This window comes from Clostridium sp. 29_15 (assembly GCF_001916075.1).
Lineage (GTDB): Bacteria > Bacillota > Clostridia > Clostridiales > Clostridiaceae > Clostridium > Clostridium lentum.
On record NZ_MNRT01000043.1, the window covers coordinates 1 to 57,671 of the forward strand.

Consider the following 57,671-nt stretch of genomic DNA (forward strand, 5'->3'; position numbering starts at 1 on the left):
TTTATAATTAATAAATTTAACATATTTAAAGGCTGAAAGCTAGATAACATCTAACTTTCAGCCATCGAAAATTTTATACTTTCCTGTACTTTAAAAAAATAGAGACTGGTAACCCGGCGAGGACAAACCAGTCTCTATCATTTATCAGCACTTTACGTACCAACTGCTCATTTAATATAACATATCTATAATACTAATACAAGAAAAACTTATTTATTCATATATTACATAACACTCATTAGTTCATCATTCATTATTATTCAAGTTTTTCTCCATTAGATTCAATTACTTTTTTATACCAGTAAAAGCTTTTTTTCTTTCTTCTTTCCAATGTTCCATTACCTTCATTATCTTTATCTACATAAATGAATCCATATCTTTTGCTCATTTCCCCTGTTGATGCTGATACTAAATCTATGCATCCCCATGAAGTATATCCTATAAGATTTACACCATCAGCAATAGCTTCTTTCATAGCTTTTACGTGTTCTCGTGAACTACTCGCCACTTATAGAAGTGGGAGCTTCTTGGTCAATATACCCAACAGTACAAGTTTACCCAAGCTAACAAGGTAGTTCCTACCTCAATATAATACCAAAATTACATTGCTAATTTCAGTAGATTTATACTAGCATTTATATCTCTATCGTGGTTAGCACCACAACTCGGACAAGTCCAATTTCTTAATGCTAAATTCTTTACTTCTTTATTTTTATAGCCACACTTAGAACATAGTTGAGAACTTGCGTAATTAGATGGAGCTATTATTATCTCTTTACCATACCAATTAGCTTTATATTCTAACATTGTCCTAAATTCTGACCAGCTTACTTCACTAATCGCCTTAGCTAATTTATGATTTTGCATCATGTTTTTTACTCTCAAATCTTCTAAAACTATTGTTTGGTTTTCGCTAATAATTTTAGTTGATAATTTATGCAAAAAATCTTTTCTTTGATTAGCTATTCTTTGATGAAGCTTCGCCACTTTTAATCTTGCTTTATATCTGTTATTACTCCCTTTAACTTTTCTACTCAACCCTTTTTGTAATTTAGCTAATTTCTTTTCAGATTTTCTAAGACTTTTCGGATTATCAAACCTATCTCCATTGGAGCATATAGCAAACTCTTTTAACCCAAGGTCAACACCTATTTTATTATTACTCTTTGGCAGTTTAATATTTTCAGTATCTACTAAGATAGAAATATAGTATTGATTACTTGTCGTTTTAGAAATTGTTGCAGATTTAATTAATCCTTTGAATTGTCTATGCAAAACTATTTTTATTTTAGATTTTAATTTTGGAATTTTTATATAACCATTATCAATGTATATAGTCCCATTTTGATTATTGGTTGTATAACTAAATCTATTAGTTTTCTTAGACTTAAATTTAGGAAATCCTACTGACTTATCTCTAAAGAAGTTTTTGTAGGCTTTATCTAAGTTCATTTGAGCATTAGCTAAAGCTAAACTGTCAACTTCTTTTAACCACTCATATTCTTTCTTGTATTGAGCTGGTTTAAGATATTTTATAGCTTTAATATCTAAATCTTTATTTTCTTCGTAAGATTTAATTCTATCAGCTAACATTTGATTATATATAAATCTAGTACACCCAAAAGTTTTAACAAGATATTCTCTTTGTTCTAAATTAGGATATATTCTGTATTTATAAGTCTTTAACATTATTTCACTCATTTCATTCCTTGACTTTCAATATACTTTCTTACTACTTCAATAGGTGCTCCCCCAGTAGTTAATAAACAATAACTTCTACTCCAAAAATATTCTTTCCATAGTTGCTTTTTTATAAGTGGATATTCCTTTTTTATAAGTCTACTACTTGCTGATTTATAAGCATTTAGGAATTTAGATATTTCGGTGTTTGGTGAACCTCTAAAAAGTAAGTGAACATGGTCTGTATCATGATTCCATTCTTCTAAAGTTACGTTATACTTAGGTGAAATATACTCAAATATTTCTTTTAGTCGTTTGGATATATCATCATCAATTACTTTTCTACGGTATTTTATAACCAATACTAAATGATATGATAACTTGAATACTGAATGATTATTAGTATCTAAATCCATTTATATTCCTCATTTCTATTATTTACTACTGATTATATTGTACTACTATTGTTGACTATCGTCAAGTGCTATACATCTCCCACCTAAAGAGGATGAGAGAATTTCGCACATTTAGTTAAACTCCTGCTTATGTAATCTTTTTATATCCCATAACATTGAATTTTTCATTTCCATATTATTTTTATATCTATTAATAGTAAAACTAATATGATCAGTAAGTGTTAAATAAATATTTTCGTTTAATGTTGTTTCAAGCTTTGATTCAGCATATTGGATTATTTCTTCGGCAACTTCAATACATTCTAATGGTATATCATTAATTAATTTAAGAAACTTGTCATTTAAATTATTATTATTTAAAACTTTATATATTTTCATAACCTTTATTATCCTTTTTAACAATATAATTATATTTTTTTCTTTCTATATTGATGTTGTACTAAAATAATAGCAATAATAATATATTCATCACTAAAAAAACCTAAATCAATAGCAACCAAAGTTAGTTTTATAGCTAACCATAATATTACTATCAATTTAGGTTTTGCCTGCTTACCAGTAACAATCCATAAATAGACTATCTCTTAACTTATTTTTAGTATATCATCCTATGTAAACATTATTAAATGATATTAATAAATTCTTTTTTCATCAAAAATTTCTTTCTAATCTCTATAATTAATAACAAGCTTCTAAAATTGTTAAAATATCTTCTGCCGTAAGTTTTTTATATCCTCCACCTAACACTGTAGAGTTTGCTATAAGTGGTAACATTTCTTTTGTTGCTCCAAGGTCCCTAAGAGAAGTAACCATACCACATTCTTTAATAAATGATTCTAAGGCTACAAGACCTTCTTTAGCAATCTCATCCTTAGTTTTACCTTCTGGTGATACATGCCATACTTCCTTAGCAAATCTAACAAATTTATCTAAACCATAAGTATAAATATAATTATAATATGGAATAGAAATTGCTGCTAATCCCATACCATGTGCACAATCAGTATAAGCACCTAATTGATGTTCAATCATATGCACTTCCCAATCTTGCTCTTTTGCAAGACCAGCCATAGTATTAAGAGCAAGGGTAGCACTCCACATAATATTACTTCTAGCTTCATAATCATTTGGATTTTTAATAGCCACTCTTGCATTATCTATCACTGAACGAAGAAGCCCTTCAATTACATAATCAGTAGTATTATTATCATTTCCTGAGAAATATTGCTCCATAAGATGTGACATAATATCAAATATACCACTTACCATTTGATATTGTGGAACTGAAAAAGTATACTCAGGATTTAAGATTGAGAACTTTGGATATACTTCTGATGGATATACTCTACCATTTTTAAGTTTTAATTCTTCATTAGTAATAACTGAGCCACCATTCATTTCTGAACCAGTACCAACCATTGTTAAAACAGATCCTACTGGTACAATTTTATTATTAACTGGTTCAAAATTAATCCAATATCTTGTAAAGGCATCTCCTTCACAATAAGCTGCAACTGAAATTGCTTTAGCACAATCTATTACAGATCCACCACCAACTGCTAATATAAGATCTACATTATTCTCACGAACAAGCTTTCCACCTTCTAAAACTTTACTATAAGTAGGGTTTGACATAACCCCAGAAAGCTCTATAATCTTTTTTCCTCCCTCATTTAAAATCTTAACTATTTCATCATATAAACCTATTTTCTTTATAGAGTTCTTTCCATATATTAAAAGTATTGTTTCTCCATAACTTTCAAGCTCCCCTTTTAACTGATTTAAAGAATCCTTCCCAAAATGTATTCTTGTTGGGTTATAATAAATAAAATCAAATAACATAATCTTCCTCCTATATTTTCAATATATCTTTATTTATACCTAAATAAACTTTAGTATTTTCCCAATACCTATATCTATTTAAATAACTTAAGTTTAGTATACCAGTTGAAGTTAACTCTAAGTCAAATACTTTTTTAACAAATTCTTTTAGTTAATCCAATAACTTTCACACTAATTATTAATAGTGACTTTACCATTAACTCCCTTAGACAATATTTCGCATTTTTTTTAAATGTTTTATTATATAATTAATTAAGAAAAATGAATAGTAGAACTTTGAATTGATTATTTACTTAAAGAAATAGAGTAGAATTCTTTAAGGTAGAAATGAGCTTAGCCTGTCCATAAGTCAGATAATAATAATTAAGGAGGTTTTTAAAGAATGAAAAAAAAGATAAAAATTTCAACTTTTATATACTTTATTTGGATTTTAATTGGAATTAGTATTATTATTTCTCCATCTGTTTTTAAAAATAATTTTAATATTGAATTTGGCAAAAAAATAATTACTTGTTATGTTATAGCTTCAACTATGATTCCCATCATATATCATAGGATAAAAAATTAAATAATTTTAAAATTTATAATTAAACATACTATAAAAAAGTTAGATTCTTTATACGCCTTTGTATTTTAGCAAATGGGAAAGTGGCTCCGATAGTTTCCTTGAAGCCATTAAAACCGTCAACGCATATAGTAAAGTTTTGCTCCTTAATATATTCTTTTAATCTTCATAAATTCTATCATTTATACCTTATTTATAATATCCTAATTATTTCTATATCTTTATTAACAAACTTAATGTTCCTACTGTTATTAAAATAAGTCCTGCTGCTGACTTTTTAGAAAGTTTTTCCTTTAAAAATATATATGCAAAAGCTACTGTCACTAAAATACTCAACTTATCTATAGGTACAACAATAGATGCTAAACCATCATGAAGAGCTTTATAATAGCAAAGCCAAGATGCTCCTGTGGCAATTCCTGACAATCCAATAAACAGTAAGCTTTTTTTACTTATTTTCTTTACTTGTCCATGTTTTTTTTGTAAAAATACAATAAGCCATGCCATCATAAGTACTACTATAGTTCTAATAGCTGTTCCTAAATTTGATTCTACATTTTCAATACCAATTTTCGCTAATATAGAAGTAAGTGAAGCACATACTGCTGATAGCACTGCATATATAAGCCATGCCTTATTTTTAACTTCCTTTTGATCTTCTTCCTTCTTTTGAATCATTAAATATGTTCCTAGACCTATTGCTATCATTCCAATTACCATTGGTACGGTTATATCTTCATTTAAGAAGATAAACGCTAGTACCATTGTTAAAATGGTGCTGGATTTATCTATTGGTACCACCTTATTAACATCACCAAGCTGAAGTGCTTTAAAATAGCATAGCCACGATGCTCCTGTGGCCATACCAGATAATATTAAAAATATATAGCTCTTAATACTTATGTCTACAAGTTGGCTTTGAGATCCTACAATAAATACCATCAGCCATGAAAAAATAAGAACTACAATGGTTCTTAATGCTGTTGCTACGTGAGAATCCACATCTTCAATACCTATTTTGGCAAGTATTGATGTTGCACCTGCAAAAAGTGCCGACCCAAAGGCGTATAAAATCCACATTTCTTTCACCTCCAATCATTTTTTAATTAAAAGCCTTCTTTAACGAAGCGCTCTATTCTTCTAAGTGCTTCATAAATATTTTCCATTGATGATGCGTAGCAAGCTCTAATAAATCCTTCTCCACAATCACCAAAAGCATTACCTGGCACAGCAAGTATTTTTTCTTTTAAAAGAAGCTTCTCACAAAATTCTTCTGATGAAAGCCCTGTAGACTTAATACATGGAAATACATAAAATGCACCTAAAGGCTCAAAACATTCAAACCCTAACTTTCTAAATCCATCTACAAGCACTCTTCTTCTTCTATTATATTCCTTTACCATTTCACTAACGCTTTCATCACCATTTCTCAATGCTTCAATAGCTGCAAATTGTGCTGTCGTTGGTGAACACATTATTGCATATTGATGTATTTTTTTCATTGCATCTATTAATACCTTGTTTCCACAAGCATATCCCAGTCTCCATCCTGTCATAGCATAAGCCTTTGAGAAACCATTAATCACAAGAGTTTTATCTTTTATCTCTGGGAAACTGGCAATAGATACATGTTCCTTATTATAAGTAAGTTCTGCATATATTTCATCTGATATAACTATTACATCTTTTTTCTTTAAAACTTCCACAATAGGCTCCAATTCTTCTCTAGTCATTATTGCTCCTGTTGGATTGTTAGGAAAAGGTATGATAACTACCTTTGTCTTTTCTGTAATAGCTTCTTCAAGTTCATCAGCTGTTAGCTTAAAATCATTTTCTACTTTTAACTCTAATACATTTGCTTTAGCACCTGTAAATGTAGTACAACCCTTATATGCCACAAAACTTGGCTCTGGAATAAGAACTTCATCACCTGGACCAACCAATGCCCTTAAAGCAATATCTATTCCTTCACTTCCTCCCACTGTAACAAGTATTTCATCTGATGGGTTATATGACAAATCAAATCTTCTTTTTAAATATTTAGCTATTTCTTCTCTTAACTCAATAAATCCGGCATTAGAAGAGTAGTGCGTATCTCCTTGCTCTAATGAGTATATACCAGCTTCTCTTATATTCCATGGTGTAACAAAATCCGGCTCTCCAACACCTAATGAAATAACATCCTCCATTTCATTTACTATATCAAAAAACTTTCTTATTCCTGAAGGTGGCATCTCCTTTACTTCTTTCCTAATCATATTTTCTAGTATCATATAAATATAGCCTCCCTATTATCAGTATTCTTCTTTTCCTTAAATATTGTTCCATGGTCCTTATACTTCTTTAATACGAAATGCGTTGCTGTTCCATCTACATTATCAAGTACTGCTAACTTTTGCGCTACAAAAGTAGCCACCTCTTTCATGGTCTTTCCTTCCACTATAACAGTTAAATCAAAACCACCAGAAGACATTAGATAGCACGCTTGTACCTGATCATATCTATATATTCTCTCTGCAACCTTATCAAACCCTTCTCCCCTTTGAGGAGTAACCTTCACCTGTATTAATGCTGTAACAACTTCCTTCCCTGTATTTTCCCAATTTATCAGTGTTGTATATCCTGCAATAATACTTTTTTCTTCATAATCTTGTATTGCCTCTCTTACCTCTTCAACAGTCTTGCCAGCCATAACTGCAATCTGCTCATCGGTATACCTAAAATTCTTCTCCAATATCTCTAAAATTTCTTCCAATTTTATACCTCCAAATTAAATAAATGTTTATTTTATTCTATAATAGCTAAGCCTCTTCCAAAATTATCTTATACCTAAACTTTTTAAAGCCATAAAAACTTATTTCTTTTTCTATACAAAAAAGCCTCATCCCTTAAAAAGGGACGAAGCTGTAATTCCGCGGTACCACCCTCATAAACAACATAAATTGTTCACTCAGTAGAAATAATAATCATTTCTCCTTTTATAACGTAAAGGTAACGTCTCAACCTACATTAAGCTCTAAACTTAGTTCTCAGTTAAGCAATTCAAAGGCTGCTTCTAAAAAGAATCATTACTAAGTCTCACCAAACCTTAGCTCTCTAAAAATAATATCTTTAAATACTCTTCCTCATCACTATCTTTATTATGATTTTATCTATATATTAATTATCTAATATAACCAATTGTAAGTCAATGATATTTTATTTACATTTTGCTATATCCATCTCTTAATTCTTTTTAAAATTCATTATTACCTTAAATAAATCACCATCAACTTCAATTTTAAAGCTTCCACCTTGTAATTCTACAAAGCTTTTTGCAATGGCAAGACCTAATCCTGAACCTTCAGTATTTCTAGATTCATCACCACGAACAAATCTTTCCACTATTTCATTAGTATTAAAATCTATTTCTTCTGCCGCCATATTTTTCATTATAACTTCTACATTATCTTCTCTTTCTATTATATCTAAATATACCCTACTATTTGCCATAGCATATTTTGTTGCATTTATAATAATATTTTCAAAGATTCTAAAAGTACATTGGCTATCTAATTGAAGCACTACCTTTTCTTCTGGAAAATTATTTTTAAATGTTAATGATGAAGCTTTAATTTTATCATCTAATTCAAGTAGTGTTTGCTTCATTAGTGAAACAATATCTATCTCCTCGATATTTAATGTTATATTTCCACTACTTGCTTTACTCATTTCGAATAAATCTTCAATAAGATTCTGTAATCTTTGTGACTTTCTATCCACTATTTCTATATATTGCTTACGCTTTTCCTGGCTTAAATTTTCATCTTTTAAAAGATCAACATAAGTTATTATTGCTGTAAGAGGAGTCTTTAAATCATGCGAAACATTAGAAATTAAATCAGTCTTCATTCTTTGACTTTTAACTTCTTCTTGTACTGCTTTCTTAAATCCCCCTTGTATTTTTTCTAAATTATCCTTAAATGGATTAAATACACCTAAATCTTCTTCCATCTTTACATCAAGGTTTCCTTCTGCTATTTCATTGGTAGCTTCTGTTAGTATCTTATATTTTCCACTAATATCATTTACATATTTTCTAATTAAAATAAATAATATTACCGAATATATGATTATAAATGGAATTCCAAAGAACCAAATAAAAGATAAAATTAATAATATAGCTGCATTTATTAATACAAGCTTTAAAATATACTTATTGTTATTTTCCTCTAAATTTATTTCTGTTACATAATTTATAGTCTTCTTAAGATATCTAAATATCCAAACTAATATTCTACCTATGATACTTCTGCTCTTAAAATATTCTTTAAATCCAATTTTAAACATTGATTTTATTACTGTCATTCCAAAGAAAGCTATGGCAAAAATTCCAAACCATACAGCTATATTAAATGTACTTACCATGCCCTCAGATACTATCTGATTCTTTATTATAGGTAACTCCTTTAAATACGATACCCTTATCATACTTTCAGCTGCTGCAATCCATAATGCTATATCACAACTTATAATAATGAACCAAATTTCAAATGGTATTTTTAAAATATTAAAATCTTTAACCTTCTTATATGGGAATATTAAAGCTATTAATAGTATTATAGCTATAACACCTGCACTAATTAATGTTCCATAACTGTTATAACCATAATATAAAGCATTATCTATATTCAATGAAAGATTATCCGAATACATTAGTTCATTTTGTATAGCAAATACATAAGTCATATTTCTAATAGGACTTATAATTTGAGATGCTTCACCTTCAATAATATCTTTATAATCATACATAGTTGATGATATAGTATTCGCATTAACTCCCTTAACATCACTTAAAGAAATATTCCCATTTTCATCAAAATTAAGTACTACAGTAAATCTATATTTATCCATATCCATTGCAGATAAATCTATGGTTTTATCCTCTTTAACGGTAATACTATCACTGATATTTGTACTAGTTAAACCACTTTTCCTATCTAAAGCAAAATATTGAAGATTAACTAAACTCCATTTTAAATTTGAAATCCATTCATTAAAGTCCTCATTAAATCTGTAATATACTTCATCTTTATATGATTCTTCATTACCGTCATAAAAATAGTTCATGCTATTTTTATCTATAAATATATCTTTAGGTTCTTTTATTTCTTCACTATTTTGGTTTTTAATTTTATAATCTAATGCATAACTAGATTCTATTAATATCTTAGCAAAATCATAGTTTTCTAAATAATTATATGATGTATCCTTTGCTAATTTACTTATAAAAGGATATGTTTTAAACATTCCTATGGCTGCTATAAATAATGTTAATAATATTATTAAACTAGTTAAAATCTTATTTTCTTTTTTATCATTGCTTTTCAAGTTTATATCCAACTCCCCACACCACCTTTAAATATTTTGGTTTTTTCGGATTAATTTCTATTTTTTCTCTTATATTTCTCACATGAACCATTATTGTATCTGTATTAATAGCCTGTTCATTCCATACTCTTTCATATATTTCCTCAGCTGAAAAAACCCTACCTGGATTTCTTATAAGTAATTCAAGAATTTTAAACTCACTAGGTGTCATCCTTATACTTTTACCATCAAGAATTACTTCCTTAGTATCAGTATTAAGTTCTAAACCACCAACTTCAAATACATTGGTATTTTCCTCTTCATGCTTTACCATATTTAAAAATCTTGAGTATCTTCTTAAATGTGAATTTACCCTTGCTAAAAGCTCTAATGGTCTAAATGGCTTAGTAACATAATCATCTGCTCCTATATTAAGGCCCATTATTTTATCAACTTCTTCTGATTTTGCTGATAACATTATTACTGGAAAATCATATTTTTCTCTAAGCTTCATAACAAAAGTTATACCATCCATCTTGGGCATCATTACATCCACTATAGCTAAATGTATTTCTTCGTTGCTTAAAACCTCTAACCCCTCTATACCATTACCTGCCATAAAAGTCTTATATCCTTGATTATTTAAGTAAGCTTCTATTGCTCTAGCTATATCAATTTCGTCTTCAACTATTAAAATACTATATGAATTCATAAAACTCCTTCTTTCATTAAAACATTATTAACTAACTCTATTATAAATGAATATAAATAATGTTCCATATTGTGCTAAGTATTGAATTATAGTATTACCTTCCATTGGTTCACTCTCCTTTTCTTAGTATAATTATATAATAAAGGATAAAACTTAAGAAAAAAGATTAATATTTCTAAAGAAATTCTAAATAAAAAAAACTGCAAGCTACTTCATCCATAGCTCCAGTATTACTCCAATACCTTTCACAACAATTATTTTGTAATGTATTTACCACAGTTCTGGAAATATCTATAACTTGCTAATTTAAAAATAACTATTTTGGTAATACTATTTATTATTAATAGATTGTTGAATAACTATTTTTTGCAAATTTTATTTATTCAACAACCTATCTATTAAGTATAAAAGGAGAATGATATTATGGAAAAATTAAGTTTTGTAATTGAAAACCAACTTGGTGTTGCTAAGGATAATGAAGAATTAAAAAATAGCCTTAATGGTCAATTTAATGGAGAAACTGCTGAAGTAGGACTTTACTTAGCAATGGCTAGAGTTGCTCAACGTTCAGGTTATCCTGAAATTGCAGAAGTACTTAAAGTTATTGCTTGGGAAGAAGCTGAACATGCAGCTCAATATGCAGAACTTACTGGTAGAGTATCTGACTGTACTAAAACTAATCTTACAAATATGATGAATGGTGAAATTGGTGCCAACAAATTAAAAGCTGAATTAGCTCAAAAAGCAAAAGCTGCCGGACTTGAGGAACTTTATACATTTATTGATCATGCTGCAAGAGATGAAGCAAGACATGCAAGTATGCTTCATGGAATGCTTAATCGCTTATAATTATAACCTTTAATGTAAAATAGCCTTAGCTATAATATCCTATGCTAGGCTATTTTTATTATTCTTAATTTATAACCCGTAACTCATAATAAAAAAAGGTTGTATTTGCAAATATTTTTCTCTATAATGTACAAGTATCTTTATTGAATGGAATCTTTTTTATCAAAAGAGTTTAATAAATTTAATATTGATGTTGAATAATTAATATTTTTACAAAAGATTACAAACAATATAATACATAAATAGGAGGACAACTTATGAGTAATCAAAAACATCTTGGTGATGCACCTATTGGAAAGTTGTTATTACAATATTCTATTCCAGCCATCATTGGTATGGTAGTAAATGCCCTATATAACATTGTTGATAGAATGTTCATCGGAAATATACCTGATATAGGTTCACTAGCAATAACTGGTGTAGGTATTACTATGCCAATTATGACAATAGTGCTAGCCTTTGGTATGCTTATTGGTATTGGTACTACTGCTAATATCTCCCTTAATTTAGGAAAAGGAAATAGAACTACAGCTGAAAAGCTTTTGGGAAATGCTTTTACTTTAAGTATAATAGTAGGACTAGCTATTGCAATAACTGGAACTATCTTCGCTAACCCTATTCTAAATCTTTTTGGTGCCAGTGAAAATACACTATTTTATGCAAAAGAATATATAGGTATAATTTTGCTTGGATGTACATTTAATATTCTTTCATTTGCTTTAAACAGTACAGTAAGAGCTGATGGAAATCCTAAAATGTCTTCCATAACCATGGTAATTGGCTGTGGTGCTAACATTATACTAGATTATCTATTTATCTTTGTACTTAATCTAGGAGTTAAAGGTGCTGCTTTAGCAACTATTATTTCACAAGCTATTACTTTCTTTATAATTTTATATTACTACACAGCTGGTAATTCAAACTTAAAGTTAAAAATTGAAAACTTTAAATTAAAAAAACACCTAGTAACTATGACTTTTGCCATTGGAATAGCTCCATTTGCTACACAAATAGCTACTAGTTTAGTTCAAGTTATTGCTAATAATGCCTTAAAAACTTATGGTAGTGATTTAGCAATTGGTGCTATGACAGTAATAAGTTCATTAAATATAATATTTATGATGCCTATATTTGGTATAAATCAAGGGTGCCAGCCTATTATCGGATTTAATTATGGTGCTAAAAAATATGAAAGAGCTAAAGAAGCATTTAAATACGCTACTATTGCAGCCTGTGTAATATGTATTATTGGTTTTGTATCAATTCAATGCTTCCCTACACAAATCATCAGTTTATTTAATAGTGATCCTGAATTAACTACATTAGCAATAAAAGGAATTAGAATATATTTATTAATGATGCCTGTAGTAGGAATAAATATTGTTGCCACAAGTTACTATCAATCAATTGGTAAAGCTAAAATATCTATGTTTGTAAGTCTTTTAAGGCAAGTAATATTATTAATTCCATTTACAATAATCTTACCTAAGTTTATTGGATTAGATGGTGTTTGGGCAGCTGGCGCTTGTGCTGACTCACTTTCAGTTATTATAACGTTAATATTACTAAAAAAAGAATTTAAACAACTTGATAAAATGCAGTTAGAAAAAATTGCTTAGTTGTACTATATTTTAACTACTTTATAATTACATTATATACAAAAAGGGAATTCAAATACGAATTCCCTTTTTTAGCTAGTATTAAATATTCTTTTAATACAACCTCTTTATAATATATCTTAATTATTTAAAATTATTTCTTCTTTTTTCTGAAAGATAGAGCACTACCAATAGATAATGATAATAATCCTAACATTGTTAAAGAACCTTCAACACCTGTTTGTGGTAATTTTGTTTGTGATTTTTTATCTTCAGAATTACCTATATTTGAGTTTCCAGTATTAGGCTTAACCTCTACATAATTATTTGAATTATCTTTATCCACAGTTTCTGAATCATTTTCATTTGGTTTATTATTATCACTACTTACATCATCTTTTTTATTATTACTTGAGCCATTGGTAGAATTATTTGAATTTGGTTTATTGTTATCTACATTCGGCTTGTTATCTTCATTTGGTTTATTGTTATCTACATTTGGCTTGTTATCTTCATTTGGTTTATTACTATCATCACCTGGTTTATTATCTGTATTTGGTCTATCTTGTTTACTTCTTATTCTAACAGATACATTAACATCTTTGTAACTATTATCTTCATAAGTTACTCTAACAATAACAGTATGCTCTCCCACAGTAGTTGGAATATCTCCTATTATTTCTTTTCTTACATTAACTGAATTATCATTTATTGTAATATTATCTAAAATAACTGACGCTAAATCAATTTCATCATCGTAGCATTCTAAGTTACCATTAATCACTTCTGCTGGATATATTTCATTTTGTGTTGGTAAAGCTTTAGTTCCTTTATAAATAATAGTTGGAACCATTTCTATAATAATTTCTTGATTTATTATTGGATCTCCTACTGGTTGTCCTTTATTTGTTTTTTGAATTGTTGTTACCTTTTTAATACCAGCTTTTCCTTCTACTCTTTTTTCTTCTCCAATATATAAATTAGGATCTTCTATTACTTTTTCTATAATTGGAATTTCTACATTGTCATCCACTTTAACAATTTCATCATAAATCTTTTTAGTTCCTTTATAAATAATAGTTGGAACCATTTCTCTAATAATTTCTTGATTTATTATTGGATCTCCTACACGAACACCATTTTCTGTTCTCCATATCTTAGTTGTTCTAATACTTCCTGATATTCCAGGTTCTGTACGTGTTTCATCTTCCCATAAATTTGAGTCTTCTCTATTAATAACTTCTATAGGAATCTCTGTTTCTGTTACTTCTTTATCTTCTGATACAATAACTTTAGAATTATATATAGATGTTGTAAAATCATTAGTATTTACTAAATACCATTGTAAAATCTTTGTTTTTAATTTTTGTACTTCTTTTACATTCTGAGCCATTGGTTGTGAATTAGTTTTATTACTTTCCATCATCTTTAAATCTTTTTCTACTGCTTCATTCATTAACTGTTGTAATTCTTCATAATTTTTGAAGTAGTCTGTTTCTTTTAAATCTGATAGCTTATCAATTCTACGTTTAAACATATCCTTTTTAAATTCAGTTAAGCTTCCATTATATTTAGAATCTAAAATAGCATTTAATGCTTCCTTATCATTTGAATATTTATTAGAAACATATGAAACCATACCTTCACTATATCCATATTCAGCTAATAATTCATATGCATATCTTTTAAATGTTATCTCCCCTGTTGAACCTTCATCATTTTGAATACCTGCATATATTGGCTCTAATAATGGTGCAACGTAATATCCATTTTGCTCAGTTGTTCCTACAGTTGCATTACCTTTAAATTTTAGTCTTCCTGATACAATATTTTTTTCAATTAAATCATCAATTGTGTTTAAAGTACTTGCAATACTTTCATCTATATGCTTAAATGTATCATTGCTTTTATTTTCAGTATTAGGAGCTTTTTCTGGTGTTAATTCCAATTGATTAAATAATATTGCTTTTTCTGAATTAGTTCTTCTTAATGATGATATTGCTTCAGCATAATCTAATGTATATATAACATCCATTAATCCTTGCATATAATCTTTTAAGTCAGATTCTTGCATAAATCTATTAGGTGAAGCATTTTGTACTCTTCCTTCTCCTAACTTATATGCTAAATTTAAATTAAATATTGGCTCATATTCAGATAATCCAACTGTATTATTTAAACTTTCAAACATTCCTGTAGCAAAAGTTTCTGCACCTTTACCAGTTCTCCTACCATATCCGTTAAGCCAAACTTTTTTATCTAATAAATGTGTTAATTCATGTGTATAAGTAGATTGTCCTCTATCAGTTAATGTTTTTGATAAATATAATTTAACTAAATTATCTCCTGATGCTTCTCCATCTACAAACATATAATTAGAATAAAAATCAAGAGGAGTAATAAACTCACGAACCCCACTTAATGTTTCACCATACTTAGGAGCCCATAAATCTCTTGTACTTCCTTCACCATATTTTCTCATAGTATCAATTATAATAATATTATTTCCATTTAAAAGTGTATCTCTCTTATTACTAATACGATACCAAAAATCTAAAAATTCTTCTTGCTTATTAGCTGTTTCTTGTAAATCAGCTTCAAATTTTCTTTTTGACTCATTATAATTACTTTCTTTTCTATCAACATATGTATCTACCAACCCATAACTCACTGTGCTCATTGTGCTAATAACATAAATATTATCTTGACTAAGAGATAATAATGGAATTAAATGATCACTTAATTTAGGATCATTTTTCATTTTATTGTAAAAAGAAGTATCTATATTTTGATTACTACTTTTAGCTTCAACAATATAAGCATTACTTCTATCTTTAAACCACTCACTAGCACTAATAGATGGATAATATTTATTTAAAGAACTTTCTATAAAATCAAAAATAGTATTATCTTTAGTAATTGGTGCAATTTTCTTTTCATAAGTCTTTGCAGTATTTTTAAGCTCTAAATCTGAAAAACTCACTTCACCTATATCCATTAATGCTGAAAATCCACTTAAACTTTGTGGATAATTATATAAAATTAAATCCTTTGCAACTTCACCTTTAAAATCAAAACTATAATTTCTCTCTAAATAAGATAATGCTATTAATATTTCATTTCTTTTACTAATAATATATTGAGATGAAAAATATGGGTCATTATCAAATAACTTCTTTAATATTGTATCTAAATTATTTTGCACATATTCAAAGCTTTTTCTTAAATCAAGTTTATCCATACAAAAACTTTTAAGTCGTTCATTTATTTGAGCTTGAGTTGGTTCTACTCCTAATTCTTTTTTTAATTGATTTTTAACATCTTGTTTATCCCATAATGAAACATGTGGATTTAAAATAGTATATAAATCATCATATTTAACTTCTTTAAAGCTTTGTTTTACTTTTTGAATTTTTTCTTCTACAGTTTCATTAAAAGCATATTCTTCAATAGCTTCATCTTCTTTTTCATCAATAACTTCATCTTGAATAATGCTTTCAGTTATAGATGTTTCTTCTTCTACAAAATTTTTATCTAATTCATCACTTACATAATCCTCTTTTTGTGTAATATTTTCACTTAAATCCTCATTTGTAGAGTATGTTTCTTGTATAGAAGTATTTTCATTAATTAAAATAGATGCTGAAGCTATTTCTGTAAAAAAACATACTGAAACTGCCACTGAAACTACTCCAAAAGAGTATTTTCTAAGAGCATATTTAATTATCTTCTCACCTTTATTTAACGATAATTTTTTCATTAGTTACCCCCCTAATATAATTCTTTAATATAATTCCTATAATACACTATTAATATCTTTTAATAAATATAGTTATATATATATATCAGAAAATTCAATATTACATTTCTCTATAAGACTATCTTTCTGCATTAAAGGATTATATATTTTTTCATTTGTTATATTTATCGGTAAATAAAATGAAAACTGAGTACCATTATCTATATTATCTAAAAATATTTCTCCTCCATGCATTTCTATAAACTTTCTACATAAAAATAATCCTATACCACAACCTTCATTTTTCCTATTTAACGAATTATCTCCTTTATGAAATCTTTCAAATATTTTTTCTCTATCGTTAAATTCTATATTGGAACCATAATTTTTAACAGATATATATACTCTATTTAATTCTACATTTGTCTTTATTTTTATTTCAATATCTGTATGGAGCTGAGAAAATTTAATGGCATTAGATATTAAATTAAGCATAATTCTTTCAATTTTATCTTCATCACAAGCTAAAATTATTTCTTCACTATCTGTATCAAAAATTATATTTCTTTTCTTTTCACTTGCATATAATACAGTAGACATAACTATTTCTTCTAAAACACTAACAATATTACAATTTACTAAGTTCAATTTATGTGAATCACTATTTACCTTCGTTATATCCATAACATTGTTAACCAATCTCAATAATCTATATGAATTTTGCTTTAATATGTTTAAATATTCTTTATATTTTTCATCACCTAATGGCTTATTATGTAAATTCAATAATTGCACAATAGCAAGTATTATATTAATAGGAGTTCTAAATTCATGAGACATATTGGATAAAAATTCCACCTTCATAGCTTCTAATTTAATAAACTCTTCTAATTCCTTTTTCTTATCGGTTATATATTTAATTTCACTTTTATTTTCTGTCTGTTTAACTATATATCCTATTTTACTTAAAGTTTCATTTAAATAAGATTCCTCTTTAGTAAAACAATTTTTACTTTCATCATAAGTTATTACTACTAACCCAAATAATTTATTCGCTAGTTCTATATGCCTAATTTCTAAACTTTCTTTTTTTCCTTTAAACATTTCTAATTTATTATATATTTCCTCATACTTATCTTTAATAATTTCTTTACTACATAATTTATTTTCTATTTCTTTATTTATACGTATATCTACATTAAAACTATTTTCTTCTTCATTTTCGCTTAAATAAAACTTAAATTTCTCACTATCTTTATCATATAAAAATATAGATATATTCTTATATTCAACAATATTTTTTATTTCTTTTAACAATAAATGAATAGTTTTTTTAGTATCATATCTTTTTTCTTCATCTATATTTAAATAACTCATTAAGTTTGATTCAATTTCTAATTGTATATTCTTATCTAATGATATCTCTCGTGCTACTCCTCCTATAATTTCTTTTTTATTCTCTTTATGTAAAATAAATTTATATACCTTATGCCATATTTCATTATCATCTATTTTACTATGCTCTTCATTATAAATATCAGCTTTTTTCTCTATAACTTCTATATCTGTTTTATCACATACCTTAGCAATATCATACTCTCTAAATTCATAGTCAGTTTTTCCTATTATTTCTTCTTTACTAACCCCTAACTTTTCTGCACCTAATTTATTTATGTATATATATTTTTTTTCATCATCTTTTAACCATATTTGATAAGGTAATTTATCTAATATTTCTTCCAAATCTTCTATGGTATAAAATCTTGTTATTTTATCCTTTACTTTCATTTCTAAATTCCCTCCAATTATCCTCCATTCTAATATTATTATAATTTTATAAATAATTCCATAAATTCGCCATTAAAAATAATACGAATTTTGTAAGAAATCTCTCCTTATTTTTTATATACTTGTATAAAAAACATATAAAAAAACGAAGGATTTCTCCTTCGCTTTTTTATATGGCCCATTTTTTGTCCCCAGTAAAAGAAACATTTAGCCATTTATTATAATCTATATGTTTTATCGCATCATAAACTTTTTCTCTAACACAATCCATTTGATCTAAATCTTTTAATTTACTTTCTTCATTATATATAAAATCTATTTCAATTCTTAACTCTCCACCGATTTTTGATACTCTTGATATTGAATCTTCAAATTTATATTCTTTCTCAATTTCTTTTACAATAAAATATATATCATCATTGATTTCATCATTTGCTTTTACACATAATATTTCCTTAAAGGAATTTATAAAAGATTGTATAGGCATCTTTATGAATACAACTGATACCATAATTACCATCATTGGATCTATATATACATTTAGCCAAGCAAACCTTGTATTTCTAAGAATCATAGCTATTACAAAGCCTACCAATACACCAATACTTAATAAAGTATCCATAAGCCATTGACTTGCTTCAACTTTAACCATTTCTGAAGAAATTTTTTCACCTTTTTTCTTCATAAAAATATATACGCCACCGCACCCTACAACTGATACAATAGAATATATTAATGCTGAACCATATTCTACACTATTTCCGCCATTCACTATATCCTGTATAGCTCCTATCAAAGAATATAAACACATTCCTCCTATGATAAGTGATTTTAAGGATATAACTAAAGGTTCCAATATATATTTGCCAAAAGGATATTTATCTAATTCCTTCTTAGCCATAAAATTATTTATATATAAAGACAACATTGTTAACGCTAAACTGATAAATGAATATAATCCATCAAATATAATCATTTCAGATTGTACAGTTCATCCCCATGCTATACCAAATAGTGCAAAGAATAACGCACCTACCATTGATATTTTTAAAATTTTATTTTCTAGTTTCATTATCTTCACCTCTATTCAAGTTTTACTCTATACAAATATAATACGCTAAATTATCACTCTTGGTAATGATTAAAATGCTACCTTTTTACAACTTTATCCTTATATTCAAGTTTAATTTTTTATACCAAAAAGCATAAATGTACTTAAATAAAGATTAAAATACGGTATTATTATTAGTTTTTTTCTTATTTTTATATTACACCCTACTTAATATAGACATGTCTTTCAATAAAAGATGTAATAGTGTTATATTGTTACATCTTTTACACTTTCATATTATGGTATACTATTCATAGAATATTATTACATTAACACAGGAGAGATATAAATTATGAAGACATTAATTGATTTATTTTTCACTTTCTGCCGAATTGGAGGATTAACTTTTGGTGGTGGCTATGCCATGCTTCCAATGATTCAAAAAGAAATTGTTGAAGAAAAAAAATGGGCTACTGAAGAAGAAGTTCTAGATTATTATGCTGTAGGGCAATGTACACCAGGCATAATCGCTGTAAACACAGCAACTTTCATTGGCTATAAAGTTCAAGGAATAATTGGTGCAATAGTTGCAACATTAGGAGTTGTTTTTCCTTCCTTAATAATAATAATTATTATTGCAGCCTTATTAAAAAACTTTGCAAGCTATGCCATTATACAGCATGCTTTCTCTGGTATACGTGTAGTCGTTATTGCCTTAATTATTAGCTCCATATTAAAACTAGCCAAAACATCTATTAAAAATTCTATAACATTAATAATTGCTATTTTGGCATTTATCTCAGTAGCATTTGTAAACTTATCACCAATCTATATAGTAGTTGCAGCTGCATGTGTTGGATTAATATCAAAATTAATAAGGGGTAGAAAATAATGATTTATATAACTTTATTTTATGAATTCTTTAAAATAGGATTATTTGCCATAGGTGGAGGTCTCTCTACACTTCCTTTCTTATATGATCTCTCTGAAAGATACCCTTGGATAACTACAGATAGTATTGCTGATATGGTTGCCATCTCCCAATCTACACCAGGTCCACTTGGAATAAATATGGCTACATATGCAGGATATCAAGGTGGTGGTCTTTTAGGTGGAATTATTGCTACCATTGGACTTATTACACCATCAATAATTGTAATTATTATAATTGCTCATATTTTAAACAAGTTCAAAGAAAGTCCTTATGTGGAATCTGTATTTTATGGCTTAAGACCTGCTGTTACAGGCCTTATAACTGCTGCTGGTTTTGCAGTATTTAAAATCACCATTCTTAATATGTCAAAATTTAATATTACAAATAAACTTTTAGATATCATTAACTATAAAGCTACACTACTATTAATAGGTATATTTGTAATAATGAAATATTTTAAAAAACACCCTATTTTCTATATCTTCTTAGGAGCACTAGCAGGAATATTATTTAAAATATAACTATATATAATAAAAAAAGAACTATTTAATATGATTGTTCATTGCAAAATAACTTGAACACTCATTATTTAAATTAGTTCTTTTTTTACTTTTCTCTTATTTAAAGTTTACATTTTTTACATGCAATGTTATATTATTAACATGTGTATATACATATGACAACTGTATGAGAGAGGTAATTTAAAATGGACTTAAAAAAAGAAATTAATTTATTGAAAACAGAAAAAAACGCTTTAATATTGGCACATTATTATCAGCGATCAGAAATTCAAGAAATAGCTGATTATGTAGGGGACTCGTACTATTTAAGTAAAATTGCAAAAGATAGTCCTAATAAACTTATAGTATTTTGTGGTGTTAAATTCATGGCTGAAAGTGCAAAAATACTTTCCCCAGAAAAAACTGTACTTCTTCCAGCTCTTGATGCTGGATGCCCAATGGCTGATATGGCTGACGTAGATGGCTTAGTAGAACTTAAAGAAAAACACCCTGATGCTGCTGTAGTATGCTATATCAACTCAACTAGTGATGTAAAAGCTCTTTGTGATGTTACAGTAACTTCATCAAATGCCTTAAAAGTGATTAAAAAGCTGCCTCAAAAAAAAATCATCTTCCTTCCTGACAAAAATCTAGGAGGATATATTGCAGAACAAATGCCAGAAAAAGATTTTATATTATGGAATGGATTTTGTATTACTCATAAGAAGATTAGCGCTGAAAATATATTAAAATCTAAAAATGCAATAAATGATATTGTTGTTTTAGCTCATCCAGAATGCGAAAAAGAAATTAGGGATTTGGCAGATTTTATAGGGAGTACAGGTGAAATGATAAATTATGCTACTGATTGCTCTGCTAAAAACTATCTTGTTTGTACCGAAGAAGGAATCCATTATGAATTAAATAAAAAAAATCCTCATAAAAATTTTTATTTTCCTGGAACAAGCACCCTATGTCCTAATATGAAAAAAACAAGGTTAGAAGATATTGCAAATGTTTTAAGAAATAATTGTAATGAAATAACTATTAAAGAAGAGGTTAGATTAAAAGCTTTGAACTGTTTATTAAATATGCATGAATTGGCTAGGTGATATAAAATGAATAAAATAATTAATATTGATACAGATATTGTAATAGTTGGTTCAGGAATTGCAGGATTATATTCTGCACTAAATATTCCTGAAAAATACAGCATAACTATTGTCACAAAAAAAGCTTTATCAGATAGTAATAGTGCCTTAGCTCAAGGTGGAATATGTGTTTCTAAAGGTGAGTATGATATTAAACCATATATTGAAGATACTTTAAAAGCTGGTAAATATGAAAATGATATAGCCGCTGTCACTACTTTAGTTAAAGAGTCAAAGGAAAACATAGACAAGCTTATTGAGTATGGAGTTGTTTTTGATAAAGAACATGGTAATCTTTGTTATACAAAAGAAGCTGCTCACTCTACCAATAGAATTCTTCATGTCAAAGATGAAACTGGTAAATATATAATGGAAGCTCTTTGCCAAAAGATAAAGTTAAGAAAAAATACTCTTATTTTAGAAAATACATTATGTGCAGATATAATTGAAAATAAAAACAGTTGCCATGGAATAATTGCACTAAATAATAATATTCAATATAGTATTCATTCACAATTTGTCATTATGGCTACAGGCGGAATTGGTGGATTATTTAAAAATTCTACTAATAAACGTCATATAACTGGTGATGGACTTAGTATTTGTAAGAAACATAATATTAAGTTGAAAAATTTAAACTATGTGCAATTCCATCCAACGGCCTTATATATTAAAGATTCAAATGACAGAAGACTTCTTATATCTGAGAGCGTCCGTGGAGAAGGTGCTTTAATAAGAAATAAGAAAGGTGAACATTTTATAGATGAACTACTTCCTCGTGATGTGGTTGCTAATGCAATTTATGCTGAACTTAATTCTTCTAACGAAGAATGTGCTTATCTTGATTTAAGCACTATGGAACCTAAATATATCAAGAATAGATTTCCTTATATATATAAAGAATGTTTATCTCATGGTATAGATATCACTAAAGAATATATTCCTATCCACCCAGTACAACATTACTTTATGGGAGGAATAGAAGTTGACTTAAACAGTAAATCTTCCATGGAAAAACTTTATGCCGTTGGAGAATGTAGCTGTACTGGAGTTCATGGAGCCAATAGGCTTGCTAGTAATTCTTTACTAGAAGGATTAGTATTTTCCAAGCGTGCTGTTAATGATATACTAAGCAAATTTACAGAATATCAAGTACCATATGAAACTGAAAGTTTTAAAGCTTCATCTATGAAACTAGCTGAAACAGAGTTATTTAATACTGCTATTAATTTATTTAAAGATGTGATTGGAGAAAAGAAAAATGAATTGGTTAATTGTTGATGAAATAATTAAAAATGCACTTAAAGAAGATATTCCCTCTGAAGATATAACAACCATTCCCATTGTAACTGAAGATAGCCTTTGTAGCGTAAATTTAATATCAAAAGAAGATGGTATTTTAGCCGGTGCTGAGGTCTTTGCAAGAGTTTTTTACTTACTAGGTGAAGTTGATGTTTCTTTTAATAAAGAAGATGGAGATATATTAAAAAAAGGTGAAATAATAGCTATCATCAAAGGTAAAACAAAAAATGTACTTTTAGGAGAAAGAGTTGCTTTGAACTTATTACAACGAATGTGTGGCATAGCAACTTTAACAAATAATTTTAGCAAAAAACTTATAGGAACCAATGCTAAATTAGCTGATACTCGCAAAACTACTCCTAATCTTAGGATTTTAGAAAAATATTCAGTAAAAATTGGTGGTGGAATAAATCATCGATGTAATTTATCTGATGGTATATTGATAAAAGATAATCATATTGATGCTGCTGGTTCAATTACTAATGCTATTAATTTAATTAGAAAAAACTCTTCCTTTGTAAGAAAAATTGAAGTTGAAACTGAAAACTTAGATATGGTTAAAGAAGCATTAACATGCAATGCTGATATAATAATGCTAGACAATATGTCTATAGATGAAATGAAAAAATCTGTAGAAATTATTGGTAATAAAGCTATTATTGAAGCCTCTGGCAACGTAAATATGGACACTATCCGTTCTATTGCAGAAACAGGAGTAAACTTAATATCTGTAGGAGCTTTAACACATTCATACAAATCTTTTGACATAAGTATGAAAAATTTAATTTTACTTTAATACATTTTTAGTATACAACTTAATATGATAATATTAAAAAAGATATTGTTACAATATTAACAATATCTTTTGTTTTCTTATGGAATTTTAGTATTTTAATTTGCCTTAAACAGTCTATTATATTTTTATATTTTATTGAATTTTCAGTAAATTCAAACTTCTAAAAATAATATTTATATTTATTTTCTACAACCACTAACTCTAGTATTTTCAACGGTTTTACGGTTTTTCTTTTTTTTTAAAATCGTTTAAATTTCTATTGCATTTTTCCAATAAAAGTGATATATTTTATTTAACAACTATTATTAATTAATAGTAATTTTTTCCAAATAGATTGTGTAACAATCGTTAAATTTTTGTATAAAAAAGAGGGGATCAAACATGATGAAGGAATGGAATAACTTTAAACCAGGTAACTGGACTAAGGAAATCGATGTAAGAAACTTTATTCAACTTAACTACACTCCATACGAAGGAGATGATAGTTTCTTAGCTGGCGCTACTGAAGCTACAACTAAGTTATGGGCTGAAGTTAGTGAATTATTCAAAAAAGAAAGAGAAAACGGTGGAGTTTTAGATGTAGATACTGAAACAGTTTCAGGAATCAATGAATATGCTCCTGGATATATAGATCAAGCTTTAGAAAAAATCGTTGGTGTTCAAACTGATGCACCTTTAAAGAGAGCTGTTATGCCTCAAGGTGGTATAAGAATGGCAGAAAGTGCTGCTAAATCTTATGGATTTGAAGTATCTGATAGAATATCTGAAATATTCTCAAAATATAGAAAAACTCACAACCAAGGTGTTTTCGATGCTTATACTGATGAAATGAGATTAGCTAGAAAATCTGGTATAATTACAGGTCTTCCAGATGCTTACGGTAGAGGAAGAATCATAGGTGATTACAGAAGAGTTGCTCTATACGGGGTTGACAGATTAATCGAAGATAGATTAGTTCAAAAGAAATCTTTAGAAGTTAAAACTATTGATGAAGACGTAATTAGATTAAGAGAAGAAATTTCTGATCAAATAGTTGCATTAAAAGAATTAAAAGCTATGGCTGCTTCTTATGGATTAGATATATCAGGACCAGCTTCAAATGCTAAAGAAGCTGTACAATGGTTATACTTTGGATTCTTAGCTGCTATAAAACAACAAAACGGTGCTGCTATGTCATTAGGTAGAACTTCTACTTTCTTAGACATCTACATCGAAAGAGATTTACAAAACGGTGTTATCACTGAAGAAGAAGCTCAAGAAATAATGGACCACTTCGTAATGAAGTTAAGATTAGTTAAGTTCTTAAGAACTCCAGAATACAACGACTTATTCTCAGGAGATCCAACTTGGGTTACTGAATCAATCGGTGGTATGGGATTAAACGGTAAAACATTAGTAACTAAGAACTCATTCAGAGTACTTAACACACTTTACACTTTAGGACCATCACCTGAACCAAACTTAACAGTTTTATGGTCAACTAGATTACCTCAAGGATTCAAAGATTTCTGTTCAAAGGTATCAATTGACACAAGTTCAGTTCAATACGAAAATGATGATTTAATGGCTCCATACTGGGGAGATGACTACGCTATCGCTTGTTGTGTATCTGCAATGAGAGTTGGTAAGCAAATGCAATTCTTCGGTGCAAGAGTTAACTTAGCTAAGACTTTACTATACGCTATAAACGGTGGTAGAGACGAAAAATCAGGTGTTCAAGTTGGACCTCAATTAGCTCCATTAACTGGTGAATATTTAACTTACGACGAAGTAATGAACAGATTTGAAATAATGACAGATTGGTTAGCTAACCTTTATGTTAATACTTTAAATGTAATTCACTACATGCATGATAAATATTCATATGAAAGCTTACAAATGGCTTTACATGATAGAGATGTATTCAGAACTATGGCTTGTGGTATAGCTGGTTTATCTGTTTGTGCAGATTCATTATCAGCAATCAAATACGCTAAAGTTAAGCCAATAAGAAACGAAGAAGGAATAGCTGTTGATTTCGAAGTTGAAGGAGATTTCCCTAAATACGGAAACGACGATGATAGAGTTGATGAAATTGCTGTATACTTAGTTGAAAACATGATGAAGAAAATCAGACAAAACAAGACATACAGAAATGCATACCACACTCAATCAGTATTAACTATAACTTCAAACGTTGTTTACGGTAAGAAGACTGGTACTACTCCATGTGGTAGAAAAGCTGGTGAACCATTTGCTCCAGGTGCTAACCCAATGCACGGAAGAGATAACAGTGGATCTTTAGCTTCATTAAACTCAGTTGCTAAATTACCATATGAACATTCACAAGATGGTATCTCAAATACATTCTCAATAGTACCAGATGCTCTAGGAAAAACTCCTGAAGATAGAATCACTAACTTAAGTGCTATGATGGATGGATACTTTGGTCAAGATGCTCATCACTTAAACGTAAATGTATTTAACAGAGAAACTTTATTAGATGCTATGGATCATCCAGAAGAATATCCACAATTAACTATCAGAGTTTCAGGATATGCTGTTAACTTCATTAAATTAACAAGAGAACAACAATTAGACGTTATAAACAGAACATTCCACAAATCAATGTAATTTATAATGTTTAAAATGTAATAAGGGATAGCCTTAGCTATCCCTTATTTTTTATTATAACACTTCTATTTCAACTACATCGTATCCCTCATCTTCAATTACTTCTTTTAAAGCTTCATCATTAGCTGTAGTTTCAACTATTGCATTTTTCCCTTCTAAGCTAACTTCAACTGAAGTAACTCCATCTAAATCTTCTAAAGCTGCTTTAACATGACCTACACATTTATTACAACTCATTCCTTCAATTAATATTTTCTTTTTCATAAAATCCTCCTTTATAAAATTAATGATTATCTAAATCTTTTTAGTCTTAGTGCATTTAAAAGTACTGATACTGAACTAAAACTCATGGCTGCTGCTGCAATCATTGGATTTAATAATGGACCACCAAAGATATGAAGCACTCCCATGGCAACTGGTATTCCTAAAACATTATAACCAAATGCCCAGAATAAATTCTCTTTTATATTCTTAATAGTTGCTTTGCTTAACCTAATTGCAGTAACAACATCTTTTAAATCACTTTTCATAAGAACAATATCTGCTGATTCAATGGCAACATCAGTTCCTGATCCAATGGCTATTCCTACATCTGCCTGTACAAGAGCTGGTGCATCATTTATTCCATCACCAACCATGGCTACTTTTCTATTTTTCTCTTGCAGCTTCTTCACTTCATTGGCCTTATCTTCAGGTAATACTTCTGCTAAAACCATATCTATTCCCACTGATTTTGCAATAGCTTCTGCTGTCTTTTTATTATCTCCTGTAATCATTGCTACTTTAACATTCATTTTCTTTAATTCTTCAATAGCAGCTTTACTATTTTCTTTTACAGTATCAGCTACTGCTATTATACCACTTAATTTATTATTTATAGCAATATACATTGGTGTCTTTCCTTCCGCTGCAAGCTTATCACTTTCAGCATGTAAAGACTCTATATCTATATTATTTTCTATCATTAATTTCTTATTACCTAATAATATATCTTTTCCTTCAATAGTAACTTCTATTCCATGTCCTGGCACAGCTTTAAAATCTTCAATTTTTTTTAATTCTAAGTTTTTATGTTCTGCTTCTTTTACTATGGCTTCTCCTAAAGGATGTTCTGACCCCTTTTCTGCACTAGCTGCTAAAGCTAATACTTCTTCTTCTTTTATACCTTGACAAATTATATCAGTAACTTTAGGCTTTCCTTCAGTTATTGTTCCTGTTTTATCAAATACTATAGTATCTATTTTATATGTTGTTTCTAATGCTTCTCCACCTTTAATTAACACACCATTTTCAGCACCTTTTCCTGTTCCAACCATAATTGCTGTTGGTGTTGCTAATCCTAATGCACATGGACATGCAATTACTAATACTGAAATAAATATAGTTAAAGCAAATACAGTAGTTTCACCTGCAATAAGCCATCCTATTGTTGCTATTATTGCTAACCCTATAACCGTTGGTACAAAATATGCAGCAATAATATCTGCCATTTTAGCTATTGGTGCTTTTGTTCCCTGTGCTTCCTCCACTAACTTTACAATTTGTGATAAAGCTGTATCTTTTCCAACTTTAGTAGCTTTGTATTTTATAAAACCAGATTTATTTATACTAGCTCCTATGACAGTATTTCCTATGTTTTTTTCTACAGGAATACTTTCGCCTGTGAGCATTGATTCATCAATAGAAGTGCTTCCCTCTATAATTTCACCATCCACAGGCAATTTTTCACCTGGCTTCACTAAAATTACATCCCCTACTATAACTTCATCTATAGGAATACTTAATTCTTTTCCATCCTTAATGATAGTTGCAGTTTTAGGTGCTAATCCCATAAGCTTCTTGATAGCCTCTGAAGTTTTACCCTTTGATACAGCTTCCAAATATTTTCCTAAAGTAATTAATGTTAAAATAACTACTGCTGATTCAAAATATAAATGCATTGCATAATGAGTTTCTCCATTTAGTATCTTATATATTGCAAAAAATCCATAAGCTACTGCTGCCGATGTCCCTATAGCAATTAATGAATCCATATTAGGACTAAGCTTAAATAGATTCTTATATCCTATCTTATAAAACTTATAACCAGCTACCATTACTGGTATAGTAAGTGCTAATTGAACTAGTGCAAAGTTTAAAGGACTTTTCATTGGATCAATAATTGAAGGTAATGGCATACCTACCATATGTCCCATACTTATAATAAGTAGTGGTACTGTAAATATAAGAGAGAAGATAAATCTATTTAAAAGTAACTTGCTTTCATCTTTCTTTTTAGAACCTTCATTTACTTGCTCTTCCTCTTTGATTAACTTATATCCAGCTTTATCAATAACTGCTTTAATATCTGAATATCGTACCTTTTCTGCATCAATTCTTACTGTTAGCTTTTCTGTAGCAAAATTAACATTAGCACTTTCAACACCATCAATCTTTTTAGTTACTCTTTCTACTCTATTGGCACAAGCTGAACATGTCATTCCTTCAACCTTGAAAGTGTAATCTCTCATATCTTTTCTCACAGAATATCCTGCTTTTACTACTGTTTCCTCAATTTTAGCAACATCTACCTTTGTTTCATCAAATTTTACTGATAAAGTTTCTGTAGCGAAATTTACATTTGATTCTTCAACTCCATCCAATTTCTTCACTGCTCTTTCCACTCTATTGGCGCAAGCTGAACAAGTCATCCCTTCTATTTTGAATGAATTTTGCTTCATTTTCTCCTCCTTTACTTTGACATAACCTTTTGTAAAATACTTATTATTTCTTCTATTTTTTCGTCACCATTATCATTCATACAAGCATCCTTTACACAAGTATGCAAATGTTTTTCTAATATTATTAAATTAGATTTTTTTAATAACGATTGTGCTGCCATTATTTGATTAGATATATCTACACAATATCTATCATCTTCAATCATTTTAATGATTCCATCTATTTGTCCTCTTGCAGTTTTTAATGATTGAAGAGCTTTTTTTCTTTCATTATTCATTAATCTTCCTCCTATATTACCCCTCCCCTAGGGGGTATTTGTATTTTTATTATAATCTTTCTTAACTAATTGTCAATAATATTATTTAAATTTTAAATTTTATTATATGTTTTCTATAGTAACCACTACTATTTCTGGTTTATTAAATAATCTTAGTGGAAATCCACTATTTCCAAGACCTCTACTTATTATAAGATTATTTTTTATGCCTTTATGAATACCTGCTGTATACTTAGGAAAAATCCCTTGTGCTGGTGCATATAACCCTCCAATTAGAGGAATTCTAAATTGACCTCCATGAGCATGCCCCGAAAACATTAAATCAAATTTATATTTATAGTATGATTTATCACCTATGGCTTTAAAATTTTCTGGATAATGACTTAAAACAATCTTTATTCCAGGCAATTTACAAAATTCATTAAAAATAATAGAATAATCTTTATACTCAAATTCCCCTTTTGCCCTTTTAATATAAGCCTCCGATGAACCTTGTTCTTCAACTAATCCTAATATATTAACTTTATTTCCATTAATATTTATGGTTCTTATTTCATTTAACAATACATTGACATTATTTTTTCTTAACTTTTTAATTATTTCTTTATATTTTTCTGCTCTAGTTTCATGATTTCCAGGTATATAGTATGTAGGAATTTTTTCACTCATCTTTGATATAAAGTTTATTATTTCTTTATGTCTTATTGAAGTACAATCAATAATATCTCCTGTTAATAAAATTAAATCTGGATTCTCATTTAAAACCTTATTTAGTAATTTTTTATTATCCTTTCCAAACTCCTTACTATGTAAATCAGACAATTGTACTATTTTTATTGGATTTTTTACTTTCTTATTTATTTTAACCCTACTTACAACTATATTATTATTTTCACAAAATAATATAGCACTTGTAATTACAGCTCCTAAACTTACTAAAAAATACATATATTACCTCTAAAATTTTTATATTTATTATACCATATAATTTATAATATCTATATTGGTATAATTTAATTATTTTAACACAAACCAACTTATTAACTTATATATCATTTAAAAGTATAATTTAAATAGCTTTAAAATTCATTTGTATGGGGGAATATTATGGATTTTCTATCTTTTAAAGAAAATAATATGGACAACTTTAAGAATTATATTTGTAAATTTGAAAATAACCAACTCCTTTCTTCTTTTTTATTAAATATCGACAGTAATACTATAAGTTATATAAAAAATAGTATGACTATCTCGCTAAAAAACATATCTTATTTTTCTCATGATAAAGCAGCTTTGCTTTTATTATTTAAATTTGCTGATAATGATAGATTATTATATGGTAAATGGTTTAATTATTCTCTTAACACCCATAAAGAACATTTAGAAATGATGCTTTTTCAAAAAGAAATACCAATTATTTTAATTGATTCAGTAACAAAAAATAAATTTACATTTTATGTAACTAATGATTTCAAAATTGGTATAAAAGATCATATAAAAAATACTCATTTTATAAAGATGAATGAGCTTGACTTTAATTTATATATTAATTCTCTTGAAAAAAATATAAAATCTTTATCTAAACTTTGGGATAGTATAGATGCATAAAAAAGTAGGCTGTATCAATCTTTTTGATACAGCCCATTTTTTGTTGTGTTATTAGAAGTAGTGCTACTTATTTTATATTAAGTTTAAAAAACTATTATTCTGCTAATTTTTTGTATTCTTCATACTTTCTCTTAGCATCTGCTTCTGCCATTGCAAATAATTCTTCAGCTTCTTCTGGATATTGCTTTGCAATTGCTGAGTATCTTACTTGATCCATTATGAAGTCTTTGAAGCTTCCTTGTGGTTCTTTAGAATCTAATACAAATGGATTCTTTCCTTGTTCTTTTAATGATGGATTGAATCTGTATAAATGCCAGTATCCAGCTTTAACAGCTTCGTCCATATTTCTTATAGAGAATCCCATTCCCTTCTTTAATCCATGGCTAATACAAGTTGAGTAAGCAATGATGATTGATGGTCCATCATGAGCTTCTGCTTCTAACATAGCTTTAACTACTTGGTTCTTATCTGCTCCTATAGCTACTTGTGCTACATAAACATTTCCATAAGACATCATCATTCTACCTAAGTTTTTCTTAGCTGACTTCTTACCTGATGCTGCAAATTTAGCCATTGCTGCTATAGGTGTTGATTTAGAACTTTGTCCACCTGTATTAGAGTAAATTTCTGTATCGAATACAAGAACATTTACGTTATCTCCTGAAGCTAGTACATGATCTAATCCACCGTATCCGATGTCATAAGCCCATCCATCTCCTCCAAGAATCCATTGAGATCTCTTAACTAAATAATCTCTTCTGTTATTTATTTCTGCTAATAATTCTAATGCTTTAGCATCTTCTACATTATTGTTATCTAATATAGCTTCAACTTCTGCACTATAAACTTTTGAAAGCTCTCCATTTTCTTTATTAGCTATCCAATTTCTGAATGTTTCTTTATATTCTTCAGCTATTGAAGTTTCTAATAAAGCTTCCATATTCATAGCTATGTTGCTTCTCATTTGATTTACAGCTAAGAACATACCATATCCAAATTCAGCATTATCTTCAAATAATGAGTTAGCCCAAGCTGGTCCCTTACCTTCATGGTTAGTTGTGTATGGTGTTGAAGGTGCTGATCCACCCCAAATTGATGAACATCCAGTTGCATTAGCAATCATCATTCTATCTCCAAATAATTGAGTAACTAACTTAATATATGCTGTTTCACCACAACCTGCACAAGCTCCTGAGAACTCTATAAGTGGAGTTTTAAATTGACTATCTTTAACTGTCTTACCTGGAGTTAAATCACCTTTGTAAGCAACTTTTTCTGATACTGCGAAATCCCAGTTTGGTATTTCCTTTTCTGTTTGAGTTGCAAGAGGTTCCATTTTCAATGCCTTACCTGGTGCTGGACATATATCAACACAGTTAGCACATCCTGTACAATCTAATGTACTTACTTGAATTCTGTAGTTTAATCCTGCTAAAGTCTTTCCTGTAGCTTTCTTAGTTTCAAATCCTTCTGGTGCATTAGCTAATTCTTCATCACTTACAAGAACTGGTCTAATACATGCATGTGGACAAACAAAAGCACATTGGTTACATTGAATACATTTTGCAGTTTCCCATTCTGGTACTTCTGAAGCAATTCCTCTCTTTTCATATGCTGCAGTTCCAGCTGGAAATGTACCATCTTCAATTCCATTGAATGCACTTACTGGTAATTTATCACCTTCAAGAGCGTTCATTGGATTCATTATATTCTTAACGAAATCAGTAATTTTCTTAGTTTCAACAACTTCTGAATCTTCTGCATCTTTCCATGAAGCTGGAACATTTATCTTAACTAATGAATTCATACCTCTTTCAACAGCTTCAAAGTTCATATTTACAACTTTGTCACCTTTTTTACCATAAGCTTTTTTAATTGAAGCTTTTAAGTAATCTTTAGCTTCATCTTCTGGTATGATTTCAGCTAATTTAAAGAATGCTGATTGCATTATCATATTGATTCTTCTACCTAAACCAATTTCAGTAGCTATCTTAGTAGCATTGATTGTATATAAATTTATTTCATTTTCAGCAATGAATCTCTTCATTTTTGCTGGTAATTTACTTTCTAATTCTTCTTCAGTCCAGATGCAGTTTAATACAAAATTTCCACCTTTTCTAAGACCTTTTAATACATCATATTGATTTACATATGCTTGAACGTGACATCCAATATAATCAGCTTCGTCTATAAGGTAAGTTGATCTTATTGGTTGATCACCAAATCTTAAGTGAGACATAGTAGCTCCACCAGATTTCTTTGAATCATATGCAAAATATGCTTGTACATATTTATCTGTGTTTTCACCGATAATCTTAATTGCTTGTTTATTAGCACCAACAGTTCCATCTGATCCTAATCCCCAGAACTTACATCTTACTGTTCCTGGAGTTAAAACTCTTAATTCATCCTCTACTGGAATTGAAGTGTTTGTAACGTCATCTTCGATACCAACAGTGAAGTTATTTTTAGCATCTTCTTTCTTAAGATTATCAAATATAGCTTTAATGTGTGTTGGAGTAACATCTTTTGAAGCTAATCCATAACGTCCACCAACTATTACTGGTCTATTTTCTTTTTCATAGAATGCGGTACGTACATCTAAGTACAGAGGCTCACCAATTGAACCTGGTTCTTTAGTTCTATCCATTACACAAATCTTTTCTGCTGTAGCTGGTATAGCTTTTAAGAAATGTTCAGTTGAGAATGGTCTAAATAAGTGAACCTTAACTAAACCATATTTTTCTCCTCTAGCATTTAATTCATCTATAGTTTCTTCAATTGCTTCTGTAACTGATCCCATAGCAACTATAACATGTTTAGCATCTTCTGCTCCATAGTAATTAAATAATCCATAATTTCTTCCTGTAAGCTCGCTCATTTTACCCATATACTCTTCAACTACAGGTATTATATTATTGTAAAACTTATTTGAAGCTTCTCTTGTTTGGAAGTAAATATCTGAGTTTTGAGCTGTTCCTCTTGTCACTGGATGATTTGGAGATAATGCTCTATTTCTAAACTCTTGAAGTGCTTCCATATCTACTAAGCTTGCATAATCTTCATAATCTAAAACTTCAACTTTTTGAATTTCATGTGATGTTCTAAATCCATCAAAGAAATTAATGAAAGGTAATCTTCCTTTAATTGCTGCAAGATGTGATACTGGAGTTAAGTCAGCTACTTCTTGAACTGAACCAGCAGCAAGCATTACACATCCAGTCATTCTTGCTGACATAACGTCTTGATGATCACCAAATATTGATAATGCTTGAGAAGCTATTGCTCTAGCACTTACGTGGAATACTCCTGGTAATAATTCTCCTGCTACCTTATACATATTTGGAAGCATTAATAATAAACCTTGTGATGCAGTAAATGTAGTAGTTAATGCACCTGCTTGTAATGAACCGTGGAATGCTCCAGCAGCTCCTGCTTCTGATTGCATTTCAACGACATTAACAGTTTGTCCAAATATATTTTTCTTTCCTTGTGCTGCCCATTCATCTACAATTTCTGCCATTGTAGTTGAAGGAGTTATCGGGAATATAGCTGCAACATCTGTATATGCATAAGCAACATAAGCAGCAGCAGTATTTCCATCAATAGTCATCATTTTCTTTGCCATGATAAATACCATCCTTTTCTAGTAGTTAAATAATAACAATTATCTTTTAATAAATATTATACATTCTAGTTTTTATTTTTTCTAGTGTTTTATATAAGATTATTAGATTGAAATTTACTATATATAAATATCTTAAGAAAATTTATTATAATAATTCATTTAAATCTTTTAATATTTGAATCTTTCCTCTAAGCATTTTAATGAATCCTTGTTTTTCAATCTTCTTTAAGCTTCTGCTGACAACCTCTCTAGTAGAATCAATCTCAAAAGCTAATTCACTATGGGTAGCATAAATACTCTTAGAATTCTTACTCATTAAAAGCTTAACTAATCTCTTTTCGAGACTTTCATGCCTATTAGATTCTTTATCTCTAATAATAATTTGATGTTTTCTATATAGGTCATTATACATATATCTTAAAAATTTTATATCTTGCTTCAAATATCTTTTAGCAATTCCACAAGGAATTACACAAATTTCTGAATCAACAAGTGCTCTTGCACAGATATTTAAATTATCTTCTTCCTTAAAACAATTAGATAATTCATTACAAAGCTGGCCTTCCTTTAAATCATATAGATTTGTTTCTTTTCCTCCAGCATTCATTCTTTGAATTTTTATAAGTCCTTTAAGTATAAAAATAAAACCCATACACCCTTCCCCATCATTAGATAGGTATTGATCCATATTTAAAGTCTTAAAAATAGCATTTTGACTTAATATACCATCGCTTTTTTCATCTAAAATTTTTAATAGAGGGTATACTTCATAAAGAAAATCTATTTTTCTCTTTTCTTCATTAACATCCTTAACATAAGTTAACATTTTAATTCCTCACTTACTACTTTACATCTTTCAACATTTTTTTTGTGTGACTTAATCACATTATATCTTTCTTTTTAATAATAAACTAGGAAAATTTAAAAATGGATTTTATGGAATAATATAACTGTTAAAAGTGCATGATTTCTACTGTATAATAAATTTGCTATTTTTGAAATTATCTGAATATTTCATTAATTTAACAATTGTTGACAATAGTTATTCATAGATTATAATTATTATATAAATAAAAATTTTATAAATAGAAGAGGTGCTTATATTCATGTGTAAAACAATAAGTATTAATCCTGATTTAACTTGGGTTGGAGCTTTAGATCCAAACTTAAGAATTTTTGATATTATAATGGAAACAAAGTTTGGTACAACTTATAATTCATATGTTTTAAAAGGTACTGATGGAGTTGCCATATTTGAAACAGTAAAAGAAAAATTCTTTGATGAACATTTAGAAAAAATAAAATCAATTGTAAAACCTGAAGATATAACATATATAGTGGTAAATCATACAGAACCTGATCATGCTGGTTCAGTAGGAAAACTTTTAGAATTTGCTCCTAATGCTACTGTTGTTGGAAGTAGTCTTGCAATAAGATATATGGGACAAATAATGAATAAACCTTTCAAGAATAAAGTTGTTAAAGATGGTGAAACTATTTCACTTGGAAATAAGACAATTAAGTTCTTAAGTGTACCTCAATTACACTGGCCAGATACAATGTATTCATATGTAATTGAAGATGAAACTCTTATAACTTGTGACTCATTTGGAGCTCACTACAGCGATGAACGTATTATTAAAAGCAAGTTAGAAGCTGAAAAAGAAGCTGATTATATAGAAGCATACAATTACTATTTCTCAATGATAATGGGACCTTTCAAACCTTATGTATTAAAGGCTTTAGATAAAATTAAAGATTTATCAATAAAATTTATTTGTCCTGGACATGGTATGGTTTTAGATGGTGCTAACATTGAAAAATATATGGAATTATATAAAGAATGGAGCCAGCCAGTAAAAAGAGAAACACCTAGCATAGTTATTCCATATGTAAGTGCTTATGGTTATACTGCTGAGCTAGCTGAAAAAGTTAAAGCAGGTATTGAAGCTTTAGAAGAAAATGTTGATGTACTAATGTATGACTTAGTTTACACTGATATAAATGAAGTTATTGCTGAAATTAATAAATGTAGTGGACTATTAATAGGCTCACCTACTTTACTTGCTGATACACTTCCTCCAATTTGGACTATACTTGGATCATTAAATCCAGTAATTCATAGAGGATTACATGCAAGTTGCTTTGGTTCATATGGATGGAGCGGAGATGCACTTAAAAATATTGAGCAAAGATTTAATCAACTTAAATTCAATATTCCAGTGGCACCACTTGGAGTTATGTTTAGACCAAGTGAAGATGAATTAGAAAAAGCATTTGCTTTTGGACATGACTTTGCTAAAGAAACTTTACAATGTGTTAACGGCGGACAATGTAACATACAAAATCAATAAATATATAAATTAAAAAGAGGAATTCATTGCAATGAATCCCTCTTTTTATCGTTCAAACAAATTGCCTATGCCTCCAAGCAAACTACCTTCATCCTTAGATTGTGTTCCTAGCTGTGGAGAAGCAGCAATAACCTTCTCAGCAAGTTTGCTAAAAGGCAAACTTTGTATCCACACATCACCAGGTCCTGTTAAAGTAGCGAAAAATAACCCTTCTCCACCAAATAATGTGTTCTTTAATCCACCTACAAATTGAATATCATATTTAACATCCTTTGTCATAGCCACTAAACACCCTGTATCTACTTTTAATACTTGTCCTGGAATTAATGTCTTTTTTACAATAGTTCCACCACCATGAACAAAAGCTAATCCATCACCTTCAAGTTTTTGTAGAATAAATCCTTCTCCACCAAAAAAACCTACTCCTATTTTCTTAGTGAAAGCAATGCCTAAACTTACTCCCTTTGCACAACATAAAAAAGCATCTTTCTGACAGATAATTTTTCCCTCAAACTCCCTTAAATTTATAGGAATTATCTTACCTGGATAAGGTGCTGCAAAAGAAACCTTCTGTTTTCCATACCCTCTATTGGTGAATGCAGTCATAAATAAACTCTCACCTGTTATTACTCTCTTAGCTGCACCACCTAACTTCCCTATAAAACCACCACCATTACTTTTACTGCTTCCATCACCAAATATTGTTTCCATGGAAATACTATTGTCCATCATCATCATAGCTCCTGCTTCAGCAACAGCAGTTTCATTAGGATCTAATTCTATTTCTACAAACTGCATTTCATTACCATATATTTTATAATCAATTTCATGTGCCATTTTCATCTACTCCTTATTTTTTTGCTCTTAATTTAGTTGTATTCCTTACATTTTTATATTATTTATAAAAAGTTATTAATAATATCATTACATCTATATTTATGTTTTGCAATATCTCTAAAATAATTATTTAATTTAACAAATGCTCCTATTTTAAACTTCCTGACATTATGATAGATATTAAAAGCCATAACCCTAAAATAGCAGATACTAAATATCCAACTAATCCAATTATAGATACTCCATGAATTTTAGGTCCTGGATTAGAATTTATAATTATGGATGAACCTACAATCATCCCTGCTATTATAAGAGAAAATGATAATCTATTAATCATTTTATTAAATTCATCCATATATTTATTATTATCTATTTTTAGATTTACTTTTGCCCTACCTTTAGTAAAGGTATTAGTTAGCTCCACTAGCTTTTCTGGTATCTTTGAAACCTTATACCACTTGATAAATAAATCTTTCATACTGATATTATTAAATAAATAGTTTTTGCTATTATCTTTTACATAAGAAATAACTAGTGAAATAATATTAACATCTGGTGATAATTCTGCTATTATACCTTCTAAAATTATCATACTTCTAATAAGCATAGTAAACTCACTGGGAAGCTTTAAATTATTTTTTTTTGCAATCTCCATAACTTCTTCTAATATTATTGATAGCTTTATATTTTTAACAGAAATAGTAAAATATTTATTATATAAATATTCAACATCTTCATATAAAATTTCTCTCTTTACAGTTCCTGTCTGTATACCTGCATATAATATAAAATCCACAACTATATCAATATCTTCAATAACCAATCCAATAATTACGTTATTTAGTCTCGAGATAAATTCATGTGATAGCTCTCCTACCATTCCAAAATCTATAAAGCATATCTTTCCATTGCTAATTAATATATTACCAGGATGAGGGTCTGCATGAAAAAATCCATCCTCCATCACTTGCTTAAAATAAGAAATTGTCAGTTCTTTTGCCAAATTATCCTTATCATATCCATATTCATCCATAGCCTTTATATCATTAATTTTAAATCCATTTATATTTTCTAAGGTTAAGACTTTTTCTCCACTTAGCTCATTAACTACATATGGAGCATATATGTAATTCCTTTCTTTGTTTAGTTTTCTAAACTTTCTAATATTATTAGCTTCTGAAATAAAATCTAACTCATTTACCGTTGATTTTCTTATTTCCATTAACGTATCCTTTACACTTACAACAGATTCCTTAAAAATATGATTATATTTCTCACTTAAACTGATAAGTATATCCAAATCTATATACATTCTTTCCTTAATATTAGGCCTTTGAATTTTAATTACCACTTCACGTCCATCATTTAATACGCCAAAATATACTTGCGCTATAGATGCAGATGCAATTGGCTCCTTATTTATATAAAGAAAACTATCTAATAATTCCTTGGAAAACTCATTTCTAAAAATTTCTTCAAATTCTGAAAAACCCTCAACGGCTGCTTTATCCTGCAATTTAGATAATTCCCTAATATACTCCTCACCTATTAAATCAGATCTGGTACTTAATATTTGACCTATTTTAATAAAAGTAGGTCCAAGCTCTTCAAATGCCTTTCTTAAATTAGCAGGAGATTTTTTATCTTTTTTATTTTTCTTATCTACAATATAGCTTAAGCCATATTTAGTAAAAATTTTCACTATTTCTTTAACTCTTTCTCCTGAAGTGTAAACCATAAAAAACCTCCCCTATAAATTTACTTTATATTTTTTATTTGTTCTTCTAGCATAGCTACCTTTTCTTTTAATAAATCAAATTCTGTTCTTGATATCAAGTTATATTCTGCAATTATTTGCAGTACATCTTCTTTAGTAAGATATTTTTTATTATTTTCACTGATTATAGAAGCCTTATCCTTCATACTTTTCCTCAATTCATCACCTATCTGCTTTCCTTCCTCTAAAGTAAGCTTTCCCTTTTTCACCATATCATTTATTATTTCCATAGATTTTTCATATGTCATGGATGCTGCTCCTATTCCAAGCAAAAATATTTTTTTAAATTCTTCCATCATAAATAAAACCACCTTCTTAATTTTTTAACTTTTCTATATATATTCCCTTTAATGAATTTATTAATACAATAAAATCCAGAGCATCAAAAGTTCATTTTTTTCTTTTGATGTCCTGGATTATCAAGGCTATTAAATTTTCAACATTCCTTACTATTGTATATTATTATTTTAACATATTTTGAAATAATTGTATTATTAAAAATTATTATTTTCGTATATTTTTTTAATATTGTGTTTTTATGCTCATTAAATTATCATTTAAATTACATTCCTATTATTCATATAAAAATTAAATATCAATACTTTTATTATTTTTATATGGATTTACATGTACCATACAATGCTTTATCATAGGTATATTTTCTTCAACTTCGTCATGTACCTTTTGAGCTATGTTATGTGCATCTTCAAGGCTTTGCTTGCCATATGCTGATATTTCAATATCAACATAAATTCTTGAGCCAAAAACTCTAGTTTTCAATGTATCTAACTGCATAACACCTTCTTGTGCTAAAGCTATTTCCCTAATCTTATTTATGGTTTCATCATCACAAGAAGCATCTATTAGTTTATATATAGAATCCTTAAATATATCATATGATACTTTCACTATAAATAAACATATTATAATTGATGCTATTGGATCAAGTATAGGAAACTTTATTCTAGCACCTAATATTCCTATAAAGCTACCTACTGAAGATAAGGCATCTGATCTATGATGCCATGCATCTGCCTTTAATGCTCCTGAATTTATTTTTATGGCTGCAGATCTTGTATACCAATACATCCATTCCTTTACAACTATTGAAATAACAGCAGCAACTAATGCTAAGCTTCCTGGTGCAGATAAGTTTCCTTCTATTCCAGCAATTATTTTATTAATTCCACTTAAACCAATTCCTATTCCTGTAGCTAAAAGTATTCCACCTAAAATCATAGCTGCTATACATTCAAATCTCTCATGACCATACTGATGCTTTTCATCACTTTCTTTATGAGCTATATTGAAACCTATAATAACTATAATTGTACTAAATACATCTGAGGCTGAATGTACTCCATCAGAAATCATCGCTCCAGAACCAGCAATTACCCCTGCAGCTACTTTCCCAATAGATAATATTGCATTAATTATTATACTTACTACTGAAACTCTCATTGCAATACTCTTATCATCTCTTATCTTACTATCCATATATTATCACCTGATAAAATGTATTGTTTTTTCCCCTTTTTTGATAATTTATATTTAATTTCATTCTATTCACCTTCTATGTTAAAGTTCCTAAAAATAAAAAATACTTATTTATCAACTAAAAAGTAAATGATTTCCCCTCAGAAATTCAATCTTTAGCTCCTTCGCTTTTCAAAATATAAGCGTTGAATAAAAATAACATTTTATCCAACGCTTATATTTCTTATTATACCCTTGTGAGCTATTCTTAATTTAATCCATTATTTTTCGATAACATTGTTATGTTTCGAAAATATCTATTTTTTTCATTTTTATAATTAATTAATTTATTTCCTATGAATTAACTATTTCTCCTCCATTAATATGTATAGTTTGCCCTGTTATATATGAAGCTGCTTCTGACGCTAAAAATACATACGCTCCAGCACATTCAACTGGTTGACCTGCTCTTCCCATAGGTGTATCATTACCAAACTTTGGTATTTTATCAGCACTAAAACTTGAAGGTATAAGCGGAGTCCATATAGGTCCTGGTGCAACAGAATTCACTCTTATACCTGTCTTCCCTTTAGCTAAAGCCATGGATAAAGACCTTGTAAGTGTAAGAATAGCACCCTTAGTCATAGAGTAATCCATCAACGTATCATTACCACGAAAAGCTGTAACAGATGTGGTATTTATTATACAACCACCACTTTTTAAATATTTCATAACTTCTCGTGTCATATAAAATGTTCCATACACATTGGTTTTCATAGTTTTATCAAATTGTTCATCTGTAATCTGTTTGATATCTGTGCATTCATATTGAACAGCTGCATTATTTACTAAAATATCAATTTTACCATATTTTTTTATAGCTAACTCCATAACTTCTTTACAAAAGTCTCTTTTCGCTACATCACCTTGAACAATAGTGCATTCTCCACCAGATGACTCTATTACTCCCTTGGTTTCTTCCGCATCTCTTGTTTCATCATAATAAACTATAACGATCTTGGCCCCTTGATGAGAATACGCTATAGATACAGCTCTCCCAATACCACTATCACCACCAGTAATTATAGCAACTTTATCTTTCAAAAGATCGCCTTTCTTTATATACTTCTCATTATAATAAATAGGCATCGGTGTCATCTCATATTCATTTCCTGGATGCCTTTCTTGATGCTGAATAGGAAAAGTTTTTGGAAATTCCATCTTCATCACTCCTTTCACAATTATAACTTTTAGTATTCCCTTCTATTGAATAAATAATGAACATAAACATATTATGTTTTTGTATTTTTTTACCATTTAATTTATAATGTACTTATACTTTTAGAGGAGGTTTTTAAATGAATTTTCAAACCAAAGTAATAATTTTAATTGTAGGTTTAATTCTTTTTTCTATAGCTATTTTAACAATAATTTGCAGCATATATTTCTTTTACGCTCTAACAAGAAAAGGGCTAACTAAGATGAAGAAAAAAATTTTAACTTTTAAGAACATTCCTTCACCAGAAAGTTTTAAAGACTTCATCGACAATAATTGGTTTAAAAACCATAATGCTTCAAAACTTCATATAACATCTTATGACAACTTAAAACTTTCAGGTATTTTTGTAAGAAACACTAAACCCTCCAAAAACATCGTCATTCTTTCACACGGCTACACAGCTTCATCTTCAGCAATGTTATGCTATACTTCATATTATTATAATAAAGGTTTCAATATACTTGCCGTTGATAATAGGTGCCATGGTGAAAGCCAAGGAAAGTATTTAGGTATGGGCTATTTAGATCATTTCGATATACTTAAATGGATAGATAAATGTAAAGAACTTTTAGGCAACGATTGCAAAATAATTCTCCACGGCGTATCAATGGGTGCGGCAACAGTATGTATAACAGCTGGATATAATCCTCCTAAAAACGTAAAATGTATTATTTCCGATTGTGCTTACGATAGAATTTCTGATGTATACAAACAGATAATAACCTCTTCAACAAAAATTTTAGCTACCCCAATAATCAAAGGAACTAGTTTAATTTGTAAACTAATGGCTGGATATTACTTTTCAGATGCTGCACCTATAAATTTCGTTAGCAAAACCCCTGTACCAATTCTTTATATCCATGGAGATAAAGACACCTTTGTACCTTCTTATATGGCTGATAATTTATTTAACGCAACTCCAGCGGATAAACGAGATATTCTTTTAATAAAAGGGGCAGGTCATGGTGAAGCCGTTATAAAAGATAACCAAAGTTACTTTAATAAAATTGATAATTTTATAGGCAAAATCTTTTATATATCCCAATACAAACCTAAAGAGGTATAGTTTTTTAACTACACCTCTTTTTCAAAATCCAGATATAAATATTTTTAGCACTAACATAAAATTTCAATATACCATTTCCCTTTCATTTTAATCTTGGATATTTTTAAACAAAACAAAAAAAGAACTTGAAAATTCAAGTTCCTTTTTTGGTGGCTTACCGGGGAATCGAACCCCGGACACCTTGATTAAAAGTCAAGTGCTCTACCGACTGAGCTAGTAAACCATATTCTACTTCAAGTAGAATGGTGCGTGTTAAGAGATTCGAACTCCTGGCCCACGCCTTAGAAGGGCGTTGCTCTATCCAGCTGAGCTAAACACGCATATTAAAATGGAGCGGGTAGTGGGAATCGAACCCACCTTTCCAGCTTGGAAGGCTGGAGTATTAGCCGATATACGATACCCGCAAATGGTGACCCCTAGGGGAATCGAACCCCTGTTACCACCGTGAAAGGGTGGTGTCTTAACCGCTTGACCAAGGGGCCAAGTCATATTTGCTGTAGCACTGCAACGCTACTCTTAATATATTACATTATTATTCTACATATGTCAACATATTTTTTAAACTTTTTTTATTTTTCTTCTTTTTCTACCATACAGCTTAGCCAACATAAGTTTTAAGTATTTTTTTAAATAATATTTTATACATTTCAACCCAATAATAATCACATTGTAACTTCATTTTAAAAATTTCATTCGCCCTTTATTTACATTTCATTTCATTTATTGTAATATTAATAAAAGAATTCAATTAACGGGGGTTATTATATGGAAAAATCAACAGTATGGATACCTAAGAACTACTCTTCTAAGCTATCTCTTAAAGAAACTGAAATTGCCATTAAGAAAGTAAAGGATTTTTTTGAAGAAAATTTATCTAAAACATTAAATCTTACAAGAGTTTCAGCACCACTTTTCCTTGATACTGCTTCAGGATTAAATGATAACTTAAATGGTACAGAAAGGCCTGTATCTTTCGATGTGAAAGCTATGGATGGAAGCAATATAGAAATAGTTCATTCCCTTGCTAAATGGAAGAGGCTTGCACTTCATAGATATGGATTTAACATAGGCGAAGGTCTTTACACCGATATGAACGCCATTAGACGAGATGAAGACTTGGATAATCTTCATTCAATATATGTTGATCAATGGGATTGGGAAAAAGTTATTAGTAAAGATGCCCGCAATATTACCACTTTAAAAGATACAGTTAAACAACTATATTCTGTTTTCAAAGCCACTGAAAACTATATAAATTCATTATATCCAAATTTAAAGAAATATCTTCCAGATGAAATTTCATTTATAACTACACAAGAACTAGAAGATATGTATCCTAATTTATCGGAAAAAGAGCGCGAAGATGCTATCTGTCGTGAAAGAAAAGCTGTATTCTTAATGGGTATAGGTGATACCTTAAAATCCGGTAAAAAACACGATGGCAGAAGTCCTGATTATGATGATTGGTCCTTAAATGGCGATATATTATTTTATTACCCGCTATTTGATAAGGCTTTGGAATTATCTTCAATGGGTATAAGAGTTGACAAAAAAACTCTTGAGTCACAACTTATAAAAGCTAACTGCCAAGAACGAAAAAATCTGCCTTTCCATCAACTATTATTAAACGAAGAACTTCCTCAAACCATTGGTGGTGGTATAGGCCAATCAAGAATATGCATGTTCTTTTTACAAAAAGCTCACATAGGTGAAGTGCAAGCTTCCATTTGGGATGAAAATACATTAAAGAAATGTAAAGAAAATAACATTGAAATACTATAATATTTTAAATTAAAAGTACAATAAAAATCCTTTCAAACGTAGTTTGAAAGGATACTTTATTACTACTTGAATTTTCTTTTTCTTGCAGCTTCAGATTTCTTTTTTCTTTTAACACTTGGCTTTTCATAGTGCTCTCTTTTTCTTACTTCAGCAAGCACTCCAGCATTAGCGCATTTTCTTTTAAATCTACTTAAAGCTTGCTCTAATGATTCGTTTTCTCTAACCTTTATTTCTGACACTCTTAATTCCTCCCTTCGTCAGTGAAAATATATAAGTATTTAACACTGTGGGTTTACTTAAATCAATATTAATTATACAGTAACTCCTAAAATACTGTCAATATTGTATTATCACCATAAACCCCAAAGATTATTGATTTTTTTATAAATCACTTACATTTTTTCGTATTTTTTTACTTTTTTCACACTTCATTATTCTTTATACATTTTATTATCGTAATGTCCTGCAATATATTTAAACTAAATATCAATTTTTATTTAATAATAAAACTTTAAGTCATTAAAAGACACCTTCTTTATCTAACTATTTTTTTAACTTACTTTATTATGTTTACCAATTTCAGCTAAATATATTATTATTGGACTAATTATCAGATAAAGATTTTATTAAACAAAAAAAGATTAAGCAAATTCATACTTAATCTTTTTTGATTATAATAATTCTTTTCTAAGATCTTCTGCCTTTTTAGATGATAAGTAACTAATAGGCACATCAAATATAGTATATGCCCCTCTCTTACCTTCCTTATACATTCTAAATATAGCTCTGGCATAAGCCACCAATATTGAACCTGTAAATTCTGGATTACTATCAAGAACTAGTTTAAATTCCATGACAAAATTATTTTCTCCACTATTACCAGAACAAATTACAAAGCCACCATGAGACATTCCTCTATGTTTATTCTTAAATTCTTCTTCAGTAATAAAATTCACTTCCGTTTCATACCCTAAAAAATAATATGGCATATTTTTTATTGAATTTTCTATAAAAGATAAATCTGCGTCTTCTTCAGCAACTACATAGCATAGTCTCTTATGCATTTCTCCATCATTTAAAACTGGTTTTTCACCGTGTCTAACTCTCTCTATTGCCTCTTTTATAGGTATAGTATATTGTATGGCTGTTTTTACTCCCTTAATCCTCCTAATAGCATCCGAATGCCCTTGACTTACTCCACTACCCCAAAATGTATATTCAGTGCTATTAGGAAGTATAGCCTTCCCTAATAATCTATTTAATGAAAATAAACCTGGATCCCATCCTACTGATAAAAGTGCTATTTTTTCATTTTCTTTGCTCACTTCATCAACACCTATAAAATGTTCCTCTATTTTTGCATGAGTATCAAAACTATCTATCACATTAAAATATTTTGCTATTTCTGCACTTTGCTGTGGCAAATCAGTTGCTGAGCCTCCACAAAGAATCATCACATCAATGATACCAATATAGTTTTTAATTTCCGAAATATGTAGAAGCTTTGAATCACTTATGATATTTTTTACATTCCTTCTAGTAAATATAGCTTCTAATTTTAAATCCTCACTGTTCATCAATGCCTTTTCAACAGCTCTTCCTAAATTTCCATATCCAACAATACCAATATTAATTTTGTTAGTCATAATTTTTAGTTCCCCAAGAGAAAAATTTTTTCATTTAATTTTACTCTTCTAAATTTTCTTTTATACCTTCTTTCTATAAATCTTCTTATATTTATTTATTTAAAATTTGAATTTTGTTACATTTAATGATAAACTACACTTACATTACACATGTATATACATAAGTAAACATATATAAATTCTTATGTTTTTGTTTTTTTGGAGAGGAGATTGCATTATGAAAAAAATTAAAAACTTTTTAAGCCATATATTCATTGATGGATTAAGTGGCATGGCTTTAGGATTATTTTCAACCTTAATAATTGGTACAATACTTCAACAAATAGGTAATTTTATACCTAATAATATAGGAACTATGATTTACCTTATAGGAAAACTTGCTGCTTCTTGCACTTGTGCTGGTATTGGTGTTGGTATTGCCTATAAATTTAAAGAGAGTCCCCTAGTTACCATATCAGCTGCTGTAGCCAGCATAATTGGAGGTTTTGCTACTAAAATATTATCTGGCCAAATACTTACTGAAACTGGCTCAGTATTACTTGTAGGCCCTGGAGAACCTCTAGGTGCATTTATTGCTGCATTAATTGGAATTGAAATTGGACATGTTATAAGTGGAAAGACAAAAATAGATATAATCATCACTCCACTTATTACTATTCTTAGCGGATCAGCTGCTGGATTACTAATTGGGCCATCAATATCAAAATTTATGACTTGGCTAGGAACTATTATAATGTTTGCTACAGAACAACAACCTTTTATTATGGGTATACTGGTTTCTGTAATAATGGGAATACTTCTTACGCTACCAATAAGCTCTGCTGCCATTGGCGTAATCCTAAATTTAAATGGAATAACAGCTGGTGCTGCCACTATAGGTTGTTGTTGCCAAATGGTTGGCTTTGCTGTGGCCAGCTATCGAGAAAATAAATTGGGTGGTCTTTTAGCTCAAGGAATAGGTACTTCTATGCTTCAGATTCCTAACATAGTAAAAAAGCCTGTAATTTGGCTTCCTGCAATAATATCTAGTGCTATTTTAGGTCCTGTTTCTTCTGTTATATTTAAAATGACAAATAACGCTACAGGATCTGGTATGGGATCAGCTGGATTTGTAGGACAAATCATGACTTATCAAACGATGATTGGTTCAACTTCTAGCAAAACAGTAATATTACAAATAATCTTAATGCATTTTATTCTACCTGCTTTATTAACATTGCTTATTTCTGAGTTTATGAGAAGAAAAGAATGGATAAAACAAGGAGATATGGCCTTAGATATATAGCATTTCAATAAAATACTATATACAAAAAAGGAGCTGTACACTAATTGTTTAGTGCAACAGCTCATTTTTTATATAATACCTATTATAAATTCATTAAATATATAAATATCCCTGAAACTACTATTATAATAGCTAAATCAATAATAGCTAATATTTTTTCTTTTTTTACTATTGATATTATAATTGTAATAATTCCTAATATAATATTGATAATAGCTATTAACGTATTGGTAAATAGCCCTCTTAAAAATAAAGATTCTATTAAATATAATCCTGTAACTATAAATAATATAATATGCATTATTTTTATAAATAAACTTTTATCAGAAAATATATTCTTACTCATATTATTCTCTCCTCTTTTGTGTAATATTTAAATTTTAATACTTTTAGAAATATTTTACTATACGTTTTAAATAAATTCAATATATCAATTTTAATAATTCTTCATGCTCTACTTATAATTATACAATATGGAGTTAACTCAAGGTCAAGATTTTTTATGCTTTTTATTTATTATTAGTTTTATTTTGAAAATCTTCATTGTTAATAATGAAACGTTCATGAATTCCTTCACCAATTTTTCCACGCTCATCAAAAGCTTCAACTTTAAACACAAGTCTTCTTCTATCAACCTCTATAAGTTCAGTTTTTGCTATAACTTCCATACCTATTGGTGTACTTGATATGTGCTTTATATTTATAGAAGTACCTACACTACCTTGCCCCTTCTTCTAACTCACTTTTAATACTTTTATAAGCTGCTTCCTCCATAAGTGCTACCATGGCCGGTGTTGCATATACATTTAATTCTCCACTTCTTAAAGCTTTAGCTATATTATTTTCACTTACTTTATCTTTAACTTCTCCAATTATCCCTACTTTAATCATTTTCTTTTCTCCTTTAATTCCTTAAATTATTTTTACATGCTAACCCATTCACCCTCCAAACCTATCACCTTTAACTGATAGGAACAAGCTGCAACAAACTCCACGAACCCAATCTGTTCTGGTTGGTCTACTATTATAAATAGATTATAAAAATTGTATAACTTTATTGCAACTTGAAAAAGTTATTAGTAAATATGTGTAGTATATATTCTACAACCACTTTTTAATATTTTATAAAACACTGTACTATATTGCTCAATAATTTCGCTCTTATAATTTCCTATGTAAATTTAACTTTTTTATTTGAATAAAAGTCTTGTCCACATACATGTATATTATGCCATTTACATTGATTTCTACATTTATTCTTAAATACATAATTTATTGCTTTTTGGATTGTACTGTCTGACTGCTTATCATTAACTTCTGCCGGATTCATCATTATAAATAAAATACTTTTATATAAACCATTCTCCATAATTATTAAAATTCCCAATCATATTATTGGTCTTATGTCCATATTTTGGAGACAAAAAGTTAAACTTTTTTATGCTGCACTTCTAGCTAATAATTAACATTGTTCTAGTGTCATGTAATTATATAGAAGAATGAACACCTTTCTCCGTTACACTCCGAAATGCGGGCTAAAATTCTAAGCTCGCTCTGCGTTTCTCTTGAGTTTACTAAGAATTTTATGCCTTTGTAAGCCTAACAACTGTCTCAGCGTGTGTGTAGACAAGCTGTTTTAACATTTACACGTACAGTTAACCAGCCCTCCCCCTACATCATTTATATTTTTTATACCAATATGATACTTACATCTTCTTCAATATAAGTTTTATATAACTTTTGCTAATACAATCTCTTAAATAAAATTAATTATCATTGTATCCATTTTGAATAGTATTAAAACACATTTTCCAATATTGTTCACGTTCTATTATTTTAGCTGGGTCATAAGATAATCCAAAATATTCAATTAAAGTATACGTAAAATACTCTTCGAAATATTCAGCACCTTTTTCCTTATATAAATCAATTAATTTTTTATTGCCTCCATGTTTAGAATCAAGATAATTTCCCCAACGCTGTGCAACACCTTCTCCACCAGTAGCTGATCCAATATAGAGCTTTCCTGTGTTCTTATCTGTAAGACAATATACTCCTGTTACCTTTTTTAAAGCTTCATAATATGTAGGCATTATCTTCCCATTAAAGATATCATCTAATTTTCTATATGCAATATGTACACGATCATATCCTTCAAATTTCTCACCACTATATTGACAAGGAAGAATCTCTTTAACTGTACAACTTTCTATAACCTTTCCCATTCTAAAAACATATCGTGCATATGTATTTCCTTTTTTATACCTCATTACAAGTCTACCAAACAAAGGAGTGAATTTTTCTATAATTTTCACTTCTGCCCTACTATCAATTGGTACATCTACAATTTCTGCTGCTGAAATAAACAACCATTCATCATAGGATATTTTTATAAAACTAAATACTGTTTGTCCTATATTGAAATTCTTTTTCTTTCCATACCATCCCCAATATGAGCAATCAGTTATACCACTACTCTTTTCCTCTTCATTTAAAGACAACCACTTGTCTATATATGAAACTCCACCGGAACCTTCTGTCATATTTAATTCAATTCTACTATTGTCTATTTCTTCCTGTGTTAAATTTAAAATGTTATTCAATGATAAATCCATATTCTAACTCCATACTTCATATATTATATTTTTGATTTTTAAATTTACCATATAATTAAAACTACACTATTCCCTTATTTATTTAAAATATCTACTCTATCAGTAATTTCCTTAGGTTCTATTTTAATATAATTTCTATTATCTAAAAACTCTTCTTCCCTATGATATTTTATATAAGGCAATTGTTCACTTCTGAAATCTAATCTTACATACTCATCTATATTTAATAGTTTATATTGAGATTCTTGTATTTCTTTTGATATTATTATTTTTCCATTTTCCTTAAATGTTATTAACCCCTTATCAAATAGTGCATCATGAGTTGGGCATAGTAATAATCCATTATTAACATCTAACCTTTCCTTATTAGTTGCCTTTCCCCATGGTTTACAATGACTTGCTATCAATAAACTTTTTATATTTAGGCCGCAAATAGCACATTGACACGATCTATATAATAACTTCTCCTTAAACAATCCTTGTCCAATTCTTGCTTTTATTATTCTATTCTTTTCTGTTTCATCTTTAAACTTATGAATTAAACTATTGATTTCTTCTATGTATTTCTCATCTATTTGTGTTATTTCAGTTATATCTATACTATTTCTATCTGTAGCTAACTTTAATAAATAGTCTCCGAAGTCTTTTCCTATCTCAAATAAATATCCTTGGCTACCTCTTCCTTCCTTTGTAAAAGGAGAATATTTACTTGGGCATAATTCCAATATATCTGAAATATTATCATCTATACTAACTGGACTATCTAAAATATTATACTTCGCCTTTATTAACCACCCTTCATTCTCCCACAAATTAACCTTATCTAACGCTGACGGTCTATTAGCATCAATAGCTGACTCTTTTGCTATGTTTATTGAAACTAAATTCCTTTTATACATGCTAAAAATTATATCTCCAGTTTTAACCTTAACCATGTTTGACCAATGAAAAATTTCTCTTCCTGTAGCGGTTAACTTTGGCGCCCATAAATACTCTCCAACTCTCTCTTCATTATACGTTTTATTTTGAAAAACTATAAAATAATTCACTTTAAACTCCCCCTAATATTTAGATATATTAACCATTTTACACCATTATCTTTGTATGTTATATGTTTTTCAAATTTTCTTTAATCCATTTCGGTATATTCTCCACCTTTTCGCCTTTTATCAGCTTTTTCATAATTTCAGCAGCATCTTCTTTTCTCCAAAATCTATCTCTTATGTAAATCATGACTGCAATATTTTCTTTTAACTGAATAATCTTTAAATTCTTCACCACAATATTCACATCTAATATTGTAAGTCTTTCTATTACTATTCTTATAACTATACCTACATTTATTACAGCAATATTTTCTTCTAGGCCCCTTACCACTTTGTATAATTTCTTTATTACAATTCAAATAGAATCTTTTTTCTATTTTATTAATCTTCTTCATTTTCTTCTTTTTAGATGTAATATACTCACTAAATGGTTCCTTTCTTCTACAGTAACCTCTTACTGAATCTCTTGTGATATTTAATTGTTTTGCTATTCTCTTATATCCTAATCCTTGGTTTCTTAATTCTATAATTTTTATCTTTTGTTCTTCAGTCATTACTAACCCACTCCTAATTTAATAATAAATGTAGTAATCACTCTAATTCTTAAATTTGTCAAGTAAAGTAAAAAAAGCTAGCTAAAATGAATTATTAAAATCCATTCTAACTAGCTAATTATACTTATTAAATTTCTACTTCAAACTCAGTGCCATCAAGCAAAGTTACTATAATATTTTCTCCCTCAAATACTGTCATCTTCTCTATAAAAATGAAAAATAAACTTTCATTAAACTCTTCTATTTGAATTGCTTTATCTAATATTCCAATAAACTGTTTTGCTTTGTATTTCTGAAGCTCATTTCCATTATTACTTACTTCATTCCACTTCTTAATAAAGTAATCTTTATTTTCAATCATGTTATTAAATATATCTACAAATGCACTAACTAAAGTCATATCATAAACATGTTTATTCCTGCAGCCTTTAACACCTTTAGATATATTTCTTTGACTACATATCCATACAAACTTCTTTAACCTTTCATCATTACCTCTCCATACTCTTCTTCCAAAAGCTCTACCACATCTTCCACATATAATTTTTCCTGACATTGGACTGTTTTTTAATCCAGGCTCAACTTTTTGTATCTGATGTTTTTCTGAAAAAGCTTGCCTTCTTTCAGTTTCTAATTGTACTGCTTACCACATCTCTTTATCAATTATTGCTGGATGGCTTTCTTCTACATAGTATTGCGGCACCTGCCCTGTATTCTTTACTTTTTTCTTTGTAAGAAAATCTACTGTATAAGTCTTTTGAAGTAATGCATCTCCCTTATATTTTTCATTGGCTAGCATTTTTCTTATTGTACTTTCATACCATTTAGATTTTCCATTCCATTCCTTTACTCCTTCTTCTTCAAGTTCTCTAGCTATTCTATTAGCACCTTTTCCATCAAGAAAATCCTTATAAATTCTTCTTACTATTTTTGCTTGCTCTTCATCTATAATAAGATTTCCATCTTTATCTTTATCTTTATCGTATCCTAAAAACTTATTATGATTTACAATTACCTTTCCCTACTCAAATTTTCTTCTAATTTCCCAAGTAGAGTTTTCGCTTATGCTTCTTGATTCATCTTGTGCTAAGGAGCTTAATATTGTAAGAAGAACTTCACCTTTTGAATCTAATGTATCAATATTTTCTTTTTCAAAAACAACCCCAATTCCCAGTTCTTTTAAAGTTCTTACATAATTTAAGGTATCTAATGTATTTCTTGCAAATCTAGATATAGATTTAGTTATTATCATATCTATTTTTCCTGATTTACAATCTTCTATCATATTATTGAATTTCTCTCTTCTTTGTATTAATTCCGCTAATTCCTTCATCCTCATATATTCCTGCCATCTCAAACTCTGGATTGCTATTAATATAATTTGTATAATATTCTACTTGTGCTTCATAACTTGATAGTTGCTCCAGCTGGTCCGTAGATACCCTGCAATATGCGAGGGCACTGAAAAACTTAATGTTTTTCAAGTGCGGTTATCCACAAAGTAAAAAATAGTTAATGAAGCTGAAGCTTTTAGTTTCATTAACTATTTTTATTTAGTTATTTATATAATAACTAGGATATTTCTATCCTAATATATTCAATATTCTTTTAATATTTACTGTAAATATTGCTAATGCCCCTTGAATTTCCATGCCAATTAGACCTGAAGATGATGCTTTATCATATCCATGTCTATGTTTTAACTCACTATTTTTTGCTTCTATTTTATAACGCTCTTTAGACTTTTCTTTAAAATATTCGCTTTCTTGAAAAGCTATCTGCGATTTATGTATATCACTTTTTATAGTAACTGAATAAGTTTTACTCTTAGCTCCACCTTTATAACAACCTTCTTTTTGTGGACAAATTTTACATTTTTCTATATCAAAATAATAAGTATCTGTTTGGTTTGTAGATACATTCTTTTTGCCCTGTCGTGCTTTACGAATAGCCATATGTCCTTCTTTACATACATACATTCCAGCATCTTTATTGAATTGGAACTCATCTTCTTTTTTTCTAAATCCTTGCGTTACAGAATGATTTAACTTTGCTACAAGTTTTATATTATTTCTATTTGCAAACTCAATATTACCCTTTTCTGAATAAGCAGAATCACCAATTATTGTTTTAACTTTTATTCTGGCCTTCTGACTTTTAGTGATTAATGTTTCTAATTCTTTACCATCGTTTTTTTCTCCAGTAGTAATAGTTGCAGCAGTTATTATTCTTTCTTCTGTCATTGCAATATGTGTTTTATAATCAAAGAAAGATGTGTCAACAGACTTATGACCAATTCTTGCATCCGCATCAGCGCAAGCTTGAATATGATGAATATCATCTTCTAATGTTTCATTTAACATATTTAATTTTTCCCTAACCTTTGGATAAGCTGCAATAACATCATTCTTTTCTATAGCTTTAACTAAGTCCTGACAATATTTAATTTCAGCATCTAAATTATCAATTGTATTTTTAGCTGGTAAAGTATTTTTAATATTCTCATCTATTTCATAAACTGATTTTCTTAATTTCTTAGAACGTTCTTGTAACACTTCACGTGGTGATTTTTGACTATATCTTGATGCCGTATGCGTAGCATAAACAATGATTGACTTTGATTTTATTATTCCTTTTTCAAGGGCGATTTCAACAGTTTTATTTATTAACATATCTAAAATATTTATATTTTTAAGTCTAAGTCTACGAAATTTAGTTAGAAAGCTTGGCTCAATAACATTTTCCTCTGGAGCCATTCCAAGAAAATATTTAAATGACATATCATATTTTGAACGCTCCACAATATCTACATCTGATAAATCAAATATAGATTTTAATAAAAGATATTTAAACATTCGTATTGGTTCTACCATTATTAATACAATATTTATCTAAAAGTTCATTATAAACAAATGAAAAATCAATTAGTTCATTAATTTTTCTTAACATATTATCTTTAGGAGCAACTAAATCATAAATTCCTATATATTCACTTAAAATCATTGTTTCTTGCTTTTTTATCATACACATCACCAACATTATTTTATAAGTTAAGTATAACATAAAAGACCTAAAAAATTGTCTTTAAAAAATTTTTTAGGTCTTTTATTCCGAAAGGCACTTTTTCGGTGCCCTCATATAGATAGACTCTCTTTTATAAGTGTCTATCTTATAGGTTCCATTTTAAAGGTACCTAATCATCTATTGGGATTTCTTTTATTTTACTTGGTGATACCCTCTCACCAATTCAAATATTGAAACTTTTTTATTTTTACTTGGTGATATCCTCTCACCAACTCATCTATATATTATATTCAATTTTTATTTTTTTAACCCTAATTCTTCATGAAAATATTGCAAAGAAGAAAATTTAATAATTCTTTCTGCTCTATAATAAGATGGATCTTTAACTCACTTCTTATAATTTTCGATAAACTTCTTAAATCTATTAGATATTACCTTCTGTTTATTAATAAATTCAGAATACTCGCTGCTTTCAATCCAAGTTTCTTCGCCAATAAAAGTATCATCTTTTATAACTACTGCCTTTGTAAAATCTAAACCTGAATTTTCAGATCTAGTTGACTTCTTAAAAATATAACAATTATTATGATTAATATGTGTTCTAAAAGGTATTGCAAATGTTATTCCATCAACTTCAAATAATGCAACACAATATGGTCTATGCTCTTTCTTTAATATCTCACTACAGTTAAAATATTCTTCATAAAATTCTTTCGTTAAATGTTTTGGTTTATTTTCTAGCTTAACCATATTCTCTCCTAAAAAAACAAAAACCTCATTAATAGAGGTTTCAAATGGGATTTCTTTTATTTTACTTGGTGATACCCTCTCACCAAATCATCAATTGGGACTTTTTTTATTTTACTTGGTGATACCCTCTCACCAAATCTTAATTTTATTATATCACTTTCTCTATAAAAGTAAATACTTCATAATATCAAATTACTTATTTTATTCATTTTTTATATAACAAAAGGCCCACCATATTACGCATGTGATATAAAAAATATCACATAGGCTTGGTGAGATCGATTGATTAAATTATATCATAAGAATTTTATCTTCTCAATAATCAATTTACTTTTTTTATTAAAATCTTATCATTTTTAACAACCATATTTTCTAAAGCTCTATCATGAACCTTATATGCATTTTGAATACTATATACCATGTCAACAGCTATTTGCTCCCATGTTTTAAAGCAAAGGTATCTTAACGCCAATAATGTTTACTGCTCTGGATTATTAATCTTTTTTATTATAGACATTATTTCTTTCTTCAAATCTACAAGTACATCTATATCAGCATTAATTTCATTTTCTAGCTCCATCATCTTTACTATTATTCCTTCCATAGAATGAACATTACTACTTCCACTTGGAGGTGTATCACTTAATGTAGATGTTGCTTTAGTTGCTAATTCTCTTAAAGAAACTATTTGTTCAAGCTTACTATTTATTCTTTGATTTATTCTATAGGCTTGAGCTAAGTACTCTTTAGTTGTTATATCCTTCTACCTCCTTTTTGCCAAGGCATTGAACCATTATAATATTTATCTGCTATATAAAGTTGTAATTGTCCATCTAAACTACTTAACCTTTTAAGAACGCTTCTTTCAGATTCTTCTTGTTGTTTACTTGTTTGTTTAAAAGGACATTCATCACCTAAACAAATATCAACTACTCTGACCTACGGACAGTTATTATCCAGTTAATTGGAAGTATCTATTTTAACAAAAAAATTATTCTGAAAAATATAAAAAACCACCTTTTTATAGTGTAAAATTGATTTGCACATACAATTCACAAAAG

52 protein-coding genes, 4 tRNA genes, 3 pseudogenes and 1 other annotated feature are annotated in these 57,671 nt (G+C 28.8%); of the genes and pseudogenes, 14 read left to right on the plus strand and 45 right to left on the minus strand.

Going from position 1 to position 57,671, the window contains the following annotated elements:
* Positions 1 to 256 precede the first annotated feature (256 nt).
* From BHW04_RS11340 to BHW04_RS11365, 6 genes and pseudogenes are all read right to left on the minus strand, one after another.
* Positions 257 to 493 (minus strand): annotated as a pseudogene (locus BHW04_RS11340) (family 1 glycosylhydrolase); the annotation flags it as partial.
* Positions 494 to 600: 107 nt separating this feature from the next.
* Positions 601 to 1,689 (minus strand): IS200/IS605 family element RNA-guided endonuclease TnpB, encoded by a 1,089-nt coding sequence (tnpB, locus tag BHW04_RS11345; RefSeq protein WP_302699699.1) that lies wholly within the window; start codon positions 1,687 to 1,689, stop codon positions 601 to 603.
* Between the two features lie 8 nt (positions 1,690 to 1,697).
* Entirely contained in the window at positions 1,698 to 2,096 is a 399-nt protein-coding gene (gene tnpA, locus BHW04_RS11350; RefSeq protein WP_302699701.1) for an IS200/IS605 family transposase, read from the minus strand.
* A 111-nt stretch (positions 2,097 to 2,207) separates the two neighbouring features.
* Positions 2,208 to 2,474, minus strand: coding sequence for a PRD domain-containing protein (locus tag BHW04_RS11355; RefSeq protein ID WP_302699703.1), 267 nt, complete (start codon positions 2,472 to 2,474; stop codon positions 2,208 to 2,210).
* Positions 2,475 to 2,503: 29 nt separating this feature from the next.
* The gene (locus BHW04_RS11360) at positions 2,504 to 2,632 is read right to left on the minus strand and encodes a hypothetical protein (RefSeq protein WP_302699705.1); all 129 of its coding nucleotides are present in this window, start codon (positions 2,630 to 2,632) and stop codon (positions 2,504 to 2,506) included.
* Positions 2,633 to 2,774: 142 nt separating this feature from the next.
* Complete coding sequence (locus tag BHW04_RS11365; protein WP_302699707.1) at positions 2,775 to 3,938, minus strand: iron-containing alcohol dehydrogenase; 1,164 nt, start codon at positions 3,936 to 3,938, stop codon at positions 2,775 to 2,777.
* Positions 3,939 to 4,320: 382 nt separating this feature from the next.
* Here BHW04_RS11365 and BHW04_RS11370 point away from each other — a divergent pair, with 382 nt between their 5' ends.
* The gene (locus BHW04_RS11370; protein WP_302630973.1) at positions 4,321 to 4,506 is read left to right on the plus strand and encodes a hypothetical protein; all 186 of its coding nucleotides are present in this window, start codon (positions 4,321 to 4,323) and stop codon (positions 4,504 to 4,506) included.
* A gap of 210 nt (positions 4,507 to 4,716) precedes the next feature.
* On the opposite strand, the gene BHW04_RS11375 is transcribed toward BHW04_RS11370, so the two are convergent.
* The 5 genes from BHW04_RS11375 to BHW04_RS11395 form a co-directional block, all read right to left on the minus strand.
* Complete coding sequence (locus BHW04_RS11375) at positions 4,717 to 5,583, minus strand: EamA family transporter (RefSeq protein ID WP_302699709.1); 867 nt, start codon at positions 5,581 to 5,583, stop codon at positions 4,717 to 4,719.
* Positions 5,584 to 5,609: 26 nt separating this feature from the next.
* Positions 5,610 to 6,776 (minus strand): aminotransferase class I/II-fold pyridoxal phosphate-dependent enzyme, encoded by a 1,167-nt coding sequence (locus BHW04_RS11380; RefSeq protein WP_302699711.1) that lies wholly within the window; start codon positions 6,774 to 6,776, stop codon positions 5,610 to 5,612.
* Positions 6,773 to 7,258 carry an Lrp/AsnC family transcriptional regulator gene (locus BHW04_RS11385; RefSeq protein WP_302623370.1) on the minus strand — a complete coding sequence of 162 codons (486 nt, stop codon included), beginning with the start codon at positions 7,256 to 7,258 and terminating at the stop codon, positions 6,773 to 6,775. Before BHW04_RS11385 ends, BHW04_RS11380 begins: the two co-directional genes overlap by 4 nt.
* 136 nt (positions 7,259 to 7,394) lie before the next feature.
* Positions 7,395 to 7,644, minus strand: a binding site (T-box leader).
* Positions 7,645 to 7,728: 84 nt separating this feature from the next.
* Complete coding sequence (locus BHW04_RS11390) at positions 7,729 to 9,885, minus strand: sensor histidine kinase (protein WP_302623369.1); 2,157 nt, start codon at positions 9,883 to 9,885, stop codon at positions 7,729 to 7,731.
* On the minus strand, positions 9,860 to 10,564 hold the full coding sequence (locus BHW04_RS11395) for a response regulator transcription factor (RefSeq protein WP_302623368.1): 705 nt from the start codon (positions 10,562 to 10,564) through the stop codon (positions 9,860 to 9,862). Before BHW04_RS11395 ends, BHW04_RS11390 begins: the two co-directional genes overlap by 26 nt.
* A gap of 423 nt (positions 10,565 to 10,987) precedes the next feature.
* On the opposite strand from BHW04_RS11395, the gene BHW04_RS11400 reads away from it, so the two are divergent.
* Positions 10,988 to 11,413: a ferritin-like domain-containing protein gene (locus tag BHW04_RS11400; protein ID WP_022212772.1), complete on the plus strand. Its 426-nt coding sequence runs from the start codon at positions 10,988 to 10,990 to the stop codon at positions 11,411 to 11,413.
* 257 nt (positions 11,414 to 11,670) lie between these two features.
* Positions 11,671 to 13,032 carry an MATE family efflux transporter gene (locus tag BHW04_RS11405; RefSeq protein WP_302699714.1) on the plus strand — a complete coding sequence of 454 codons (1,362 nt, stop codon included), beginning with the start codon at positions 11,671 to 11,673 and terminating at the stop codon, positions 13,030 to 13,032.
* A 133-nt stretch (positions 13,033 to 13,165) separates the two neighbouring features.
* Here BHW04_RS11405 and BHW04_RS11410 read toward each other — a convergent pair whose 3' ends face one another.
* From BHW04_RS11410 to BHW04_RS11420, 3 genes are all read right to left on the minus strand, one after another.
* A complete protein-coding gene (locus tag BHW04_RS11410) occupies positions 13,166 to 16,771 on the minus strand; it encodes a ZmpA/ZmpB/ZmpC family metallo-endopeptidase (RefSeq protein WP_302699716.1) in 3,606 nt (1,201 codons plus the stop codon).
* Positions 16,772 to 16,843: 72 nt separating this feature from the next.
* Positions 16,844 to 18,538: a sensor histidine kinase gene (locus BHW04_RS11415; RefSeq protein ID WP_302699718.1), complete on the minus strand. Its 1,695-nt coding sequence runs from the start codon at positions 18,536 to 18,538 to the stop codon at positions 16,844 to 16,846.
* Between the two features lie 169 nt (positions 18,539 to 18,707).
* Positions 18,708 to 19,514 carry a cation diffusion facilitator family transporter gene (locus BHW04_RS11420; RefSeq protein WP_302699720.1) on the minus strand — a complete coding sequence of 269 codons (807 nt, stop codon included), beginning with the start codon at positions 19,512 to 19,514 and terminating at the stop codon, positions 18,708 to 18,710.
* A 427-nt stretch (positions 19,515 to 19,941) separates the two neighbouring features.
* On the opposite strand from BHW04_RS11420, the gene BHW04_RS11425 reads away from it, so the two are divergent.
* The 6 genes from BHW04_RS11425 (at position 19,942) to pflB (ending at position 26,885) form a co-directional block, all read left to right on the plus strand.
* On the plus strand, positions 19,942 to 20,481 hold the full coding sequence (locus BHW04_RS11425) for a chromate transporter (protein WP_302699722.1): 540 nt from the start codon (positions 19,942 to 19,944) through the stop codon (positions 20,479 to 20,481).
* Positions 20,481 to 21,044, plus strand: a complete 564-nt coding sequence (locus BHW04_RS11430) for a chromate transporter (protein ID WP_302699724.1) — start codon at positions 20,481 to 20,483, stop codon at positions 21,042 to 21,044. Before BHW04_RS11425 ends, BHW04_RS11430 begins: the two co-directional genes overlap by 1 nt.
* Positions 21,045 to 21,229: 185 nt before the next feature.
* Positions 21,230 to 22,135: a quinolinate synthase NadA gene (gene nadA, locus BHW04_RS11435; protein WP_302653105.1), complete on the plus strand. Its 906-nt coding sequence runs from the start codon at positions 21,230 to 21,232 to the stop codon at positions 22,133 to 22,135.
* Between the two features lie 18 nt (positions 22,136 to 22,153).
* Positions 22,154 to 23,455: an L-aspartate oxidase gene (locus BHW04_RS11440; RefSeq protein WP_368072960.1), complete on the plus strand. Its 1,302-nt coding sequence runs from the start codon at positions 22,154 to 22,156 to the stop codon at positions 23,453 to 23,455.
* Entirely contained in the window at positions 23,436 to 24,272 is an 837-nt protein-coding gene (nadC, locus tag BHW04_RS11445) for a carboxylating nicotinate-nucleotide diphosphorylase (protein WP_022212763.1), read from the plus strand. Before BHW04_RS11440 ends, nadC begins: the two co-directional genes overlap by 20 nt.
* A gap of 381 nt (positions 24,273 to 24,653) precedes the next feature.
* On the plus strand, positions 24,654 to 26,885 hold the full coding sequence (gene pflB, locus BHW04_RS11450) for a formate C-acetyltransferase (RefSeq protein ID WP_302699728.1): 2,232 nt from the start codon (positions 24,654 to 24,656) through the stop codon (positions 26,883 to 26,885).
* A gap of 54 nt (positions 26,886 to 26,939) precedes the next feature.
* On the opposite strand, the gene BHW04_RS11455 is transcribed toward pflB, so the two are convergent.
* The 4 genes from BHW04_RS11455 to BHW04_RS11470 form a co-directional block, all read right to left on the minus strand.
* Complete coding sequence (locus BHW04_RS11455; protein ID WP_022212761.1) at positions 26,940 to 27,149, minus strand: heavy-metal-associated domain-containing protein; 210 nt, start codon at positions 27,147 to 27,149, stop codon at positions 26,940 to 26,942.
* A 26-nt stretch (positions 27,150 to 27,175) separates the two neighbouring features.
* The gene (locus BHW04_RS11460; protein ID WP_302699731.1) at positions 27,176 to 29,605 is read right to left on the minus strand and encodes a heavy metal translocating P-type ATPase; all 2,430 of its coding nucleotides are present in this window, start codon (positions 29,603 to 29,605) and stop codon (positions 27,176 to 27,178) included.
* Between the two features lie 11 nt (positions 29,606 to 29,616).
* Entirely contained in the window at positions 29,617 to 29,883 is a 267-nt protein-coding gene (locus tag BHW04_RS11465) for a metal-sensing transcriptional repressor (RefSeq protein WP_022212759.1), read from the minus strand.
* Positions 29,884 to 29,985: 102 nt separating this feature from the next.
* Complete coding sequence (locus tag BHW04_RS11470) at positions 29,986 to 30,831, minus strand: metallophosphoesterase (RefSeq protein WP_302699733.1); 846 nt, start codon at positions 30,829 to 30,831, stop codon at positions 29,986 to 29,988.
* A 159-nt stretch (positions 30,832 to 30,990) separates the two neighbouring features.
* Between BHW04_RS11470 and BHW04_RS11475 the strand changes: the two genes are divergently transcribed.
* Complete coding sequence (locus BHW04_RS11475) at positions 30,991 to 31,491, plus strand: hypothetical protein (RefSeq protein ID WP_022212757.1); 501 nt, start codon at positions 30,991 to 30,993, stop codon at positions 31,489 to 31,491.
* Positions 31,492 to 31,585: 94 nt separating this feature from the next.
* Here the strand turns inward: BHW04_RS11475 and nifJ are convergent, their stop codons facing one another.
* Together nifJ and BHW04_RS11485 are read right to left on the minus strand one after the other, a co-directional pair.
* Complete coding sequence (nifJ, locus tag BHW04_RS11480) at positions 31,586 to 35,119, minus strand: pyruvate:ferredoxin (flavodoxin) oxidoreductase (RefSeq protein ID WP_302632476.1); 3,534 nt, start codon at positions 35,117 to 35,119, stop codon at positions 31,586 to 31,588.
* Between the two features lie 145 nt (positions 35,120 to 35,264).
* Entirely contained in the window at positions 35,265 to 35,945 is a 681-nt protein-coding gene (locus tag BHW04_RS11485; protein ID WP_302630963.1) for a Crp/Fnr family transcriptional regulator, read from the minus strand.
* A gap of 280 nt (positions 35,946 to 36,225) precedes the next feature.
* Between BHW04_RS11485 and BHW04_RS11490 the strand changes: the two genes are divergently transcribed.
* Positions 36,226 to 37,473 (plus strand): FprA family A-type flavoprotein, encoded by a 1,248-nt coding sequence (locus tag BHW04_RS11490; protein ID WP_302699737.1) that lies wholly within the window; start codon positions 36,226 to 36,228, stop codon positions 37,471 to 37,473.
* Positions 37,474 to 37,518: 45 nt separating this feature from the next.
* Here the strand turns inward: BHW04_RS11490 and BHW04_RS11495 are convergent, their stop codons facing one another.
* The 5 genes from BHW04_RS11495 to BHW04_RS11515 form a co-directional block, all read right to left on the minus strand.
* Positions 37,519 to 38,316: a TIGR00266 family protein gene (locus BHW04_RS11495; protein ID WP_186834657.1), complete on the minus strand. Its 798-nt coding sequence runs from the start codon at positions 38,314 to 38,316 to the stop codon at positions 37,519 to 37,521.
* Positions 38,317 to 38,458: 142 nt separating this feature from the next.
* Entirely contained in the window at positions 38,459 to 40,048 is a 1,590-nt protein-coding gene (locus tag BHW04_RS11500) for an ABC1 kinase family protein (RefSeq protein ID WP_302699740.1), read from the minus strand.
* A 20-nt stretch (positions 40,049 to 40,068) separates the two neighbouring features.
* A complete protein-coding gene (locus tag BHW04_RS11505) occupies positions 40,069 to 40,386 on the minus strand; it encodes a phasin family protein (protein ID WP_022212751.1) in 318 nt (105 codons plus the stop codon).
* 289 nt (positions 40,387 to 40,675) lie between these two features.
* Positions 40,676 to 41,584 (minus strand): cation diffusion facilitator family transporter, encoded by a 909-nt coding sequence (locus BHW04_RS11510; RefSeq protein ID WP_302699743.1) that lies wholly within the window; start codon positions 41,582 to 41,584, stop codon positions 40,676 to 40,678.
* A gap of 333 nt (positions 41,585 to 41,917) precedes the next feature.
* On the minus strand, positions 41,918 to 42,784 hold the full coding sequence (locus BHW04_RS11515) for an SDR family oxidoreductase (protein WP_302699746.1): 867 nt from the start codon (positions 42,782 to 42,784) through the stop codon (positions 41,918 to 41,920).
* A gap of 137 nt (positions 42,785 to 42,921) precedes the next feature.
* Here BHW04_RS11515 and BHW04_RS11520 point away from each other — a divergent pair, with 137 nt between their 5' ends.
* Positions 42,922 to 43,908, plus strand: a complete 987-nt coding sequence (locus BHW04_RS11520) for an alpha/beta hydrolase (RefSeq protein ID WP_302699749.1) — start codon at positions 42,922 to 42,924, stop codon at positions 43,906 to 43,908.
* A 147-nt stretch (positions 43,909 to 44,055) separates the two neighbouring features.
* On the opposite strand, the gene BHW04_RS11525 is transcribed toward BHW04_RS11520, so the two are convergent.
* The 4 genes from BHW04_RS11525 to BHW04_RS11540 form a co-directional block, all read right to left on the minus strand.
* Positions 44,056 to 44,131: transfer RNA gene (locus BHW04_RS11525), tRNA-Lys, on the minus strand.
* Positions 44,132 to 44,151: 20 nt separating this feature from the next.
* Positions 44,152 to 44,228 (minus strand) — tRNA-Arg (locus BHW04_RS11530).
* Positions 44,229 to 44,237: 9 nt separating this feature from the next.
* Positions 44,238 to 44,312: transfer RNA gene (locus tag BHW04_RS11535), tRNA-Gly, on the minus strand.
* Between the two features lie 3 nt (positions 44,313 to 44,315).
* Positions 44,316 to 44,390 (minus strand) — tRNA-Glu (locus BHW04_RS11540).
* A gap of 283 nt (positions 44,391 to 44,673) precedes the next feature.
* On the opposite strand from BHW04_RS11540, the gene asnA reads away from it, so the two are divergent.
* Complete coding sequence (gene asnA / locus BHW04_RS11545) at positions 44,674 to 45,690, plus strand: aspartate--ammonia ligase (RefSeq protein ID WP_186834653.1); 1,017 nt, start codon at positions 44,674 to 44,676, stop codon at positions 45,688 to 45,690.
* A gap of 62 nt (positions 45,691 to 45,752) precedes the next feature.
* Here the strand turns inward: asnA and rpsU are convergent, their stop codons facing one another.
* Both rpsU and BHW04_RS11555 read right to left on the minus strand, forming a co-directional pair.
* Positions 45,753 to 45,929: a 30S ribosomal protein S21 gene (gene rpsU, locus BHW04_RS11550; RefSeq protein WP_022168490.1), complete on the minus strand. Its 177-nt coding sequence runs from the start codon at positions 45,927 to 45,929 to the stop codon at positions 45,753 to 45,755.
* Positions 45,930 to 46,361: 432 nt separating this feature from the next.
* Entirely contained in the window at positions 46,362 to 47,336 is a 975-nt protein-coding gene (locus BHW04_RS11555) for a diaminopimelate dehydrogenase (RefSeq protein WP_022211795.1), read from the minus strand.
* A gap of 217 nt (positions 47,337 to 47,553) precedes the next feature.
* Here BHW04_RS11555 and BHW04_RS11560 point away from each other — a divergent pair, with 217 nt between their 5' ends.
* Positions 47,554 to 48,621 carry a PTS transporter subunit IIC gene (locus BHW04_RS11560; protein ID WP_022211796.1) on the plus strand — a complete coding sequence of 356 codons (1,068 nt, stop codon included), beginning with the start codon at positions 47,554 to 47,556 and terminating at the stop codon, positions 48,619 to 48,621.
* Positions 48,622 to 48,703: 82 nt separating this feature from the next.
* Here BHW04_RS11560 and BHW04_RS11565 read toward each other — a convergent pair whose 3' ends face one another.
* From BHW04_RS11565 to BHW04_RS12330, 14 genes and pseudogenes are all read right to left on the minus strand, one after another.
* The gene (locus tag BHW04_RS11565) at positions 48,704 to 48,967 is read right to left on the minus strand and encodes a hypothetical protein (protein ID WP_022211797.1); all 264 of its coding nucleotides are present in this window, start codon (positions 48,965 to 48,967) and stop codon (positions 48,704 to 48,706) included.
* A gap of 163 nt (positions 48,968 to 49,130) precedes the next feature.
* A pseudogene (locus BHW04_RS11570) lies at positions 49,131 to 49,512 on the minus strand (thioesterase family protein).
* 280 nt (positions 49,513 to 49,792) lie between these two features.
* Positions 49,793 to 49,990: a DUF1643 domain-containing protein gene (locus BHW04_RS11575; protein WP_302699753.1), complete on the minus strand. Its 198-nt coding sequence runs from the start codon at positions 49,988 to 49,990 to the stop codon at positions 49,793 to 49,795.
* A 397-nt stretch (positions 49,991 to 50,387) separates the two neighbouring features.
* Positions 50,388 to 51,236, minus strand: coding sequence for a GIY-YIG nuclease family protein (locus BHW04_RS11580; RefSeq protein WP_302699756.1), 849 nt, complete (start codon positions 51,234 to 51,236; stop codon positions 50,388 to 50,390).
* A gap of 74 nt (positions 51,237 to 51,310) precedes the next feature.
* On the minus strand, positions 51,311 to 52,285 hold the full coding sequence (locus tag BHW04_RS11585) for an HNH endonuclease (RefSeq protein WP_302699758.1): 975 nt from the start codon (positions 52,283 to 52,285) through the stop codon (positions 51,311 to 51,313).
* Positions 52,286 to 52,449: 164 nt separating this feature from the next.
* Positions 52,450 to 52,836, minus strand: coding sequence for a helix-turn-helix domain-containing protein (locus BHW04_RS11590; RefSeq protein ID WP_302699760.1), 387 nt, complete (start codon positions 52,834 to 52,836; stop codon positions 52,450 to 52,452).
* Between the two features lie 127 nt (positions 52,837 to 52,963).
* Positions 52,964 to 53,392, minus strand: coding sequence for a zinc ribbon domain-containing protein (locus tag BHW04_RS12305; protein ID WP_441294429.1), 429 nt, complete (start codon positions 53,390 to 53,392; stop codon positions 52,964 to 52,966).
* Positions 53,393 to 53,479: 87 nt separating this feature from the next.
* On the minus strand, positions 53,480 to 53,848 hold the full coding sequence (locus BHW04_RS12310; protein ID WP_441294434.1) for a recombinase family protein: 369 nt from the start codon (positions 53,846 to 53,848) through the stop codon (positions 53,480 to 53,482).
* Positions 53,849 to 53,857: 9 nt separating this feature from the next.
* On the minus strand, positions 53,858 to 54,169 hold the full coding sequence (locus BHW04_RS12315) for a recombinase family protein (RefSeq protein WP_441294430.1): 312 nt from the start codon (positions 54,167 to 54,169) through the stop codon (positions 53,858 to 53,860).
* Positions 54,123 to 54,320 carry a recombinase family protein gene (locus BHW04_RS12320; protein WP_441294431.1) on the minus strand — a complete coding sequence of 66 codons (198 nt, stop codon included), beginning with the start codon at positions 54,318 to 54,320 and terminating at the stop codon, positions 54,123 to 54,125. The genes BHW04_RS12315 and BHW04_RS12320 overlap by 47 nt, the downstream gene beginning before the upstream one ends.
* Positions 54,321 to 54,419: 99 nt before the next feature.
* Positions 54,420 to 55,860: pseudogene (locus BHW04_RS11600) on the minus strand (IS1182 family transposase).
* Positions 55,861 to 56,247: 387 nt separating this feature from the next.
* Entirely contained in the window at positions 56,248 to 56,610 is a 363-nt protein-coding gene (gene tenpIN / locus BHW04_RS11605) for a type III toxin-antitoxin system TenpIN family toxin (RefSeq protein ID WP_302699762.1), read from the minus strand.
* 322 nt (positions 56,611 to 56,932) lie between these two features.
* On the minus strand, positions 56,933 to 57,082 hold the full coding sequence (locus BHW04_RS12325; protein ID WP_441294432.1) for a hypothetical protein: 150 nt from the start codon (positions 57,080 to 57,082) through the stop codon (positions 56,933 to 56,935).
* 6 nt (positions 57,083 to 57,088) lie between these two features.
* Positions 57,089 to 57,214 (minus strand): hypothetical protein, encoded by a 126-nt coding sequence (locus BHW04_RS12330; protein ID WP_441294433.1) that lies wholly within the window; start codon positions 57,212 to 57,214, stop codon positions 57,089 to 57,091.
* Positions 57,215 to 57,671 lie beyond the last annotated feature (457 nt).

Excerpts from the sequence above, each read along its gene's own strand:
- tnpB (WP_302699699.1), bottom strand. The coding sequence starts at position 1,689 with ATGTTAAAGACTTATAAATACAGAATATATCCTAATTTAGAACAAAGA.
- tnpA (WP_302699701.1), bottom strand. The coding sequence starts at position 2,096 with ATGGATTTAGATACTAATAATCATTCAGTATTCAAGTTATCATATCAT.
- BHW04_RS11355 (WP_302699703.1), bottom strand. The coding sequence starts at position 2,474 with ATGAAAATATATAAAGTTTTAAATAATAATAATTTAAATGACAAGTTT.
- BHW04_RS11365 (WP_302699707.1), bottom strand. The coding sequence starts at position 3,938 with ATGTTATTTGATTTTATTTATTATAACCCAACAAGAATACATTTTGGG.
- BHW04_RS11370 (WP_302630973.1), top strand. The coding sequence starts at position 4,321 with ATGAAAAAAAAGATAAAAATTTCAACTTTTATATACTTTATTTGGATT.
- BHW04_RS11375 (WP_302699709.1), bottom strand. The coding sequence starts at position 5,583 with ATGTGGATTTTATACGCCTTTGGGTCGGCACTTTTTGCAGGTGCAACA.
- BHW04_RS11380 (WP_302699711.1), bottom strand. The coding sequence starts at position 6,776 with ATGATACTAGAAAATATGATTAGGAAAGAAGTAAAGGAGATGCCACCT.
- BHW04_RS11395 (WP_302623368.1), bottom strand. The coding sequence starts at position 10,564 with ATGAATTCATATAGTATTTTAATAGTTGAAGACGAAATTGATATAGCT.
- BHW04_RS11400 (WP_022212772.1), top strand. The coding sequence starts at position 10,988 with ATGGAAAAATTAAGTTTTGTAATTGAAAACCAACTTGGTGTTGCTAAG.
- BHW04_RS11405 (WP_302699714.1), top strand. The coding sequence starts at position 11,671 with ATGAGTAATCAAAAACATCTTGGTGATGCACCTATTGGAAAGTTGTTA.
- BHW04_RS11410 (WP_302699716.1), bottom strand. The coding sequence starts at position 16,771 with ATGAAAAAATTATCGTTAAATAAAGGTGAGAAGATAATTAAATATGCT.
- BHW04_RS11415 (WP_302699718.1), bottom strand. The coding sequence starts at position 18,538 with ATGAAAGTAAAGGATAAAATAACAAGATTTTATACCATAGAAGATTTG.
- BHW04_RS11420 (WP_302699720.1), bottom strand. The coding sequence starts at position 19,514 with ATGATTATATTTGATGGATTATATTCATTTATCAGTTTAGCGTTAACA.
- BHW04_RS11425 (WP_302699722.1), top strand. The coding sequence starts at position 19,942 with ATGAAGACATTAATTGATTTATTTTTCACTTTCTGCCGAATTGGAGGA.
- BHW04_RS11430 (WP_302699724.1), top strand. The coding sequence starts at position 20,481 with ATGATTTATATAACTTTATTTTATGAATTCTTTAAAATAGGATTATTT.
- nadA (WP_302653105.1), top strand. The coding sequence starts at position 21,230 with ATGGACTTAAAAAAAGAAATTAATTTATTGAAAACAGAAAAAAACGCT.
- nadC (WP_022212763.1), top strand. The coding sequence starts at position 23,436 with ATGAATTGGTTAATTGTTGATGAAATAATTAAAAATGCACTTAAAGAA.
- pflB (WP_302699728.1), top strand. The coding sequence starts at position 24,654 with ATGATGAAGGAATGGAATAACTTTAAACCAGGTAACTGGACTAAGGAA.
- BHW04_RS11455 (WP_022212761.1), bottom strand. The coding sequence starts at position 27,149 with ATGAAAAAGAAAATATTAATTGAAGGAATGAGTTGTAATAAATGTGTA.
- BHW04_RS11460 (WP_302699731.1), bottom strand. The coding sequence starts at position 29,605 with ATGAAGCAAAATTCATTCAAAATAGAAGGGATGACTTGTTCAGCTTGC.
- BHW04_RS11465 (WP_022212759.1), bottom strand. The coding sequence starts at position 29,883 with ATGAATAATGAAAGAAAAAAAGCTCTTCAATCATTAAAAACTGCAAGA.
- BHW04_RS11470 (WP_302699733.1), bottom strand. The coding sequence starts at position 30,831 with ATGTATTTTTTAGTAAGTTTAGGAGCTGTAATTACAAGTGCTATATTA.
- BHW04_RS11475 (WP_022212757.1), top strand. The coding sequence starts at position 30,991 with ATGGATTTTCTATCTTTTAAAGAAAATAATATGGACAACTTTAAGAAT.
- nifJ (WP_302632476.1), bottom strand. The coding sequence starts at position 35,119 with ATGGCAAAGAAAATGATGACTATTGATGGAAATACTGCTGCTGCTTAT.
- BHW04_RS11485 (WP_302630963.1), bottom strand. The coding sequence starts at position 35,945 with ATGTTAACTTATGTTAAGGATGTTAATGAAGAAAAGAGAAAAATAGAT.
- BHW04_RS11490 (WP_302699737.1), top strand. The coding sequence starts at position 36,226 with ATGTGTAAAACAATAAGTATTAATCCTGATTTAACTTGGGTTGGAGCT.
- BHW04_RS11495 (WP_186834657.1), bottom strand. The coding sequence starts at position 38,316 with ATGAAAATGGCACATGAAATTGATTATAAAATATATGGTAATGAAATG.
- BHW04_RS11500 (WP_302699740.1), bottom strand. The coding sequence starts at position 40,048 with ATGGTTTACACTTCAGGAGAAAGAGTTAAAGAAATAGTGAAAATTTTT.
- BHW04_RS11505 (WP_022212751.1), bottom strand. The coding sequence starts at position 40,386 with ATGATGGAAGAATTTAAAAAAATATTTTTGCTTGGAATAGGAGCAGCA.
- BHW04_RS11510 (WP_302699743.1), bottom strand. The coding sequence starts at position 41,584 with ATGGATAGTAAGATAAGAGATGATAAGAGTATTGCAATGAGAGTTTCA.
- BHW04_RS11515 (WP_302699746.1), bottom strand. The coding sequence starts at position 42,784 with ATGGAATTTCCAAAAACTTTTCCTATTCAGCATCAAGAAAGGCATCCA.
- BHW04_RS11520 (WP_302699749.1), top strand. The coding sequence starts at position 42,922 with ATGAATTTTCAAACCAAAGTAATAATTTTAATTGTAGGTTTAATTCTT.
- asnA (WP_186834653.1), top strand. The coding sequence starts at position 44,674 with ATGGAAAAATCAACAGTATGGATACCTAAGAACTACTCTTCTAAGCTA.
- BHW04_RS11555 (WP_022211795.1), bottom strand. The coding sequence starts at position 47,336 with ATGACTAACAAAATTAATATTGGTATTGTTGGATATGGAAATTTAGGA.
- BHW04_RS11560 (WP_022211796.1), top strand. The coding sequence starts at position 47,554 with ATGAAAAAAATTAAAAACTTTTTAAGCCATATATTCATTGATGGATTA.
- BHW04_RS11565 (WP_022211797.1), bottom strand. The coding sequence starts at position 48,967 with ATGAGTAAGAATATATTTTCTGATAAAAGTTTATTTATAAAAATAATG.
- BHW04_RS11575 (WP_302699753.1), bottom strand. The coding sequence starts at position 49,990 with ATGGAGAATGGTTTATATAAAAGTATTTTATTTATAATGATGAATCCG.
- BHW04_RS11580 (WP_302699756.1), bottom strand. The coding sequence starts at position 51,236 with ATGGATTTATCATTGAATAACATTTTAAATTTAACACAGGAAGAAATA.
- BHW04_RS11590 (WP_302699760.1), bottom strand. The coding sequence starts at position 52,836 with ATGACTGAAGAACAAAAGATAAAAATTATAGAATTAAGAAACCAAGGA.
- BHW04_RS12305 (WP_441294429.1), bottom strand. The coding sequence starts at position 53,392 with ATGTCAGGAAAAATTATATGTGGAAGATGTGGTAGAGCTTTTGGAAGA.
- BHW04_RS12315 (WP_441294430.1), bottom strand. The coding sequence starts at position 54,169 with ATGAAGGAATTAGCGGAATTAATACAAAGAAGAGAGAAATTCAATAAT.
- tenpIN (WP_302699762.1), bottom strand. The coding sequence starts at position 56,610 with ATGGTTAAGCTAGAAAATAAACCAAAACATTTAACGAAAGAATTTTAT.
- BHW04_RS12330 (WP_441294433.1), bottom strand. The coding sequence starts at position 57,214 with ATGGAAGGAATAATAGTAAAGATGATGGAGCTAGAAAATGAAATTAAT.